General features: G+C 61.0%; 36 protein-coding genes and 1 riboswitch (1 of these 37 cut by a window edge). Of the genes, 15 read left to right on the top strand and 21 right to left on the bottom strand.

Annotated features, from left to right (window positions below; all coding sequences use genetic code 11):
• Positions 1 to 131: 131 nt before the first annotated feature.
• From ABD819_RS05345 to ABD819_RS05335, 3 genes are all read right to left on the bottom strand, one after another.
• Positions 132 to 1,151 carry an LLM class flavin-dependent oxidoreductase gene (locus ABD819_RS05345; protein WP_345121787.1) on the bottom strand — a complete coding sequence of 340 codons (1,020 nt, stop codon included), beginning with the start codon at positions 1,149 to 1,151 and terminating at the stop codon, positions 132 to 134.
• 137 nt (positions 1,152 to 1,288) lie between these two features.
• Positions 1,289 to 2,284 carry an ATP-grasp domain-containing protein gene (locus tag ABD819_RS05340; protein ID WP_345121785.1) on the bottom strand — a complete coding sequence of 332 codons (996 nt, stop codon included), beginning with the start codon at positions 2,282 to 2,284 and terminating at the stop codon, positions 1,289 to 1,291.
• A 474-nt stretch (positions 2,285 to 2,758) separates the two neighbouring features.
• Positions 2,759 to 2,851, bottom strand: a riboswitch (SAM riboswitch).
• Between the two features lie 237 nt (positions 2,852 to 3,088).
• Positions 3,089 to 5,071, bottom strand: coding sequence for a TonB-dependent receptor plug domain-containing protein (locus ABD819_RS05335; protein ID WP_345121783.1), 1,983 nt, complete (start codon positions 5,069 to 5,071; stop codon positions 3,089 to 3,091).
• Positions 5,072 to 5,208: 137 nt separating this feature from the next.
• Here ABD819_RS05335 and ABD819_RS05330 point away from each other — a divergent pair, with 137 nt between their 5' ends.
• Complete coding sequence (locus ABD819_RS05330; RefSeq protein WP_345121781.1) at positions 5,209 to 7,683, top strand: M1 family aminopeptidase; 2,475 nt, start codon at positions 5,209 to 5,211, stop codon at positions 7,681 to 7,683.
• Between the two features lie 92 nt (positions 7,684 to 7,775).
• On the opposite strand, the gene ABD819_RS05325 is transcribed toward ABD819_RS05330, so the two are convergent.
• From ABD819_RS05325 to ABD819_RS05310, 4 genes are all read right to left on the bottom strand, one after another.
• Complete coding sequence (locus ABD819_RS05325) at positions 7,776 to 8,525, bottom strand: carbonic anhydrase (protein WP_345121779.1); 750 nt, start codon at positions 8,523 to 8,525, stop codon at positions 7,776 to 7,778.
• A 73-nt stretch (positions 8,526 to 8,598) separates the two neighbouring features.
• Complete coding sequence (locus tag ABD819_RS05320) at positions 8,599 to 10,257, bottom strand: SulP family inorganic anion transporter (protein WP_345121777.1); 1,659 nt, start codon at positions 10,255 to 10,257, stop codon at positions 8,599 to 8,601.
• A 248-nt stretch (positions 10,258 to 10,505) separates the two neighbouring features.
• Positions 10,506 to 11,906, bottom strand: coding sequence for a sensor histidine kinase (locus ABD819_RS05315; protein WP_345121775.1), 1,401 nt, complete (start codon positions 11,904 to 11,906; stop codon positions 10,506 to 10,508).
• A 230-nt stretch (positions 11,907 to 12,136) separates the two neighbouring features.
• Positions 12,137 to 12,817, bottom strand: coding sequence for a response regulator transcription factor (locus tag ABD819_RS05310; protein ID WP_345121773.1), 681 nt, complete (start codon positions 12,815 to 12,817; stop codon positions 12,137 to 12,139).
• Between the two features lie 443 nt (positions 12,818 to 13,260).
• On the opposite strand from ABD819_RS05310, the gene ABD819_RS05305 reads away from it, so the two are divergent.
• The 6 genes from ABD819_RS05305 to ABD819_RS05280 all read left to right on the top strand — a co-directional run bounded on the left by ABD819_RS05305 (position 13,261) and on the right by ABD819_RS05280 (position 23,902).
• The gene (locus ABD819_RS05305) at positions 13,261 to 13,791 is read left to right on the top strand and encodes a (2Fe-2S)-binding protein (RefSeq protein WP_345121771.1); all 531 of its coding nucleotides are present in this window, start codon (positions 13,261 to 13,263) and stop codon (positions 13,789 to 13,791) included.
• Between the two features lie 91 nt (positions 13,792 to 13,882).
• Entirely contained in the window at positions 13,883 to 14,908 is a 1,026-nt protein-coding gene (locus ABD819_RS05300; protein WP_345121768.1) for an FAD binding domain-containing protein, read from the top strand.
• A 158-nt stretch (positions 14,909 to 15,066) separates the two neighbouring features.
• Positions 15,067 to 17,307: a xanthine dehydrogenase family protein molybdopterin-binding subunit gene (locus ABD819_RS05295; RefSeq protein ID WP_345121766.1), complete on the top strand. Its 2,241-nt coding sequence runs from the start codon at positions 15,067 to 15,069 to the stop codon at positions 17,305 to 17,307.
• Between the two features lie 490 nt (positions 17,308 to 17,797).
• Positions 17,798 to 18,883 carry an efflux RND transporter periplasmic adaptor subunit gene (locus ABD819_RS05290; RefSeq protein ID WP_345121764.1) on the top strand — a complete coding sequence of 362 codons (1,086 nt, stop codon included), beginning with the start codon at positions 17,798 to 17,800 and terminating at the stop codon, positions 18,881 to 18,883.
• A gap of 193 nt (positions 18,884 to 19,076) precedes the next feature.
• On the top strand, positions 19,077 to 22,265 hold the full coding sequence (locus tag ABD819_RS05285; protein ID WP_345121762.1) for an efflux RND transporter permease subunit: 3,189 nt from the start codon (positions 19,077 to 19,079) through the stop codon (positions 22,263 to 22,265).
• Positions 22,266 to 22,456: 191 nt separating this feature from the next.
• A complete protein-coding gene (locus ABD819_RS05280) occupies positions 22,457 to 23,902 on the top strand; it encodes a TolC family protein (protein WP_345121793.1) in 1,446 nt (481 codons plus the stop codon).
• A 115-nt stretch (positions 23,903 to 24,017) separates the two neighbouring features.
• On the opposite strand, the gene ABD819_RS05275 is transcribed toward ABD819_RS05280, so the two are convergent.
• Together ABD819_RS05275 and ABD819_RS05270 are read right to left on the bottom strand one after the other, a co-directional pair.
• Complete coding sequence (locus tag ABD819_RS05275; protein ID WP_345121760.1) at positions 24,018 to 24,479, bottom strand: hypothetical protein; 462 nt, start codon at positions 24,477 to 24,479, stop codon at positions 24,018 to 24,020.
• A 53-nt stretch (positions 24,480 to 24,532) separates the two neighbouring features.
• A complete protein-coding gene (locus ABD819_RS05270) occupies positions 24,533 to 24,763 on the bottom strand; it encodes an NAD(+)--rifampin ADP-ribosyltransferase (RefSeq protein ID WP_345121791.1) in 231 nt (76 codons plus the stop codon).
• Between the two features lie 122 nt (positions 24,764 to 24,885).
• Here ABD819_RS05270 and ABD819_RS05265 point away from each other — a divergent pair, with 122 nt between their 5' ends.
• Positions 24,886 to 26,028, top strand: coding sequence for an XdhC family protein (locus tag ABD819_RS05265; RefSeq protein WP_345121757.1), 1,143 nt, complete (start codon positions 24,886 to 24,888; stop codon positions 26,026 to 26,028).
• Positions 26,029 to 26,106: 78 nt separating this feature from the next.
• Here the strand turns inward: ABD819_RS05265 and ABD819_RS05260 are convergent, their stop codons facing one another.
• The 12 genes from ABD819_RS05260 to ABD819_RS05205 form a co-directional block, all read right to left on the bottom strand.
• On the bottom strand, positions 26,107 to 28,899 hold the full coding sequence (locus tag ABD819_RS05260) for a TonB-dependent receptor (RefSeq protein ID WP_345121755.1): 2,793 nt from the start codon (positions 28,897 to 28,899) through the stop codon (positions 26,107 to 26,109).
• 511 nt (positions 28,900 to 29,410) lie between these two features.
• A complete protein-coding gene (gene preA / locus ABD819_RS05255; protein ID WP_345121753.1) occupies positions 29,411 to 30,799 on the bottom strand; it encodes an NAD-dependent dihydropyrimidine dehydrogenase subunit PreA in 1,389 nt (462 codons plus the stop codon).
• Between the two features lie 82 nt (positions 30,800 to 30,881).
• The gene (locus tag ABD819_RS05250; RefSeq protein WP_345121751.1) at positions 30,882 to 32,207 is read right to left on the bottom strand and encodes an FAD-dependent oxidoreductase; all 1,326 of its coding nucleotides are present in this window, start codon (positions 32,205 to 32,207) and stop codon (positions 30,882 to 30,884) included.
• A gap of 154 nt (positions 32,208 to 32,361) precedes the next feature.
• Positions 32,362 to 33,228 (bottom strand): nitrilase-related carbon-nitrogen hydrolase, encoded by an 867-nt coding sequence (locus ABD819_RS05245; RefSeq protein ID WP_345121749.1) that lies wholly within the window; start codon positions 33,226 to 33,228, stop codon positions 32,362 to 32,364.
• A 124-nt stretch (positions 33,229 to 33,352) separates the two neighbouring features.
• Positions 33,353 to 34,726: a dihydropyrimidinase gene (hydA, locus tag ABD819_RS05240; RefSeq protein WP_345121746.1), complete on the bottom strand. Its 1,374-nt coding sequence runs from the start codon at positions 34,724 to 34,726 to the stop codon at positions 33,353 to 33,355.
• A gap of 57 nt (positions 34,727 to 34,783) precedes the next feature.
• On the bottom strand, positions 34,784 to 36,136 hold the full coding sequence (locus ABD819_RS05235; protein ID WP_345121744.1) for an aminotransferase class III-fold pyridoxal phosphate-dependent enzyme: 1,353 nt from the start codon (positions 36,134 to 36,136) through the stop codon (positions 34,784 to 34,786).
• Between the two features lie 223 nt (positions 36,137 to 36,359).
• Complete coding sequence (locus ABD819_RS05230; RefSeq protein ID WP_345121742.1) at positions 36,360 to 37,832, bottom strand: CoA-acylating methylmalonate-semialdehyde dehydrogenase; 1,473 nt, start codon at positions 37,830 to 37,832, stop codon at positions 36,360 to 36,362.
• A 205-nt stretch (positions 37,833 to 38,037) separates the two neighbouring features.
• Complete coding sequence (locus ABD819_RS05225; protein WP_345121740.1) at positions 38,038 to 40,029, bottom strand: WG repeat-containing protein; 1,992 nt, start codon at positions 40,027 to 40,029, stop codon at positions 38,038 to 38,040.
• 159 nt (positions 40,030 to 40,188) lie between these two features.
• Positions 40,189 to 40,683 carry a DUF6799 domain-containing protein gene (locus ABD819_RS05220; protein ID WP_345121738.1) on the bottom strand — a complete coding sequence of 165 codons (495 nt, stop codon included), beginning with the start codon at positions 40,681 to 40,683 and terminating at the stop codon, positions 40,189 to 40,191.
• Between the two features lie 151 nt (positions 40,684 to 40,834).
• On the bottom strand, positions 40,835 to 41,272 hold the full coding sequence (locus tag ABD819_RS05215) for a PepSY-like domain-containing protein (protein ID WP_345121735.1): 438 nt from the start codon (positions 41,270 to 41,272) through the stop codon (positions 40,835 to 40,837).
• Between the two features lie 58 nt (positions 41,273 to 41,330).
• Positions 41,331 to 42,647 carry a sensor histidine kinase gene (locus tag ABD819_RS05210; RefSeq protein WP_345121733.1) on the bottom strand — a complete coding sequence of 439 codons (1,317 nt, stop codon included), beginning with the start codon at positions 42,645 to 42,647 and terminating at the stop codon, positions 41,331 to 41,333.
• A 99-nt stretch (positions 42,648 to 42,746) separates the two neighbouring features.
• Positions 42,747 to 43,424 (bottom strand): response regulator transcription factor, encoded by a 678-nt coding sequence (locus ABD819_RS05205; protein ID WP_345121731.1) that lies wholly within the window; start codon positions 43,422 to 43,424, stop codon positions 42,747 to 42,749.
• A gap of 188 nt (positions 43,425 to 43,612) precedes the next feature.
• Here ABD819_RS05205 and ABD819_RS05200 point away from each other — a divergent pair, with 188 nt between their 5' ends.
• The 7 genes from ABD819_RS05200 to ABD819_RS05170 all read left to right on the top strand — a co-directional run.
• Entirely contained in the window at positions 43,613 to 44,965 is a 1,353-nt protein-coding gene (locus tag ABD819_RS05200) for a TolC family protein (RefSeq protein WP_345121729.1), read from the top strand.
• A 126-nt stretch (positions 44,966 to 45,091) separates the two neighbouring features.
• A complete protein-coding gene (locus ABD819_RS05195; protein ID WP_345121727.1) occupies positions 45,092 to 46,066 on the top strand; it encodes an efflux RND transporter periplasmic adaptor subunit in 975 nt (324 codons plus the stop codon).
• Between the two features lie 153 nt (positions 46,067 to 46,219).
• The gene (locus tag ABD819_RS05190) at positions 46,220 to 49,402 is read left to right on the top strand and encodes an efflux RND transporter permease subunit (protein WP_345121725.1); all 3,183 of its coding nucleotides are present in this window, start codon (positions 46,220 to 46,222) and stop codon (positions 49,400 to 49,402) included.
• An 85-nt stretch (positions 49,403 to 49,487) separates the two neighbouring features.
• Complete coding sequence (locus tag ABD819_RS05185) at positions 49,488 to 50,291, top strand: phosphatase PAP2 family protein (protein ID WP_345121722.1); 804 nt, start codon at positions 49,488 to 49,490, stop codon at positions 50,289 to 50,291.
• A gap of 157 nt (positions 50,292 to 50,448) precedes the next feature.
• Complete coding sequence (locus ABD819_RS05180) at positions 50,449 to 51,396, top strand: T9SS type A sorting domain-containing protein (RefSeq protein ID WP_345121720.1); 948 nt, start codon at positions 50,449 to 50,451, stop codon at positions 51,394 to 51,396.
• Between the two features lie 425 nt (positions 51,397 to 51,821).
• A complete protein-coding gene (locus tag ABD819_RS05175) occupies positions 51,822 to 53,474 on the top strand; it encodes a TldD/PmbA family protein (protein ID WP_345121718.1) in 1,653 nt (550 codons plus the stop codon).
• Between the two features lie 214 nt (positions 53,475 to 53,688).
• Positions 53,689 to 54,397: the 5' portion of a TldD/PmbA family protein gene (locus ABD819_RS05170; RefSeq protein WP_345121716.1), read on the top strand. 611 nt of this gene lie beyond the right edge of the window; 709 of the gene's 1,320 nt are visible here — the first part of the coding sequence; the start codon lies at positions 53,689 to 53,691; its stop codon lies off the right edge, out of view.

Here is a 54,397-nt window from a genome sequence, read left to right as displayed (position 1 = left end):
GGCGCCGAGTTGCCGGCGTTGTGCGGGCGCACCCGTGTGGTAATTTTCCCATAAATTCGTTCGGTAAGCAGGCGGTAAAGGTACCCCACTATCCTCCGGGACTATACACCTAGGGCGGTCAGACCGGGGGCCTACGCCAGCACCTGAATAACAGCTTCTGAAAACCGCTCCATTTCCTCTAATTGCGGGCTGGCTTGCAGCAGGAAAAAGTCCACGCCCACGTTCTCAAACTCCCCAATCCGGTCCTGAAGCTGGGCGGGCGTGCCGGTGAGGCCCGTGCGCAGGCCGCGGTTCGACACCGAGTAATCGGCCAGCGACACCTGCTGCTCCAGCTGCGTGCCGGCCAGCCACTGCTGGTAGTTGTCGTAGCCCGCGGCCGAGGCCTTCACGTTGGTGATGCGGTCCAGCTCCTTTTTCACGTCCTGCTCGTTGTCACGCACGATGGTGTAGCCGGCCACGCCGAATTTCATGGGTGGCAGGCCTTTCTGCTCGCGGCGGCGGCGCATATCGGCAATCCGGGCCCCGATTTGGGCCGGCGAGTCGCCGTGCATCACGTAGCCGTCGCACTGGGTCGAGATAAGGTCCTTGGCCGCTTCCGATTCGCCGCCGGCGTACAGGAACGGGGCCTTGGCGGGCTTGGGCTGTAGCACGTTATCAGCCACCTGGTAGTACTTGCCCTCGTAGCTGAAATGGTCCTGCTTCCACACGTTGGTCACCACGTCCAGCCACTCGCGGGTGCGGGCATACCGGTCGTCGTGCTGCTCGAAGTGCAGGCCGTATTTGGTGGCCTCGTCGCGCCACCAGCTCGACACCACGTTCAGCGAGAGCCGGCCGGGCGCAATCAAATCAATGTTGGCGGCCTGCTTGGCCAGCAGCGCCGGCTGGTGAAACGTGGGGCGCACGGCCACCATTATTTCCAGCTGCTCGGTGACGGCGGCCAGCGCGGCGGCCGTGCTCCAGGCTTCCAGCGAAGCCGCCTCCGTGCCCTTGATGTCGTTCAAGTACAGCTCGGCGATGAGCGTGAGGTCGTAGCCCAGCGCCTCGCTGCGCTGCGCCAGCTGCTTCACGTAGCTCCAGTCGGTGGGCATGTGCTCGTCTTCCACGTTGCGCAGCCAGCCTCCAAATACGGGCATCCAATATCCGAATTTCATATTTTTGAATGGTGAGCGAACGTCATGCTGAGCTTGCCGAAGCATCTCTACCGCAGTAGTAATTCATGTTGATTGCAACGAAGCGGTAGAGATGCTTCGGCAAGCTCAGCATGACGTTCTTTTTTGATGATATTGAGTTAAACCGTGGCCAATTCACCTTTCCCAGCCCCCACCGCCACTGCCGGCAGCTGCGTTTCGAGGTAGTCCACGAAGCGGGCATAGGGGTCGAAACCCACCACGTTCACGGCATCAGCCACGAAGTTGGACAGCGCGTTGATGTCGTAAAACAGCACGTCGCCGGTGCGGTCGTTAATCAGGTACTCGATGCCGCCCACGTCGATTTTAGCGGCGGCCACGATGCGCTCCACGGCGGCGATGACCTCGGCCGGCGGCGTGAAGGCTTCCACCTGAATCCCCTTTTTCGGCGCTTCGGTCAGACAGAATTCGGCCGACTGCTCCTCCGGAATCTGGCAGATTTCGGCCGGGCACAGGTTGAAGCTCTCGCCGGTGGTAAACACTTTCATGGCGTAGAGAAACTTGCCGTCCAGCATTTCCACGCGGTGGATGTTGCCGCCGCGGGGCGTCACGTATTCCTGCACCAGCGCCGTCTGGTCGATGCCCAGGTCAATCTGGTTATTGTCCACAGCCGCCTGCAATCCTTCGATAGTATCGAAGCGGATGATGCCCGCACCACTGCCGCCAATATTCACCTTCACCACAATCGGAAAACGCAGCTCTTGGGCCGCATCCACCGCCCGCGAGGCGTGGTTGATAACCCGCGAAGCCGGGTATTTCAGTCCCAGCGACTCAAACAGCGAAAGCTGCCGCGCCTTGTTGGTCTCGATGGCCGTGGCCGCCGAGCCGTTGATAATGCGCGTGCCGATGCGCTCCAAATGCGTGGCAAAACCGGCCGTGTGGAAAATGCCCTGCCCGTGCCCGCGCAGGTAGGCTGAGGAGCTCATGCGGTTCACCACGAGGCTGTAGCGGCTCTCCTTTTCCGATGGATTGAAGAGGTGATGCGCGGCGTCGATTTTCTCGTAGGGCAGCTCGCGGCGGTCCAGCTCGGCGAAGAGCGGCTTGAACCATTCGGGGTGCTCGAAGTAGATGCCAATAGGCTTTTGCAAGGATGACATAAGTAACAGTAATGAGATGAAGTGAAATCGGGAGAAAAGCTGTAATTCCGAGCCGTATGGCGCTTAAAAGCGCACGGCGGCATAATCCAGCAAGAATTAAAAGAGGGGCCCGAGCGGGTTGTCGGCAGGTCATTTTCAAAGGACCAGAGCGCGTAGCCGCATCAACTGAGAGCAGGCAGCGAGGCCGGGCGTAGGCTAAAAAGCACGACGCGAAACCAACTCCACCACAGAGCAATCGGCAAACAACCCGGAAAATGAGGACGCAGACGCCGCGGGCGGCCACAAACACGCCGCTATCGAAAGCCAACGGGCTTCCGCAACGGACTTACCTACCCGCGAAAAACCACTCGGGACGGATTAGGCCAGACAACAACAGCAACAACAGCCCATACCAGCCATTCGCAGGGTAGCGACGGGGGCACGAAAGGCGGTGGTTCGGAGGGGGAGGTTGTTGGAGGCTTCCACGGCAACTTGTTTTTATATGGTCAGGAATTGGCACCGTGCCCGCGGTTGCGGATGGTTGCCGGCGCGTCTGTGAGCCTGTCTCTCAGCGCCTCTGTATAAAAACAATCCTTTAGGAGAAAGAATTGATAGTACAAATATAGGCAGGAAACCCGAACCCTGGCAAAAGGTTGGCGGCAGGCCTGTACTTACCGCTATAAAAAAAGAACGTCATGCTGAGCGGAGCCGAAGCATCTCTACCGCGCAAGTAACCAATTACTCTCGCAGTAGAGATGCTTCGGCTCCGCTCAGCACGACGTTCTACTTGTTGTTTGTTTCTGCCTTAAAAAAGGCCTTGCTTACCTACCGGCGCAGGGCCAGCCGCACGCCGGCCATCAGCCAGCGCGAAGGCATCTGGGCCCCCAGCAGGTCCGAATACCGCTCGTTGAACAGGTTCTGCACCTGGCCGGTGAGCCACAGCCGCTCGGGTAGCAATGCCGCTTCGAGGCGGGCGTTGAAAACCACGTAGCTCGGGGTGAGTGCAACATTCAGCTGGCCATTGGTGGGCGTGACAGTGGTTTGCTGAGCCGCCCGCTGCTTGTATACGCCGCCCACGGCCACGGTGAAGCGCCGTTGCACCACGCTCACATTGCCACTCACCAGGTGCTTGGCCACGTTGCTCAGGTACTGCGACACTACTTCGCCGGCCACGTTGAGGTGGGTATATGTGTAGCCCACGCTGCCTTCCAGACGCAGACCGGCGGCGAGCTTGGCGCGGGTGCTGGCTTCAAATTCCAGGCCCTGGGTGGTGACGGCGAACAGGTTCTGGGCGAAGCGGTAAGTAGCAGCCGGGTTCAAATTTGTGAAGCCTGTGGCCTCAATTACCTGGCTGCCGGGCTGGCTTACGTAGTCAATAAGGTTGCGGCCGTAGCGGTTGAAGTAGGTGGCGCGCAGCGTGAGGGCGGGCAGGGGCACGAAGTCCACGCCGCCCTCGTAGCTGATGGTGCGCTCGGCGTTCAGGCCGGGGTTGCCCACGTTGAAGCCGTTGGGTACGGTGCCGGGCCGGATGGCCGAGTTGTACTGCTCGGTGAAGTTGGCCGCCCGAATGGCCCGGCCCACGGCGGCGCGCACCGTCAGCTTCTCGCCCATTTGCTGGCTGGCGGTGAGCTGGGGCACCACTTCGGTGCCGTATGCCTGGTCGTGGTCGAGGCGCAGGGCTGCCGTCACATTTAAGCCAGAGTACGGTGTGAGGCCGGCCACGGCAAACGCGCCTTGGTGCCACACGGCGTGGTTGCCGCGGTCGTTGCTACGCACGGAGCGGCGGTCGGCCTGGCCGCCCAGGGTCAGCTGCACTTTGTCGGAAAGGCACAGCTGGTGCTGGCCCTGCACGTTGAGATAGTGCATGAGGTGGTCGCTGGCTACCGAGGTGGGCGTGAACAAGTAGACGTCGGTGCTGGATGTGCCCACCAGCTGCAGCTCGGTGCGGGCGCGGGCGTTCCAGTCGTAGCGCAGCTGGCCCTGGTACCAGTCGCGCGCGGTGGTTTCGCGGGCGCGGTCGCTGGCCGAGGTGGTGTAGTAGTTCTGGGCATTGTATTCGCGCCGGTCGAAGCTGGCACGGGCCGCCGCGCTCAGCTTGCTGTTTACCTGATAAGCCCCGGAGAGTGAGTAGGTATTCAGCTTAAAATCATTGCGCCCGCCACCGGGCACGCTCAGCAGCTGGCCGCTGGCCGAGTTGTTGAGGATGCCGCCGGCCAGGCGCAGGCCCTTGTCCTGGCCGTAGAAGCCGGCGTTGGTGCTTTTCAGGTTGTACTCGCCGGCCAGGAAGGTGGCGGCCAGCTCGGTGCCATCGGGCCGGTGGGTGGCCGCGAAGGTTTTGGTCACGATGTTGATGAAGCCGCCCACGGCATCGGGGCCGTAGAGGGCCGCGCCGGGACCGCGCACCACCTCAATCTGCTCAATCTCGGCCGGGGTGATGGGCAGGTAACCGGCAAAATGGCCCGTGAGCGGGTCGTTCAGCCGCATGCCATCCAGCAGAATCAGCACTTGGTTGAAGGTGGAGCCGCGCAGCGTAATGTCGGCCTGGGTGCCGAAGTTGCCGCGACTCTGCACCTCAATGGCCGGCAGCAGGCGTAGTAAGTCATCCAGCGAAGCCACCGGATACTGGCTGAGGGTGCGGCCGGGAATCACGGTCACGTAGCGGCCGGTCTGGCCGGCGGACTGGTTGAGGCGGGAGCCGTACACCGTCACTTCGCGCAGGGCGCGGCTGCTGTCGGCAGGGGTTTGGGCGAGGGCGTTACCGGTGAGAAAAATGCAGAGAAAGGGCGTGGCGTAGTGCGTAAGTCGCATTCAGATGGGGGTTGATGAGGGCGCAAAGCTACGGGCTGAAGGTTGGTCGCTACTTTCGTGGCGGGCCGGGCAACGTTGACCACGTTGCCACGTCCTTCGCGCAAATTCACTTTTTTACCTCCCACCACCTTTTTTCAATGAAGCATCTTTTTGCGATGGGCCTTCTGAGCCTGGCGGCCACTGCACCGGCCATGGCGCAGGCTCCTACCCCACCGGCTCCCAAGGTTGAATCCCCGTACCGCGCCTCGGCTACCAAAGTCAGCAACCTGGTGCACACCAAGCTCGATGTGCGCTTCGACTACGCCAAGCGCTATCTCTACGGCAAGACGTGGATTACGCTCAAGCCCCACGCCTACCCCACCGACTCGCTACGCCTCGATGCCAAAGGCATGGAAATCAAAGCAGTGGCCCTGATGAGCGGCAACCAGCAGCAGCCCCTGAAATACACCTACACCGATGCCGCCAACCTGCGCATCAACCTGGGCAAAACCTTCAAGCCCGGCGAGGAATACACGATTTACATCGACTACGTATCGAAGCCCGACGAGCTGAAAGTGCAGGGCAGCGCCGCCATTACCGACGCCAAGGGCCTCTACTTCGTGAACCCCGACAGCGCCGTGGCGGGCAAACCCGTGCAAATCTGGACGCAGGGCGAGACCGAAGGCTCCTCCGCCTGGTTCCCGACCATCGACCGGCCCAACCAGAAAACCACCCAGGAAATCAGCATGACCGTACCCAGCAAGTACGTCACGCTCAGCAACGGCAAAATGGTGAGCTCGGTGCCCGCCGGCGCGGGCCTGCGCACCGACACCTGGAAAATGGAGCTGCCCCACGCGCCCTACCTGTTTATGATGGCGGTGGGTGACTTCAAAATCTACAAAGACACCTGGCGCGGCAAGGAAGTGAGCTACTACCTCGAGCCCAAGTACGCGCCCTTCGCGAAGCAGATTTTCGGCAACACGCCCGACATGCTGGAGTTCTACTCCAACCGCCTCGGCGTGGAGTACCCCTGGAATAAATACGCCCAGATTGTGTGCCGCGACTACGTGAGCGGGGCCATGGAAAACACCACCGCCACCCTGCACGGCGAGCAGGTGCAGCGCACCGACCGCGAGCTGCTGGACCGCGATTTTTCGGGCGAATCGGTGATTGCCCACGAGCTGTTTCACCAGTGGTTTGGCGACTACGTGACGGCCGAATCGTGGGCCAACATCACGGTGAATGAGACCATGGCCGACTTCGGCGAGGGCATTTACCTGGAGCACCGCGACGGCCGCGACGCCGCCGATGCCCACTATTACCGCTATGCCCAGCGTTACCTGGCCAGCCCGCGCGATGCCACCAAAAACCTGGTGCGCTTCCATTACGACAGCCAGGAGGACGTGTTCGACCTGGTGAGCTACCAGAAGGGCGGGGCCATCATGGACATGCTGCGCACCCACCTCGGCGACGACGTGTTCTTCGGTGGTTTACAGAAATACCTCAAGGACAACGCCTTCGGCAACGGCGAAGCGCACCAGATGCGCCTGGCGTTCGAGGCCGTTTCGGGCCAGGATTTGAGCTGGTTCTATAACCAGTGGTATTTCGATGCCGGCCACCCCGTGGTTGCGATTGATTACGCCTGGGACGCGGCCAAAAAGATGCAGTCCGTGACCGTGAAGCAGACCCAGGCGGGCCGCACCTTTCAGCTGCCCTTCACCATTGATTACTACGTGGGCGGCAAGGTGCAGCACCAGGCCGTCACCATGACCGAAGCCACCCAGACTTTCTCGATGGCCCTGCCCACCAAGCCCGACCTGGTGAACGTGGATGCCAACAAGAAAACCCTGTGGTTGAAAACCGACAACAAGCCGCTGGCTGATTTCGCCTACCAGTATGCCCACGCCCCCTCGTACGTAGACCGGCGCGAGGCCGTGGCGGCGGCGGCCAAGGACCAAACCACCAGCGTCGCCCGTAGTGTGCTGCTGGCCGGCCTCAACGACAAGTTCTACGGCATTCGTATCGCCTCGCTCCAGGCCCTGAAGCTCGACGACAAAGCCGTGGCCAAGGCCGCTACGGCCGCCCTGCGCAAGCGCATCACCACCGAAAAAGACCCGCTCGTACTGCCCGCTCTGCTCACCACCCTGGCGAAGCTGAAGGACAAGAAGGACGAGAAATATTTCACCCGGCAGCTCAGCAGCCAGTCCTACAGCGTGCAGGGGGCAGCCCTCAGCGCGCTGGCTACGGTGCAGCCCGCCCAGGCGCTTGCACAGGCCAAGCCCTTCGAGAACGACAGCCACGGCGCCCTGAGCCGGGCCGTAACTGAGGTGTACGCCAGGCAGGGCGGCATCGCGCAGTGGCCCTACGTCCGCGACAAGTTCGATGCTGCACGGCCCCAAAGCAAGTTCGAAATGTTTGAGCCCATGGCCAGCATGATTGGCCGCCTCAACGACCCCATCGTGTTCAACGAGGGCGTGACGCGCCTGAAAGACCTTGGCATCAAGTACAAAGCCTACGGGGCCGATGCGCCGGTAATTGCCCAGCTCCAGGGCATCATGGCCACCAAGGGTGCCTCGGCCGAGAATAAGCAGGCCCTGGATAAAGCAATTCAGGACATCAAGGACGCCAAGTAAGCCGTTCTGACTGTTGGATTATTCCAGCCTTAGCTACCCAGAAAGCCCCATTGCGCACGCAATGGGGCTTTTCTGTATCTGTTTTGGAAGCGTTACTGGCCCGCCGAAGCTGCGCCAGCCTTGGGTTTACGACCAGGCTTTTCCGCTTCGGGCAAGTCCTCGGCCGGGTCGAGCGCGGGGCCCTCGTACGTGCTGGAGTCTTTGTCGGCGGGCACTGCCACGGCCTTGGTACCGTAGATGTGGTCAAATTCGTCCTGCTTCTCAGTGTCTACTTCCAGGTCCTTGAGCAGGCCCTCGTGCAGGTCGTACACCAGGCCGTGGAGCTTGGGTGGATTGGGCCTGTTGCGGGCGTTCTGCATGATGCTGGTTTTGGCCAGGTTGCGCACCTGCTCAATGACATTGAGTTCGACGAGCCGACGCAGGCGCTCAGTGGGGTCTGTGATGCGTAGCAGCTCGGTTTCGTGCAGGCGCACCACATCGCGAACGTTGGTCAGCCAGTTGTCAATCAAGCCATACTGCTTGCTGGAGGCCGCCGCCGCAACGCCACCACAGCCGTAGTGCCCGACCACCAAAATAACCTCAACTTCCAGCACTTCCACGGCGTACTGCAGCACCGAGAGCAGGTTCATGTCGGTGTGCACCACCACGTTGGCAATGTTGCGATGGGTAAACATCTCGCCCGGCCCGGTGCCGGTGATGGCGCTGCCCGGCACCCGCGAATCGGAGCAGCCAATGAACAGGTAGCGGGGCTTCTGGCCCACGGCCATTTTGCGGAAATACTCGGGGTCTTCGGCAAGCTTGGTTTCTACCCAGCGGCGATTGCCTTCCAGAATGTGGTTCATAGAAAATCAAAATAAAGTCGCAAACCGTCTGGTTTACGTAAAAAAGACACGGGGCGTCTGCAAGCAAAAATAATTAATGTCCGGCTATCTCCACCTGCCGAATGCCGCGCAGCTCCAGCTCGATGCCCCGGGCGGGAGCGGCCTGCCGGAAGGCCTCAATAGCCTCCAGCACATCGTGGTCGATAACATCGGACCGGGTGCCGTCCAGGATAACGCGGCTGCCGGTGGGTAGCTGCTCCAGCGTGGTCACGATGCTGGCTTTGTTGAGGAAAGAGACGTGCTCGGGCAGGCGCAGGTGCAGCAGGCTGGGTTCATCGCCTTCTGCCGCATCGGCGGCTTCATCGCGGCGCAGGTACGAGCCGGCCTTGGCATTGTCGCGCAGAATAAAGAAGAAGCCCAGGGCCAGCCCAATGCTCACGCCCTTGAGCAGGTCGGTGAAGAGCACCGCGACGATGGTGATGATGAACGGCACGAATTGCTCGCGGCCCAGATTCCACTGCTTGCGATAGAGGGCCGGCGAGGTGAGCTTATAGCCCACCAGCAGCAGCACGGCCGCCAGGGCCGACAACGGAATCAGGTTCAGAATAGAGCCCAGGAACAAGAGGCTCACCAGCAGCAGAAAGCCGTGGATAATGGCCGAGAGCTTGCTCTGCGCACCAGCCGCGATGTTGGCGGATGAGCGCACGATGACGGCCGTGAGGGGCAGCCCGCCCAGCAGGCCACTAACCAGGTTGCCGGTTCCCTGGGCCAGCAGCTCGCGGTTGGTGGGCGTGTGGCGCTTCTGAGGGTCGAGGTTGTCGACGGCTTCCACGCTGAGCAGGGTTTCGAGCGAGGCCACGATGGCAATGGTGAAGGCCACGCCGTAGGTGGCCGGATTGCGCAGGGCGTTGAAATCGGGGAAGGTCATTTCACCGGCCAGCTGGCCCAGCGACGACAGCACCGGCAGCTTCACCAGGTGCATGGGACGCACCTGCCATTCCGGGGCCACCGTTTTCAGAAGGTGGTTGATGGCCACCGCGGCCACCACTGCTACCAGTGCTCCGGGCACCAGCCGCGCCCAGGGCTGCCGGCGCACGGGCGCAGTATTCCACAGCAGCATCAGCACCAAAGCCACCGTGCCTACCAGCACCGAGCCGGGGCTCAGCGCCTTTACCGCCGCGCCAATGGCCGAGAACGTGTTCAGGCCATCGACCTGCAAAAACTTCATGTCCTCAAAATAGTCGGCATCGGCTCCAAAAAAATGCGGTAGCTGCTTCAGAATCAGAATAATGCCAATGGCAGCCAGCATACCCCGAATTACCGCCGCCGGGAAGTACAGGGCAATGATACCGGCCCGCACAATCCCCAGAATTATCTGGATAACCCCGGCCACGGCCGTAGCGGCCAGCACTGCCGGCCACGAGCCCAGCGACGCAATGGCCGAAAGCATCACCACCGTGAGGCCGGCCGCCGGCCCACTCACGCTCACCGCCGAGCCGCTGAGGATGCTCACCAGGATGCCGCCCACGATACCCGAAATCACGCCCGCCAGCAGCGGGGCCCCCGAGGCCAGCGAAATGCCCAGGCACAGCGGCAAGGCAACCAGAAAAACGACCAAACCCGCCGGCGCATCCTGCCCGATGGTGCTGAACAACGATTTATTAGAGCCAAACCCGGGCTCGGACGGGCGCGTGGGTGCAGGTGGGGCGATGGGCGCACCAGTGCGGGCCGGGGTAGAAACAATTTGCGTCATGGGCTGATACCGGAACGTCTCACCACACTCGGCAAGCAGGTTCGGCGACAAGGATACGCGCGCGCAATTAACAGGGAATTAAAAGTGAATTAAAAGCGAATTAAAATTTCAACCGCTGCTTTAAGCAGGCGTTGAAAAACCACGATTCGTTAGCGCCTTGTTGTTAATCAGCTTATTACAAATTACTCCAACGACTAACAACCTGCTATCAGATAACTTCAGATGAGATTATCAGGGGTGTTGGCCACCTAGCTGATTGGCCAGCTAAGCCAGACCTGAGTGCCCTGCCCCGGCTCGCTCTTTACGCGGACTGTGCCGCCATGCAGCGCCATAATGCGGGCCGCCAGCGGCAGGCCAATGCCGTGGCCCGGAACCGTGCGGGCCGAAGCAGCCCGGAAAAAAGGCACGAACACCTGCTGCAAATCGTCGGCGCTGAGACCCGGCCCTTCGTCGGCGATGAGCAGCGTGAGGTGAGTGCGGGTGCGGGCCAACGTGGCTGTCACGGTACCGCCGGAGTCCCTCGAAAACTTGCAGGCATTATCCAGAATATTGAGCACGGCCGAAATCAGCAGCGCCTCATTGCCCCGCACCGTGAAAGCGGCATTGTCATCCGCCTCCCCAAAATCGAGGTCGACGCGGCGGGTGGGGTGGCGGCGCAGCAGCTGCTCGTGGGCTTGCAGCAGCAGCTCATCGAGGCGCACGGCGGCCATGGGCACCTGGGAGGGGTCGTCGGAAGCGCGGGCAATTTGCAGCAGGCCGTTGGTGAGCTCATTGAGCTGCCGGGCCGAATCGAGGGTACTTTGCAGCACGCGGCGGTATTCGGTGGGGCTGCGCTCGGCTTGCAGCAGCGATACTTCGAGCTCGCCAATCAGGGCCGTGAGGGGAGTGCGCAGCTCGTGCGAGGCGTCGCGCACGAAGGTGCGCTGGCCGGCAAAGGCCGCTTCCAGGCGGTCGAGCAGGCGGTTGAAGCGCTGGGTCAGCAAGCCAATTTCATCGGTCGAGCCCCCGATTCGGGTCAGGCGCTGGCTCAGGTCGGTAGCCGTGATGCCGTCTACCTCGCGCACGATGCGCCGTAGCGGCCGCAGGGCCTGCCCGGCAAACACCCAGCTGCCCACGCCCATCACGCCCACGGACACCAGCAGGCCCAGCACCAGCAAGTGCCGTAGCTGCTGCAATTGCTGCCGACTATCCTTATCTACTGACGAGGCCACTATCACCAGGGGCCCCAGCCTGGCATCGCGGTAGAGCATGCCGACGGTTTCGTGGTAGTTGCTATCGGGCTCCAGCACGGCGCTGCCGGTGCGGCGCACCTGCGCCAGCCAGGCAATGGGCACCGGCTTGGCCGCCCCCTGCCCTTCCCGGAACACCAGGCGGTTGGCAGCGTCGTATACCCGGCCCTGCTCGGCGGGCAGGGTGCGGTAGAGCTGGCGCAGGTAGCGCCGGTACGAAGCCTGTTCGCCGGCATCGCTGTGGTCATTTTGGCCAGCCACGTAGGCGTGCCCCACCACCAGCGTGCGCTTAAACAGGCTTTGGGTGAACAACGCCCGCCGCGACTGCTGCGTGGCGAAGTAGGTAACGAGCGCAAAAAGCAGCAGCGTCACGGCCAGAATAGCCCCAAATTGCTGCGCAAGACGTAGGCGAATGGTCATGGTGAACGGGACCGTCTGTCATTGCGAGTGGCGTGCACCGCAACGCGGCAATCCGTCCTCACACTGTAACCAGCCCGATAATGTGATGAAGCTTTTTTGGGTAGAAATGCGCTTCTGAGGCAGCTGTGCGACTGATTGAATTCAAGGGCTTTGTCACGCCTCAGAGCTGGTCGCGTTGGAAGGACGGATTACCGCACTCCACCGCGTTTCGCTCGCAACGACAGGGCTGCTCACCCCTCATTCCTCATCACGTAGCCCATGCCCACCAGCGTGTGAATGAGCTTGGGCTCAAACCCCTTATCTACTTTTTTGCGCAGGAAATTGATGTACACGTCAATCACGTTCGAGCCCGTGTCGAAACTCAGGTCCCAGACGTGCTCCAGCAAATCGGCCCGCGACACTGCGCGGCCCTGGTTGCGCAGCAGGTATTCGAGCAGCGCAAACTCGCGGGCCGTGAGCTGGATAGCCTGCCCCGCCCGCTCCACGCGCTTGGCGCTGGGGTCGAGGCTGAGGTCGGCGAGGTGGAGCAGGGCTTTGGGCGCGGGCGCTTCGGTGCGGCGGCGAACCAAAGCGCGCAGGCGGGCCAGCAGCTCTTCAAAGGCGAAGGGCTTGACGAGGTAGTCGTCGGCTCCGGCGTCGAGGCCCCGGATTTTGTCGTCGGTTTCGCCCAGCGCCGTGAGCATGAGAATGGGCACGCCGGGGTCGTGGGCGCGCACCTGCCGGCACACTTCCAGGCCGCTGAGGCCGGGCAGCATCTGGTCCAGAATCAGGCAGTCGTAGTGCGTGGCCTGGGCGCGGCGCAGGCCCAGCAGGCCGTCGGCGGCGAGGTCCACGGTGTAGTCCTGCTCCGTCAGGCCCTGGTGCAGGAAGGCCGCTACGGAGGGCTCGTCTTCAACTAAAAGGATTTTCATGGGGCGGGAAGGTAGCGCCGTTTTGGAAAACCGGCCGCGTGCGCGGCACTCAGCGAGCTGGCTATCCGGAGCAATCCGGCTTGACGGCGCGAACAGCCGACGCGTTGTATTCCTGAAGACATAACCCAGCTCCGGTTTCAGGCACCCTCCGGAAAGAGCGTTTCGGAGAAACTGCTAAAAAAAATTCCCCCTTCATTATATCTGATTTTTAACATTTTACCTTGATTTAGCGGTGCTTACCCGGCGGCAACCGGCGGCAACCGGCAGCAGTTGGTAAAACACAGAGGAAAAGGCACCCGTAGGCAATTAACTAGTCGTTCAAAAGTAAACGGGTTGTCAGTTGCCCGCTGTTAGTTGTCAGTCAGCCGATTGCCTTCCTGCCAACAACTGACAACTAATGACTAACAACTTAGCAGTACCCGCACACCTTAGCTATTCGCCCTATGAGCCAAGTTACTCAAGCCCCGCTGGGCCACCCGCCCGGTTCGCTGGTCGCTACCCAGCCCGTTAGCCTCACCATCAACGGCCAGACCCACAGCCTGCAAATCGCGCCCTGGACGACCCTGCTCGATGCCCTGCGCGAGTACCTCGACCTGACCGGCACCAAGAAAGGCTGCGACCACGGCCAATGCGGGGCCTGCACCGTGCTCGTCGATGGCAAGCGCATCAATGCCTGCCTCTCGCTGGCCGTAATGCACGAAGATTCGGACATCACGACGATTGAGGGGCTTGGCACAGCCGAGAAATTGCACCCGTTGCAACAGGCTTTTATCGACCACGATGCCTTCCAGTGCGGCTACTGCACGCCGGGCCAGATTTGCTCGGCCCAGGGCCTCATCAATGAAGGCAAGGCCAAAACTGAGGCCGACGTGCGGGAGTTGATGAGCGGCAACGTGTGCCGCTGCGGGGCTTATGTAGGCATTCTAAACGCGGTGATGGAAGTAGTGGGGAAGGAATTAAAAATTGAGAATTAAAAATTAAAAGTGTGTTGATTATCAACCCTGATTAATTCACTTTTTTGACTCCCGTTTTTAATTTTTAATTCATAATTTTTAATTCAGCCCAATGAACAGTTTCACTTTTACCCAAGCCCCGGCCGTGGCGGCGGCCGTGCAGGATAGAGCAGCACACGAAGGCGCGGCCTACATCGGGGGCGGCACCAACCTGATTGACCTGATGAAGGAAAACGTGGCCCGTCCCACGCACCTCATCGGCCTCAAAAAACTGGGGCTCGATACCATCGAAACCCTGCCCGATGGCGGCCTGCGCCTCGGTGCCCTCGCCACCAACGCCGACACCGCCTACCATTCCGAAGTCTCGACCCGCTACCCGCTGCTGAATCAGGCCATTCTGGCCGGGGCCAGCCCGCAGCTGCGCAATATGGCCACCGACGGCGGCAACCTCATGCAGCGCACCCGCTGCTACTATTTCTACGACCTGGCCACGCCCTGCAACAAGCGCGAGCCCGGTTCGGGCTGCTCGGCCATCGGCGGCTACAACCGCGTGTGCGGCATCCTGGGCACCAGCGACTCCTGCATCGCTACGCATCCGAGCGACATGTGCGTGGCCCTGGCCGCCCTCGACCCCACCGTGCGCGTGAGCGGCCCGAACGGCGAGCGTACCATTAAGTTCGAGGATTTCCACCGCCTGCCCGGCGACCACCCCGAGCGCGACAACACCCTGGAGCCCGGCGAATTAATCACTGCTATCGACCTTCCCACCAAGGGTTTTGCCCAGCATTTCAGCTACCTGAAGCTGCGCGACCGCAGCAGCTACGCCTTTGCCCTGGTGAGCGTGGCGGCGGCGCTGGAACTCGACGGCACCCTTATTAAAGATGCCCGCCTGGCGCTGGGCGGCGTGGCCCACAAGCCCTGGCGCGACAAAGAGGCCGAGGCCCTGCTCATCGGACAGCCGGCCACGGCCGAAACCTTCGGCCGCGCCGCCGCCAAGGTACTGGCCGGGGCTAAAGGCCACGGGGCCAACACCTTCAAGATTGAGCTGGCCCGACGCGCCATCGTGCGCGCCCTCAAGCAAGCCACTGAAATGAATGAGGCGGTCGACACCAACGCTTTTCAGAATTCCAATCCGTAGTTCCCTGCCCGTTGGCCGGTCATGCTGAGCTTGTCGAAGCATCTCTACCGCAATAGTAAATGAGTACTCTTCGCGGTAGCGATGCTTCGACAAGCTCAGCATGACCGGCCAAATACAAGTCAGGAATCACTTCCCACCGCCCTTCGCCCCGAAATCCCATGACTCTCCAAACCGACTACATCGGCAAACCCACCAGCCGCGTCGACGGCCCGGCCAAAGTGGCCGGCACCGCCAAGTACGCCGCCGAGTTCAGCGTGCCCAACCTGCTCTACGGCTACGTGGTGAGCAGCCCGATTGCCAAGGGCAAAATCACGAAAATCGACAGTGCCCCGGTGCTGGCGCTGCCCGGCGTGCAGCAGGTTTTTTCGCACGAGAACGTGCCGCATTACGCCATCCTCGACCGCAGCTATAAGGACCAGATTGCCCCCGGCGGCTCGCCCTTCCGACCGCTGCACGATGCCGAAATCAAGTATAGCCTGCAACCGGTGGCGCTGGTGGTGGCCGACACCTTTGAGCTGGCCCGCTACGCTGCCTCCATCCTGCACATTGAGTATGAGCAGGAAGCGCATGAAACCGAGCTAACCAAGCACATTGACGAAGCCTACGAGCCCGGCAGCGGCAAGGCCGGCTACCAGCCGCCGAAGTCGCGCGGCAACTTTGGCAAGGGTTGGAAGGCGGGCGTGGCCCATATGGAGGCGCGGTATTCGCACCACGCCCAGCACCACAACCCGATGGAGATGTTCGCCACCACGGTCGAATGGCTCGGGGATAAGAACCTGACTATCTACGACAAAACGCAGGGCGTTTTTAATAGCCAGCAGGTAGTCAAGAATATTTTCGGGCTGAGCAAGGAGCAGGCGCGGGTGATTTCGAAGTACACCGGCGGCGGCTTCGGCTCGGGCCTGCGGCCCCAATACCAGCTGTTTCTGGCCGTGATGGCTTCGTTGCAGCTCGAGCGCTCGGTACGCGTGTCGCTCACCCGCGAGCAGATGTTCAGCTTCGGCCACCGGCCCGAAACCTTGCAGCACGTTGCCCTGGCCACCGCCGCCGACGGCTCGCTCACCGGTATCAACCACTTCGCCGTGGCCGAAACCTCGCGGTTTGAGGATTTCACCGAAAACGTGGTGGGCTGGTCCGGGATGCTCTACGACTGCAAAAACGTGGAGCTGGGCTACCGCCTTAGCAAGCTCGATGTATACTCCCCGCTCGATATGCGGGCCCCCGGCGCGGCCTCGGGCTCCATCGCGCTGGAAATTGCGATGGACGAAATGGCCTACGCCGCTGGCCTCGACCCGCTCGAATTCCGCATCCGCAATTACTCCGATTTCGACCAGACCCAAAACCTCCCCTACTCCAGCAAGGCCCTGCGCAAGTGCTACGCCGAGGGCGCGGCCAAATTCGGCTGGGAGCGGCGCACAGCCGAGCCCGGCTCGATGCGCGACGGCAACTTGCTGGTGGGCTGGGGCATGGGCGGCGGCGTGTGGGATGCGTCCAAGATGCCCGCCACGGTACGCGCCAGCCTCGACGCCGACGGCCACCTCACCGTGAGCAGCGGCACCAACGAAATCGGTACCGGCACCTACACCATCATGACGCAGATTGCGGCCGAAAGCATGGGACTGCCCATCGAAGCCGTCACCTTCGTGCTGGGCGATACCACGCTGCCCGAGTCGCCCCTGCAAGGCGGCTCCTGGACGGCCGCCTCGGTGGGCAACTCGGTGGTGGAGGCCTGCACCAAGCTGGGCGAGGCCCTGCTGAAACAGGCCCAAAAAATGGACCACCCGGCCTTCAAGGATGCCAAAATCGACGACGTGCAGTTTGCCAACGGCCAGCTGCGCCTGCGCGCCGATGATACGAAAGCCGTGGTCCTACGCGACCTCGTGCAAGCCAGTGGTGAGCCCAGAATCGAGGCCGAAAACTCCACGGTACTCGCCAAGCTGGCAATGCTGAAGCCGCCGAGATACTCTATGCACGCCCACAACGCCGTGTTCGTAGAGGTGAAAGTGGACCCTGACCTCATGACCGTGCACGTCAGCCGCGTGGTGAATGCCGTGGCCGCCGGCCGCATCATCAACCCCAAAACGGCCCGCAGCCAGGTCCTGGGCTCGGTCGTCTGGGGCATCGGCTCGGCCCTGATGGAGGAATCGGTGATGGACCACCGCTTCGGCCGCTACATGAACCACAACTACGCCGAATACCACATTCCCGTCAACGCCGACATCCACGACATCGACGTAATCTTCGTGAGCGAGGAAGACGACAAAGTCAATCCCCTCGGTATCAAAGGTCTGGGCGAAGTGGGTATGCTGGGCGTAGCCGCCGCCGTGGCCAACGCCATCTACCACGCCACCGGCAAGCGCGTGCGCGACATGCCCATTACGATTGACAAGCTGCTGTAGAACCTGGAGCACCGTGAGGTGCTGGAATAGCTAGCGCCTCAATAGAAACGCCCCGTAACGAATTCGTTGCGGGGCGTTTTGCTTTGGTCAATATGCTCAAGGCGTGTAGAGAAAGTATCGGGAACGTAGTGCTCATCTGGCGTCCGCGCAGTCGAAGCTCACAAGCACCTCTGAACGCGGTAAATGCAGGCGAGAGAATTAAAAGTATGGCCTAAAACCTTCATTTACGCTTCATGCCGGCGGGGGCAAATTTGTACTGTGAACCCACGATACAAGCTGTGTAGTACCGCCCCTCCCACCCTTGGATGTCTGCTTTCGGCTTGTGCTGGCCCCGGCAGGTTTGCCGGCTGACGACGGGGCACTGACCAGCATCACTGCCTGGCGCGGGCTCCCCAAATTCATCGCGGGCAAGGCCAGCACCTCATCTTATTTACTTGAATTACAGTTTACTATGCTTGCCCAACCGCGTATTACGTCATCCCAGTTCCTTATGAAAAAAGTATTCGTGCTGCTGAGCTGCAGTGCCTTGTTTTACACGACTGGCTGCTCAGAAGAAAAAAAGGAAGTAGAAGCGCCTATCAAGCTGGTCGCCACCAGCCCCTTGCAGCGCGACACGACCATCACCAAAGAGTACGTCGCCCAGATTCACTCCATTCAGCGCATTGAGCTGCGGGCCCTGGAAAAAGGCTACCTGGAGAAGATTTACGTGGACGAGGGGCAGCATGTGCAGCAAGGGCAGCTCATGTTTCAGATTAAGCCCACGGTGTATCAGGCCGAGTTGCGAAAGTCGCAGGCCGAAGCCAATTACGTGGGCCTCGAATACCAGAACACCAAGAAGCTGGCCGATAAGAACATCGTGTCGGGCAGTGAGCTGGCGCTGGCGCAGGCCAAGTTCGACAAGGCCAACGCCGACGTGTCGCTGGCCCGGACGCACCTGCAATTCACGACGGTGAAGGCCCCGTTCAGCGGCATTATGGACCACTTCCAGGGCCGGCTGGGTAGCCTGATAGACGAGGGCGATTTGCTGACCACGCTATCTGACAACAGCAAAATGTGGGTGTACTACAACGTGCCGGAAGCAGAGTATCTGGCTTACAAGCAGCACGCTAAATCCAACGACAAGGCGGCGCACGTGAAGCTGCGCATGGCCAACAACGAGGAATTCGACCAGACCGGCGTGGTGCAAACCATTGAGGCTGATTTCAATAACGAAACCGGCAACATCGCCTTCCGGGCCACTTTCCCCAACCCCAACGGGCTGCTGCGCAACGGCGAAACCGGCAGCGTGCTGATGACCGTGCCGCTGCAACACGCCCTGATTATCCCGCAGAAAGCCACGTTCGAGATTCTGGAGAAGAAGTACGTCTTCGTGGTTGATAAGCGCAACGTGGTGCACCAGCGGGAAATCAACATCGCCTCCGAAATGCCCGATTTATACGTCATCAAATCCGGCATTTCGGCCACCGACCGGATTCTGCTGGAAGGCCTGCGCAAGGTGAAGGACGGCGATAAAGTAAGCTATGATTACAAGGCCCCGCAGGCAGTTATCTCGCATTTAAAGGTGTACAGCGAGTAACGATAGCACGTCATGCTGAGCTTGTCGAAGCATCTCTACCGCTTCGCTTGGCTCCCCTCTCTTTTGGAGAGGGGCCGGGGGTGAGGTTTGCCCGCGAGCACGGCAACGAAGCGGTAGAGATGCCTCGGCTGCGCTCAGCATGACGGCCTTTGCCCCGCACGACGCCTTTTCCTAATATCAAACCAGCCAGAATATGTTTAGTAAATTCATTCGTAGGCCAGTATTTGCCATTGTTATTTCGGTTGTCATTCTGCTGATGGGCGGGCTGGCCATTATGAAATTGCCCACGTCGCAGTTTCCGGAGATTTCGCCGCCGCTCGTGATGGTGAGCGCGGCCTACCCCGGTGCCAGCGCCAAGGTGCTCACCGAGTCGGTACTGATTCCGCTGGAGCAGGCCGTGAACGGCGTGCCGGGCATGAAATACATGACCTCTGATGCCGTGAGCGCCGGCGAGGCCAACATCCAGATTGTGTTCAACCTGGGCACCGACCCCGACCAGGCCGTGGTGAACGTGAACACCCGCATCGCGCAGGTGCTCAACCGCCTCCCGATACTGGTGCAGCGCGAGGGCGTGATTGTGAACCGCGTGGTACCTAACATGCTGATGTACGTGAACTTGTACTCGAAAGACAAGAATACGGACATGAAGTACCTGTTCAATTACGCCGGCGTGAACATGATACCCGAGCTGCAGCGCCTGGGCGGCATTGGCCGGGCCAGCATTCTGGGCAGCCGGCAGTACGCTATGCGCATCTGGCTGAAGCCCGACCGGATGCGCGCCTACAACATCTCGGTTGATGACGTGATGAAGGCGCTCGATGAGCAGAGCGTGATTGGCTCGCCGGGCCGCATCGGCCGCTCCGACGGCGGACAGGCGCAGTCGCTGGAATATGTGCTCAGCTACAAGGGCCGTTTCAACGAAATAGATGAGTATAAGAACGTCATTCTCAAGGCCAACCCCAACGGGGAAAGCCTGCACCTGAAAGACGTGGCCAATGTGGAGCTGGGCTCGGAATTCTACGACATCTATTCCAACCTGAACCAGTACCCCTCGGCGGCCATCGTGCTCAAACAGACCTACGGTTCGAATGCCTCGGACGTAATTAAAGAGGTGAAAGCCAAGCTGGATGAGCTGAAGAAGACCTTCCCGCCGGGCATGGACTACAAAATCACCTACGACGTGTCGAACTTCCTCGACGCCTCGATTGAGAACGTGATTCACACCCTGCGCGACGCCTTTATTCTGGTGGCCCTGGTGGTGTTCCTGTTCCTCGGCGACTGGCGCTCGACGCTGATTCCGGCGCTGGCCGTGCCGGTGTCGCTGGTGGGCTCGTTCATGGCGATGCAGGCTTTCGGCCTCACCATCAATATGATTACGCTGTTTGCGCTGGTGCTCTCGATTGGTATCGTGGTCGATAACGCCATTGTGGTGATTGAGGCCGTGCACGCCAAGATGGAAAAAGACCATCTATCACCTTATAATGCAGTCAGGCAAGTAGTTGGAGAAATCAGCGGGGCCATCATCGGCATCACTATCATGATGACGGCCGTGTTCATCCCGGTATCGTTCATGAGCGGCCCGGTGGGCATTTTCTACCGGCAGTTCTCGATTACCATGGCCACGGCCATTGTGATTTCGGGCATCGTGGCTCTGACTCTGACGCCGGTGCTTTGCGCCATGATTCTCAAGAACCACCACGGCCAGCCCAAGAAGCAAACGCCCATGCAGCGCTTTTTCGACTGGTTCAACCGGGGCTTTGAGCGGCTGACCAATGCCTATACCGGCCTGTTGTCGCGCATTGTGGCCAACCGGCTCATCACCTTCGGGATGCTGCTGGCCTTTGGCCTCGGCATCTGGGCCATCACGGCCAAGCTGCCGGCCGGCTTCATTCCGAGCGAAGACCAGGGCCTGATTTACGCCATCGTGCAGACGCCGCCCGGCACCACCCTGGAGCAGACCAACGCCGTGTCGCAGCGCCTGGCCAGCCTGGCAAAGGACATTCCCGGCGTGGCCAACATCTCCTCGCTGGCTGGCTACGAGGTACTTACCGAAGGACGCGGCTCGAACGCCGGCACCCTGCTGCTCGACCTCAAGCCGTGGTCGGAGCGCAAGGAATCCATTGCCGAAATCATCGAAAACCTGGAGCGCAAGGCGAAGCAGATTCCCGGCGCGACCATCGAATTCTTCGAGCCGCCGGCCGTGCCGGGCTACGGCGCGGCGGGTGGTTTCCAGCTGCAATTACTCGATAAAACCAACTCGGGCGACTATAAAGCGCTGGAAAAAGTGAACGAGGAGTTCATGGGCGAGCTGAAAAAACGCAAAGAATTGGCGGGCCTGTTCACCTTCTTCTCAGCCGATTATCCGCAGTACGAGCTCAAGATTGACAACGAGCTGGCCATGCAGAAGGGCGTGAGCATCGGCAACGCCATGAACACGCTGTCTATCATGGTGGGCTCGACTTACGAGCTGGGCTTCATCAAATATCAGCGCTTTTTCAAGGTGTATGTGCAGGCTTCGCCGGAGTACCGGAAGCTGCCGGAGGACATCCTGAACATGTGGGCCAAGAACGACAAGGGCGAAATGGTGCCGTTCTCGGCCTTCATGAAAATCGTGAAGTCGCAGGGCGCCAACGAAATCAACCGCTACAACATGTACACCACTGCCTCCATCCGGGGCGGGGCCGCCGCCGGCTACAGCTCGGGCGAGGCCCTGAAAGCGGTGCAGGAAGTGGCCAAGGGCCTGCCCCACGGTTACGACATCGACTGGGGCGGGCTGTCGAAAGACGAAGTGGGTCGGGGCAACGAATCGACGGTGATTTTCCTGGTCGTGCTGGTGTTCGTGTACCTGGTGCTGGCCGCGCAGTACGAGAGCTTCCTGCTGCCGCTGGCCGTTATTTTCTCGCTGGTAGCGGGCGTGTTCGGGTCGTTCCTGTTCATCAAGCTCACGGGCCTGGCCAACGACATCTACGCCCAGGTGGGCCTCGTGATGCTGGTAGGTCTGCTGGGTAAAAACGCGGTACTGATTGTGGAGTTCGCGGCCCTGAAACACGAGGAAGGCATGTCCGTGCGCGACGCGGCCATCGAAGGTGCCAAAGTGCGATTCCGCCCGATTCTGATGACGTCGTTCGCCTTTATCGCCGGCCTGATTCCGCTGGTGGTGGCTACCGGCGCGGGGGCCATCGGCAACCGGACTATTGGTAGCTCGGCGCTCGGCGGCATGCTGTTCGGCACCGTTTTCGGGGTAATCATCATCCCCGGCCTGTACTACTTCTTCGGCACCCTGGCCGGCGATAACAAACTGATTCGCGACGAAAACGAGTCGCCTATCCTCGAAGGCGTGGAGCCTCGCGTGAAACTGGAAGAACTGGAGCCTTACGCCTAGTGGACCCCGGATAGCTGGCGCGCGTCTGTGACGCGTGCCTACTGGGTTCGAGCCTGTGGCTCGGGAGAGAACAACCCGCCGCCTACGGCCACCAACAATCCCGATATCCGAGCCACAGGCTCGATGCCAGCCGGCAGCGCGTCGCAGACGCGCGCCAGCAACGCGTGAAACCTGAAGAAATCAAGCTCATTATGCTTAAGAAACGATTATATCAATGTCTCGGCGCGGCCAGCCTGGCCCTCGCCTTGGGTGCCTGCAAAACGCCCGAGTTGGTGGTGAAGAACGAAAGCCGCAATGCACCGGCCAGCTATTCTACCGCCGCCGCCGCTGCCCTCGACAGCACCAACACCGGCCGACTCCAGTGGAAGCAGTTTTTTACCGACCCCAACCTGCAAGGCCTCATTGAAACCGCCCTGCAAAACAATCAGGAACTGAATATAACGCTCCAGGAAATCGAGATTGCCCGCAACGAAATCCGCGCCCGCCAGGGCGAATACCTGCCCTTCGTGCGCCTCGGTGCCCGGGCCGACGTGGAGAAAGTGGGCAAATACACGCTGCAAGGCGCGACCGAGGAGAATATTGACATCAAGGAAGGCCGCCGCACGCCCGACCCGCTCACCAACTTTCAGCTGGGCGCGTTTGCCACCTGGGAGGTCGATATCTGGCACAAGCTGCGCAATGCCAAAAAGGCGGCAGCCATCCGCTACCTGGCCACCGTGGAAGGCAAAAACTTCATGGTGACCAACCTGATTGCCGAGATTGCCAACTCGTACTACGAGCTGCTGGCCTACGATAATCAGCTGACCATCGTGAAGCAGAACATTGGCATTCAGAGCAATGCGCTGGAGCTGGTGAAATTCCAGAAGGAATCGGCCCGCACCACCGAGCTGGCCGTGAAACGCTTCGAGGCCCAGGTACAGCACACCCGCGCCCTGCAGTTCAAGCTTCAGCAAAGCATCGTCGAAACCGAGAACCGGCTGAACTACCTGGCCGGCCGCTACCCGCAGCCGGTGGCCCGCAACGCGCAGGCGTTCAACGACCGGTTGCCGGCAACCATTCAGGCCGGTTCGCCCGCGCAGCTGCTGGCCAACCGCCCCGATATCCGCCAGGCCGAGCAGCAGCTGGCCGCCGCCAAAATTGACGTGCAGGTAGCCCGGGCTAACTTTTATCCCTCGCTGGGCCTCACGGGTGGCGTCGGGCTGGCGGCATTCACGCCCGGCCTGCTGGTATCCTCGCCCCAGTCGTTGCTCTATGCGCTGGGCGCTGACCTGGCCGGCCCGCTGTTCAACCGCAACGGCATCAAGGCATTCTACTACAACGCCAACGCCCTGCAAACCCAGGCCGCGTACCGCTACGAAAAGAGCGTGCTGAATGCCTACGTGGAGGTATCGAACCAAGTATCAAGCATCAGCAACCTGGCCCAGAGCTACGACGCGAAAGCCAGGGAAGTAGCAGCCCTCAACCAATCGGTGGAAATTTCCAACAGCCTCTTCCGCTACGCCCGCGCCGACTACACGGAAGTTCTCTTCACCCAGCGCGAAGCCCTGGAATCGAAATTCGACCTCATCGAAACCCGCATGCAGCAGCTCAACGCCTCGGTGAATGTGTACCGGGCCCTAGGCGGCGGCTGGAAGTAATCAGGCCCCGCGAAGTAGCTGAAGCAACTATTGCCGCATAGAGAAACGCCCCGCAACGAATTCGTTGCGGGGAGTTTTGGGTTGAAGAAGAACAAGCGCAAAAAACCATTTTCAATTAATCAATCGATATCCCATTAATAAAAAGGGATTTTCCATTAATATTAAAAAGGATAAATGAATAGCCCCAGAACAGGAAAACATACGGCATATCTGATTCATCAGGATAATTGAATATCTCTGTTGTATTCGTAAGATATTGCTGAATGAACAATTCGACTTTTTTCTCTTCTATCAACAAAAGTTCTTCTTTTTCACCAGTTAACTTCAATCCTGCTGCATCGTCTCCACGATATGCAAAGCCGTAGCTAATTGATTCCCACAAATGTAGTTCATTGGTTAATTTGGGATATACCTTACAGAATCTGTCATCAGTATACTTTACACTTAATTTTCTGCATACTTCATCTATTGTTTCACAATTGTCAAGAACTTGTACTTCAAAATGCACTTCGTAATTGTAACCGTACATTTTTCGTTCTAATGCTTTCAAAACCTTCTTTACTTCTTCAACTGTCATCGTTTCTAAGTACTGTAATGTAAGTTGAAGGTAATTTAATTTCGGAATTTACATCAATCCTCAATCGCCTCAATCCCAAGTTTCTTCAGTCGCTCAAGGTGCTCCTTCATGGCGTTGAGCTGTTCGGGGGAGTTTCCCTGCCAATCGGTGACTTCCCCGGTTACCCGGAGCGGACTTTTGGAACGGCAGGACTTGGTGGGATTGCCAGATAGCTCCTCATGCTGGTCCGTTCCCGTGGTCGCCTGATTGTTGGGGAGGCGATTTACCCAACTGTAGCTGAACATCTCGTCTGACAGCTCAGAAAATGCTACCGCTGGAGGCCGACCCAAAACCACCCCCATTGGCACTGGGTTATCATAACCCCGCCCCGCCTCCGGGCGTATTTCCGTCAGCCAACGCCTGACCTATGACTGAACTGCAACGCCTGCTCCTCGCCTACGACCGGCACCGCGCCATGGCCCGGCCCTGCGCCCTGGCCACGGTGGTCGAAGTACTGGGCTCGGCCTACCGCCGCCCCGGTGCCCGCATGCTCGTGACGGAAGACGGCGAGCTGACCGGGGCCATTAGTGGGGGATGCCTGGAGGGTGATGCCCGCCAACGGGCGCGCCAGGCCATTTTTCGGGGCCAGCCCGCGCTGGTGACTTACGACACCCGCGACGAGGACGACCCGCGCCACGGCCTCGGTCCCGGCTGCCAGGGCGTGGTACGCATCCTGCTGGAGCCGCTGGATTTTGCCGCGCCGGACAACCCTATTGAGCTGCTGCGCGGCTTCGCCCGGCACCCCGAGCCGGCCGTGCTCGCCACCGTGTTCGAAACCGATGCCTCGGGGCTGAAAGCGGCCGTGGGGCAGCGGGTGCTGCTTTCGGCCACCGGCGCGTTGCGCGGCACTCCCCTGCTGGCCGGCCCGCTGGCCGAAGCCGCTCGCGCCACCCTGGCGCAGGGCCTCTCGCAGGTGCTCGATATTGAAACCGATGCCGGCCCGGTGCGGGCGCTGCTGGAGGTGCTGGTGCCGCCGTTGCGCCTGGTAGTATATGGGGCCGGCAACGATGCTCAGCCGTTGGTGCACCTGGCCGCCTCGCTGGGCTGGCATATTACGGTGATGGATGGCCGGCCCAATCTGGCCACGGCGGCGCGCTTCCCGGAAGCGGCGGCAGTACGTATTATGCCGGTGCGCGAACTGGAAATGCAGGTACCGGATGCGGGCGCGTACCACGTGCTGCTCAGCCACAACTACGCCTATGACCTCGCCGCGCTGCAAACGCTGCTGCCCACGGCCGCGCCCTACATCGGCCTGCTCGGCCCCCGCGCCAAAGCCGGGCGGCTGCTCGAGGAGCTGGAATTAACGGAAAGCGAAACGGCCGACGTGCTGCAAAACCGCCTATACAGCCCAATTGGACTGGATTTGGGCAGCGAAACGCCGGAGGAAATTGCGCTGGCCATCGTGGCCGAAATTCAGGCCCGCCGGCACCAGCGCAACGGCCGGCCGCTGCGGGAGCGGGCCGGCACGGTACACGCCCCGGCGCTGGCTATGCCGGTTGCGGGGCTATAAATCCTCGGCTCGACCAACAAAAAAAGCGGCCCGCGTCGGATGACGCGGGCCGCTTTTTTGCACCAAAGGGTAGGCGCCCTATTTCACGTTTACCAGCAGGCCCAGGTAAATCAGGCGGCCGATTTGCGGGCCTCCGATAATCTGAATATTGCCTTCGTTGAAAATGTTCGAGCCACCAACTTGCAGCGTGGAGGCCAGCTTGGGGATGGTGTAGCCCACGTAGGCATCGGTGGTGCGGTAGGTCTGGATATCGCCGGCGGCGAAGGGCATTTCCTGCTGGTGGCCCTGAATCCAGCGGTAGTTCACCGAGTAGGTCAGGTTTTTCAGCACGATGCCGTTGGCGCCCAGGTTGTATTTGTGCTTGGGCGTGTTGAAGTAGGTGCGGAAGCCGATGGGCAGGTTGCTGCGGTCGAGCACGTTGAGCGAGTAGTTGCCGGTCAGGTTCAGCCCTTTGTTCAGGTAATAGGTCAGGGCGAAGGTGGCACCCTGGGTACGCACCACCTGGCTGTTGTTCTGCGACACGAAGATGATGCGGGCTTCGGGCGTGCTAAATCCAGCGGGCGTGGTAGCCGCGGTTTGTACCTGAGCTTCGGTGGGCCGGCTGCCGTTCACGTTGCCCACAAAGGCAGTACCGCCGATAAAGTCGTTGTAGCGGCTGTTGAAGTAGCTGGCATCCACGTACACGTTGGGCAGAATCGCACCTTTGTAGCCCACCTCAATCGTATTTACGCGCTCCAGACGGAGCTTATCGATGCTGATTTCGAAGTCCTTGAGCTTCATCGAGGGGTCGAAGGGGTTGTAGGTGCGGCCCTGCGCATCGGTGAAGCCGTAGCCCTGGAAACCATTGCCAATGTTGCCGAGGAGGATGAACGAATTCACGTCGGAGCGCAGGTACTGGTCGGTTTGCGAAGGGCTGCGGAAGGCCTGCCCGTAGCTGGCGCGGAAGTTATGCTCGTTGCGGGCTCCCAGCGAGTACACGGCGGCCACGCGGGGCGAGAATGCGGGGTTGAAGTTCTTGAAAAAGTCGACCCGGCCAGCGGCGGCCAGCTTCAGGTGGCCGTCGAGCAGCGCGTGCGTAATCTGCGAATACGCCCCATACTCGTAGTTCGGGATGCGGTTACCGTCCAAATCAGCAAAGAGCACGCCGCCCGAGCCCAGCAGGTAGCGCCGGTAGGCCGCGCCCACGATAAGGCCCGTTTTGGGGCTGCCCAGCTCGAAGTTGCGCTGGGCACTCACGTCGCTCAGGCGCGAATTGAAATTCTGGCCGGCACCGGTGGTGGGGCTGTTGTCATTAGCAATGCGGTCGCGCAACGAATTATATACGCCGCTTCCGGCCTGTGGCAGCGTGGCATTGGCTGCGGCTTGCGCCGTAGCCAGGGCCATATCCACCGGCTGCCTACCCACCTGCCGGGCGAAGGTATAGGCCCCGTTGTAGGTGCCGAAATATTGCTGGTAGTAGGTCGGCGACTGCGGGTTGGCCGGGTTCACCTTCGATTGCAGCAGCTTGGTGCTCAACTGGGTCAGCTCGTAGGTGCTGCCCGTAAAGTCCTCCGTCGTGTAGGCCCGGATAAAGCCTTTCGAGCTTTTCAGCTCCAGCCGGTACTGGTCGGTGCCCAGGTCCTTAATGCGGAAGCGGCTCAGGTTCTGGTAAGTCGACGTGCCCACCCCGCGCTTGGCTTCAAACGTCAGTTTCAGGTCGTCGTTGATGAGGTAGGACAGCGCCCCCTGCACGCGATAGGAGCGGGTGATGGTGTCGCCGGCCACCAGCTCGCGCTCGGTGTAGCCGGGCATGTAGGCCCGCTTGCCGTAAAGCTCCGGGTTGACGCCGGGGAAGGGCGCAAACGTCAAATCCAGCTCGCCGTAGCGGTTCACGGCATCGTACCCCAACGGCGACCCGGCCGGATTGGTCGAAGAAGTCTGGGCATTGAAGTTGCTGGCAATCCAGTCGTTGGCCCGGAAGTAGCTGGCATTCACCTTAAAGGCCAGCTTTTCGGTAATCTTGTGGGCGTAGCGCAGCTGGCCATCGAGCAGGCTGCGCTGGCCGCCGCGCAGGCGCACGCTCAGGCCCTCGTACACAAACGGGTCTTTCGAGTTGAAGAGCACCACGCCGCTCAGCGCGTTCGAGCCGTAGAGCGCCGAGGCCGGACCGTGCACGATTTCAATGCTTTCCATGTCGAGCTCCGGAATGCCCACCATGTTGCCCGGGCTCAGGTTGAGCGACGGCAGCGCCGTATCCATGTAATCGACCAGCTGAATCACGCGCTCCGACTTGGCCGTGTTGAAGCCCCGCGTGCTGATGCTGGTGAACAGCATCGACGCCGAATTCACGTCGATACCGGCCAGGTTGCCCAGGCCCGCCAGCACTTCCGGCGTGCTGATGCGCTCGACCTGCTTAGCCGAAACCTTGTCAATCGTGACCGGGGCGCGCATGATATCCTCCTCCACCCGCGAGGCCGAAACTACGGTTTCATTCAGCATATTGGCACTGGGCACCAACGATACACTGAGCTGGTCTTCGGGCTTTTGCAGCACCACCGACTGAGTTTCGTAGCCCACATAGGACACAACGAGCTCTACCGGGCCATTGGCAAACGAGCCGTTCAGGTCGAAACGCCCATCCTGGTTGGTACTCGTGCCGATGTAGGTGCCTTTGATAAAGACCGTGGCCCCCGGCAGCGGGTCGCCGGCATTTGTAGATACGGCGCCACCGATGTGGGAGCCCGTGGGGTCGGGGGCCGTGTGGGCCCCCTTATGTTTGGCAACCGGTTTAGCAGCTGAGTGTCGGGGCGGGGCGGCCCCAACAGGAGCGGCAGCAAGCTGCGCAACGGGCAGAACCGCCGCCACCACCAAAGCAGAATAGATATTACGCATTCGTAAAATTATTTGTCAATATTAGAAAAGTTAAAATTACGGGTCACCGACTGAGCAATAGGAAATATTCGCCAGAACGCTGAAAACGCCCGATGAAACTGCGAAAAAACTTGCCAAGTGTTATGCAATTATTAACACCACCCATGCTTGACCCAGCATGCCATAGCTTATCTCGTAAATATTTAACCCGATAATCCATCAGAAAAAGACCTCCCTCAACACCCTTAATCAGGCAGCACTGCTATTCTAAGCTGTGATGCCATTATTATCCATCAAGCACGGTATAATTCTTTCGCAATCGTTTGCAGAAAACAATAAAGTTTAATTTTACTATTCTTGCTGCCGCCCAAATAATATTGGTACCACAACCAGTGTTTTGGCTGCGGGGGTAAAAACACTAATGAGCGCAAACGCCACTACCAAAGCGAAGCGCAGCCATGAAAGGCCATCAAAAAAAGTCCTCCGTCGACGCTTCGACAGAGGACTTTTTTTGCTGAATTCAACCCCTTGCTTAGGCCTCGGCTGGTGCTTTCGTTTCGCCGGCATACACGCGGGCCTTGCCGGGCAGGGTTTTGTGGCGCTCCTTGCCGAGAGCGGCGCTGGGCTCGGGCACCCAATGGTGGCGGCCGCCGGCCTTTTCGTCGTTGAATTCGGTGGGTGCGGTGCCGGCTTCGGTGCGCTCCTTCCAGGTGAGGTGCTGGGTGCCGTCGTCGGTACGGTCCATGGTGATGCACTCCTCGACGGGGCACACCAGCGAGCAGAGGTTGCAGCCCACGCAGTTTTCCTCGATGATTTCGGGCACGCGGGTGCCGGCATTCAGCCGAATGGCCTGGTGCGCCCCGTCTTCGCAGGCCGTGTAGCACAGCTGGCAGCCAATGCACTTTTCGGCGTGAATGTTGGCCGTCACCTTGTACTTCATGTTCAGGTCCTGCCAGTGCAGCACGTTGGGCAGGGCCTTGCCCACCATGTCGTAAATGGTGTTGAAGCCCTTCTCGACCATGTACTGCTCCAGGCCCGAAGTCATTTCCCGGATAATGCCGAAACCGTAGTGCATGGCCGCCGTGCACACCTGCACGCTGCTCGCGCCCAGCAGAATATGCTCCACCGCGTCGCGCCAGGTTTCGATGCCCCCGATACCCGAGATGGGCAGCTGAATATCGGGGTGCTGGGCGCAGTTTTTCACCATGTTCAGGGCAATGGGCTTCACGGCCGGGCCGCAGTAGCCGCCGTTGGTGCCCTTGCCATCCACGATGGGGTACGGCGCGAACTGGTCCAAATCAACCCCTACGATGCTCTGAATGGTATTAATGAGCGAAATGGCATCCGCGCCCCCGCGCCGGGCGGCCAGGGCGGGTTCAGTAATGTCGGAAATGTTGGGCGTGAGCTTCACGATGACGGGCTTGGTGGCCACTTCCATCACCCACTCCACAATCATCTGGAGCACCTTGGGCTCCTGCCCCACCGCCGAGCCCATGCCGCGCTCGCACATGCCGTGCGGGCAGCCAAAGTTCAGCTCGAAGCCGTCGGCCCCCGCGTCCTGGCTCTGGCGCACGATGTCGTGCCACTCCTGGCGCGTTTGCACCATCAGCGAGGCAATGACGGCGTGGTTGGGAAAGCGCTTTTTCACTTCCTCAATCTCGCGCAGGTTGTCGGCCAGCGGGCGGTCCGAAATCAGCTCGATGTTATTAAAGCCCACCAGGCGCTTGTCGCGGTAGTTCACGCCGCCGTAGCGGCTCGATACGTTCACGACGGGCACGCCCAGCGTTTTCCACACCGCCCCGCCCCAGCCGGCATCGAACGCCTTCATAATCTGGTAGCCGGAATTGGTGGGCGGGGCCGAAGCCAGCCAAAAAGGATTCGGCGATTTAATGCCGGCGAAATTGATGGAGAGGTCGGGCATATCAGTAGCGCGGACTTTGTAGTCCGCGTTTGGCTGTCAAAATGAAGTAAAAAGGCTCAACTCGCGGACTACAAAGTCCGCGCTACTTGCTCAAATAAGCGTGAATGCCCCGCGCCGTGAGCTTGCCCTCGGCGGCGGCGTTCACCACTTCGGCCCCGCCGTTCCAGGCGTCGCCCGAGGCAAAATATTGCGGGTTGGTGGTTTGTCCGGTGTGGGCATTGGCCACGATGCGACCCTTGCCGTCTATTTCCAGGCCCGGAATCAGGCGCAGAAACTCGGTTTGCTTAGTCTGGCCCGTGGCTTTAATCACCATGTCGCAGGGCTCGATGAATTCGGAGCCGGCAATTTCATGCACTTTGCCATCGGTGGTCGCCGTACGAATAAATTTTACGCCGGAAACATAGCCGTTGCCCATAATTTCGAGTGGAGCTACGTTGAATAAGCCCTTCACTCCTACGCTTTTGGCCAGGTCATACTCGAAATCATACGCGCCCATTTCCTCTTTGGCCCGGCGGTAAGCGAGAATCACATTATCTGCGCCCAGCCGCGAAGATTCCGAAGCGGCATCCATCGCAGTGTTGCCGCCACCCAGTACAATTACCTTGCGGCCCACCGCCACCTCGTGGTGGTACTGGCGCAATTCTGAAATAAATTCAACCGCGCCCGTGCAATTGATTTTATCCTCGCCCGGCAGGCCCAGCTCGTTGGTTTTACCCAGGCCAATACCGAGAAAAATAGCGTCGTATTTATTTTCCAGTCCGGCCAGTTCTTCGCGCGAATTAATGGGCGAATTGTAGTGGACCGCGTAACCGAATTGCGCCTGCAAATAGGCCATTTCGGCCAGCGTTTCTTCGTTAGTGATTTTGTACGGAGCCACCCCATACACCGTGAGCCCCGAAGGCTGCGCTTTAGCCTCAAAAACATCGACCGAATAACCCAGCAGCCGCAGCTCGCAGGCGGCCGAAATACCGGCTGGCCCGGCCCCAATCACGGCCACATTTTTCCCGTTATCCACCCCCGGCCCAAACAGCTTTTGGCCGCTTTTTATCACCTTGGTGGTAGCGTAGCTCTGCAGCCGGCCAATCTCAATTGGCTTCACGTCCTGCAGGTTATACACGCACGCGCCCTCACACAACACTTCGGTGGGGCATACTTTGCCGCAGGCATTCCCGAAGTAGTTCGCCTCGTAGATAGTACGCGCCGAGCCGGTTTCATTACCCGAATTTATCTGGCGAATAAACTGCGGGATATCAATCCCCGAAGGGCACGCCTTAATGCACGGCGCATCGAAGCAAAACAGGCAGCGGGAGCTTTCAAAAAGCGCCTCGGTGCGGTTCATTGCCGGTTTCAATTGCGCGAAATTTTCCGCGAATTGCTGCTCGGTGGTGGGTGTAGAAAATTCGGCCATGAATGGGCGGGGTAATTCGGAGTTTTTTTTAAGAAACAAAGCCTGTCATGCCGAGCGCAGCCGAGGCATCTCGCTCGCATCGTTCAATGATTGAATTACTATCATACGCGAGATGCCTCGGCTGCGCTCGGCATGACGGGCTATTATCAAGCGCCTACAGTTCCACCAGCTTCTCGTAGGTTTCGGGGCGGCGGTCGCGGAAGAACTGCCAGGTGTTGCGCACTTCTTCAATCATGTCGAGGTCAAATTCGGCAATCAGCAGTTCGTCCTTGTATTCGTCGGCCTGCGCGATAATCTGGCCGCGCGGGTCCACGAAATACGAGGTGCCGTAGAAACGGCCCAGGTTCCAGGGTTTCTCCTCGCCGACGCGGTTGATGCAGCCCATAAAGTAGCCGTTGGCGGCCGCGTGGGCGGGCTGCTCCAGCTTCCAGAGGTATTGGGAGAGGCCGGCCACGGTAGCCGAGGGATTGTACACGATTTCGGCCCCGTTCAGGCCCAGCACGCGGGCCCCGTCGGGGAAGTGGCGGTCGTAGCAGATATAGACGCCAATTTTGGCGTATTTGGTCTGGAACACGGGATAGCCCAGGTTACCGGGCTTAAAGAAGAATTTCTCCCAGAAGCCGGTGGTGTGGGGAATGTGGTTTTTGCGGTATTTACCGAGGTAGGTGCCGTCGGCGTCAATCACGGCGGCAGTGTTGTAGAGGAAGCCGGCGGCTTCGCGCTCGTACACGGGCACAATCATCACCATGTTGTATTTTTTGGCATACTCGGCCATGCGCTCGGTGGTCGGGCCGGGCACGGCTTCGGCCGAGGCGTACCAGGCTTTGTCCTGGCCGGGACAGAAATAGGGTGTGTTGAAAATCTCCTGCAAACAGAGGATTTGCACGCCCTGGCGGCCGGCCTCCTCAATCAGCGGAATGTGCTTGGCTTCCATCGCCTGCATAATTTCCTGAATGGTGCCTTCACCTTCGGTCATCGGCAGACTCATCTGGATGAGGCCGGATTTAATTATTCTGGGCATCGTTTTTTGATAAGTGAGAGTTGCAATTCGCGCAAGGTCTCGCGAGGTTTTAAATTAAGTTTCGCGAAGTCTTTTGGACATGTCTTCGCGAAACTTAATTTAAAACTTCGCGAGACCTTGCGCGCTAAAAAATGGTTTTGCCGCGCCGGATAAACTGCCCGTAGCCCTTCGCTACTTTGGCTTCGCCGGCATCAATGGCTACTTTTCCACGCAACAAAACCGTGTCAATCTTGCCGGTTACTTCCCAGCCTTCGTAGGCCGAATAGTCGCAATTCATGTGGTGCGTATCAGCTGAAATAACATGCTTTTTAGCGGGGTCGAAAATTACCAAATCCGCATCGGCCCCGATGCTGATGGTGCCTTTGCGCGGGAACATGCCAAATATTTTCGCCGCGTTGGTAGACGTTACTTCCACGAATTTCTGGAGCGTGATTTTCCCCTTATTTACCCCTTCGGAAAACAGCAATTCCATGCGGTGCTCGATGGCGGGGTGGCCGTTCGGAATTTTTGAGAAATCGTCCTTGCCCATCAGCTTTTGCTCCCACATAAAGGGGCAATGGTCGGTGCCCACCACGTTCACGAGGCCCTGATTGAGGCCCGCCCAGAGCGTGGCCTGGTCTTTTTTCTCGCGCAGCGGCGGCGACATCACCACCTTCGCGCCATTGACTTCGTCTTCGTACAACCGCGCATCCAGCACCAGATACTGGATGCAGGTTTCGACCAGCACGCGCTGGTTGCGCTCGGTGGCGCGGCGCACCTGGTTGAGCGCGCCCTCGCAGGTGAGGTGCACGATATAGGCATTCACCCCCGTGTAATTGGCAATATCGGCGAAACGGCCCGAGGCTTCGGCCTCAGTCACTTCGGGCTGCGAGAGGTAGTGGTAGAGCGGCGTGAGCTTGCCCTGCGCCCGGTGCTGGGCGATAAGCGTATCAATCATGTCGCCGTTGGTGGCGTGGGCCGTCACGAGGCCGCCGTGCTTTTTCACCTCCTGCATGAGGCCCACCATCTGCGCGTCGTCAATCATGAGCGCGCCCTTGTAGGCCATGAAGGTTTTGAAGGAGGTGATGCCCTCGGCAATCATATCCTTGATTTCTTCTTTAGTACTGGGGTTGAAATCCGTCACCGCCATGTGGAAGCTGTAGTCGCCCACGGCATTACCGGTGGCGCGACCTTGCCATTCCTCCAAGGCCGAACGTAGCGAATTACCCTGCTTTTGCAGGATGAAATCGATGACGGTGGTGGTGCCGCCGTGCAGCGCGGCGCGGGTGCCGGTTTCGTAGGTATCGGAGCTGAACGTGCCCATAAAAGGCATTTCCAAATGCACGTGCGGGTCGATGCCGCCGGGCATGATGAGCTTGCCGGTGCAGTCAATTACCTCCGCGCCCTCGGCCGCCAGGTTGCGGCCGATGGACACGATGGTTTCGCCTTCAATCAGAATATCACAGACGGCGTCCGAATCGGCGGTAACGACGCGGCCGTTTTTGAGGAGGATGGACATGGGAAAAAGTTTTTTCAGAACGTCATGCCGGGCGCAGCCGAGGCATGACGTTCTGGGTCAGTTAACATACTTATCCGCGATTTCCAGCGCCTCGGAAATGATGGCCAGGCCCTCGTCGATTTCCTCTTTCGTAATGGTGAGCGGAGGGCAGATGAAAATGTAGCTCCAGCGCACGAAGGTGTACATGCCCAGCTCGCGAATTTTGGAGGCTACCTGGTTCATCACGGCCATTTGGTCGTTGGTGGCGTTCCAGGGGGCCATCGGCTCTTTGGTGTCGCGGTTTTTCACCAGCTCCAGGCAGCCGAAGAGGCCGGTGTTGCGCCAGTCGCCGATGCTGGGGTGGTGGCGCATGAGCTGAGCGACCTGCTCGTCCATGTACTGGCCCATATTCACGGTGTTTTCGAGCAGATTGTCGCTCTCGTAAATATCGAGCACGGCCACGGCGGCGGCGCACGAAACCGGGTGGGCCGAGTACGTGAGGCCCAGCGGCAGGGGCTTGTCGTCGAAGGATTTGGCGATTTTCTCGTCCACCATTACCGCGCCCAGGGGCAGGTAGCCGGCGGTGATGCCCTTGGCCATGCACATCACGTCGACTTTCACGCCGTGGTGGTCCGAACCGAACCACTTGCCGGTGCGGCCAAAACCCGACATCACCTCATCAGCGATGAGCAGGATGCCGTGCTTGTCGCAGATTTCGCGCACCCGTTTCCAGTAGCCGGGCGGGTACTTGATGCAACCCGACGTGCCCGACTCCCCTTCCATAATAATGGCGGCCACGCTGCCGGGGTTTTCGTAGCCAATGATGCGCTCCATGGCATCGGCGGCGCGCTGGGCGCACTGCTCGGGCGAGTCGGAATACCAGGGGCAGCGGTAGGAATACGGGTTTTCGACGTGCACCACGCCCGGCATGGCCTGGCTGTCGACGGCAAACTTGCGGGGGTCGCCGCCGGCGCTCATGGCCCCATAAGAGGCCCCGTGAAACGAGAGATACAGCGTCACAATCTTGTGGCGGCCGGTGTACACCCGCGCCAGCTTGATGGCGTTTTCGATGGCCTCGGCCCCGCCCAGCGTGAAAAACGCTTTGGTGAGATTGGGGGCGGTGATTTCGGCCAGTCGCCGGCCCAGGTCGCCGCGGGCCTTGGTAATCATGCCGGGGTACACGTAGCTGAGCTCGCGCATCTGGGCGGCCACGGCTTCGGTCACGCGCTGGTCGCCGTGGCCGATGTTCACGTTCATCAGCTGCGAGCTGAAGTCAATGTATTGCTTACCGTCGCGGTCGTACACGTACACGCCCTCGGCGCGCTCGGCGTTGATGGGGTTCAGGCCCGTTTGCTTCGACCACGAGAAGAGGGTGTGGTCGAGGTTGTCGTGCAGGATTTGGGTTGGGTCGGGGGCGAGGATGGTTTCCATGAATGTGCTGATTTTTGAGCTGCTGGCCGCAGTTTAGCGCGAAGCGCGTAACTGCTGGCTGATAGGTAAAGCGAGTTTGTAACTCGCTGCCGCAGAGCGGCAATTTTTGGTTCAAAAATGCAATGTGTGCAGATTACGCTGCTGGCTCATGCGTCGTGAGTCACAGACTCACTGTTACTATCGGCCAGCAGTTACGCGCTTCGCGCTAAACTGCGGCCAGCATTTAGCTCATCCAGTTCACCCGCGACTCCGGATTCCACTTGGTCGTGGTCTTCTTCAGCTGCGTCCAGAACTCAATTGAGCTCTTCCCGGTAATATCACAGGCCCCGAATTTCGAGTCACCCCAGCCGCCGAAAGAAAAGGGCTCGCGGGGCACGGGCACGCCGATGTTCACGCCAATCATGCCGGCGTTGGCGTGGTCCATCACGTAGCGGGCGCTGCTGCCGCTGCTGGTGAAGACGGCGGCGGCGTTGCCGTAGGGGTTGGCGTTTTCGATGGCCAGGGCCTCGTCCAGCGTGTTGGTGCGCATGATGGCGAGCACGGGGCCGAAGACTTCTTCCTGGGCGATGCGCATATCGGGCGTCACGTAATCAATTACCGTTGCGCCCACGTAGTAGCCGTCTTCGTGGCCGGGCACTACGGCGTTGCGGCCGTCGAGCAGGACTTTGGCCCCGGCGGCTTCGGCTTCGGTGATGTGCTGTTCGATGCGCTCCCTGGCCTCTTTGCTGATGACGGAACCGAGGTTCTGGCCGGCCACAATCTTGCGGGCTTCTTCCACGATTTTGGCCACGATGCCGTCAATGGCCCCTACTCCGACCATGGTGGAGCCGGCCATGCAGCGCTGGCCCGCGCAGCCCGACATGCTGGCGGCCACGTTCGAGGCCGTCATTTCGGGGTGGGCGTCGGGCAGCACCATCAGGTGGTTTTTGGCCCCGCCGAGGGCTACGCAGCGCTTCAGGTTGCTGGTGGCACGGATGTAGACGACTTTGGCGATTTTGGTGGAGCCCACGAAGCTCACGGCCTTGATATCGGGGTGGTCGCAGATGGCTTCCACGATTTCGCGGTCGCCGTTCACGATGTTGAGTACGCCGTCGGGCAGACCGGCTTCTTGCAGCAGCTCGGCAATTTTTACGGCGCTCAGCGGTACTTGCTCCGAAGGCTTCAAAATCATGGTGTTGCCGAGAACCAGAGCGTTCGGGATGGTCCAGTGGGGTACCATGTTGGGGAAGTTGAACGGGGCGATGCTGGCCACTACGCCCAGCGGCTTGCGCTCGGCGCGGGCTTCCACGCCCTTGCTCACTTCCAGGAATTCGCCCTGAATAAGCTGGGGCATGGAGCAGGCAAACTCGGTCAGCTCGATGGCTTTTTCGACTTCGGCACGGGCTTCGTCGTAGGTTTTGCCGTTCTCTTCGCGCACCAGGTCGGCGAGGGCTTTCATGTCGCGCTCCAGCAGCGTTTTGTAGCGGTAAAAAATCTGGACCCGCTCCTTAATCGGCGTGGCCGACCACGAGGGGTAGGCCGCTTTGGCGGCTTGCACGGCATCGTCGAGCGCGGCGGCGTTGCTTAGGGGAAGCGTAGAAATCAACTCCCCATTGAGCGGGCTGAACACGTCCATAGTGGCCGCGGAGGCATTATCGACCGCTTGGCCGGCCACGTAGTTGCGAATGGCCGGGTACTTTAATGTTTGGACTTCCATGTTACCTTATTGTTATGCGGGGTGCAAGCTAAGGTTTTTGCGGGAATTGCCACAATTCCACAATCGATTTCGATAAAAAACATTTCAGCGTAGGGAGCGGCTGGTCAGCAATTTCCATCACTGGCCGCCCCCAAAGCGACAAGGCACTAAAAAACAACGAGAGGTTGTTTTTTAGTGCCTGAAAAGTAGCGATTTCGAATGGAGTTTACTTCACTTCCTCCCCGTCTTTGTCGATGGTGAAGCTACGGCCACCCTGCGTAACCCGGGCCTTACCGTCGGCAAAGTCGGTGGCCAGCGTGTAGCGCCCAAATGGCTTGGTGCCACGGCTGGGGTCGGTCAGGTAATCGGAGGTGATATACGTGTAGCCATCGGGCAGCTTCACGCGGGCCAGCCCGTCCGCGAAGGAGTAGGCTTCGGCAAAGATGGGCGGCGCGGTTTCCGGCTCAGTGGGGCCGCTGATGTAGTGCCAACCCCGATGGTCAAGCACGGCGGCGTGGCCCTCGGCAAAGTCGAGCGCGTTGAAATAGTAATGGTCAAACTCCTGCCCTTCCCCGTCGATAAATGTATAGGCATCGCCGACGCGGGCCCGGGCAAAACCGCCCGCGTACGGGTTCAGGGCATCGTAGGCCGGGGGCACCACTTCCGTGCCCTGCTCATTCACGAAGCCATAGGCCCCATCCTTGGCCACCACGGCCTGGCCCGCCACAAATGGACTGGCGGCCGCGTATTGCGCGGGCACTACGGGCTTGCCGCTGGCATCGGCGTAGCCCCAGCGTCCATTTTCCTGAAACGGCACCAAGCTCTCGTTTCCGGTGTAGCTGAAGAGTAAAACCACCAGTCCTATTACCCCGGCCCCAGCGGCCAGGAGGACCGGCCTCGGCAGCGACAAGGCCCGCTGCCCCAGCTGCCCAAGCAGCGGCGGCCACTCAAAACGGCTTGTAAAGGAGGCAGCAACGGGAGCCGTAGCTGAGGCTTCCGATGGTGCGGCAGACGCTGCTGGCGGCGCAGAAACGGCTGCTGCAGCCTGGGGTGCGGCCTGGGGTGCGGCCTGGGGTGCGGCCTGGGGTGCGGCCTGGGGTGCGGCCTGGGGTGCAGGGCCTGCCCCCGCCGGCGCACCAACTGCCACCGAACGCGCGCTTAGCTGGTCGATGAGTTGGTTGAGCTGCTGAATTTTGCTATCCAGCTCTTGGTTCCGGGCCGCTGATTCGGCCTTGGAGGCCTGCATTTCGGCTTCAATAGCCGCTTTGGCGCGGGTTTCGGCCGATAGGCGCGATACCAGAGCCGTGGCTTCCGAAGCCACGGGCGGGGCCTGGGCCAGCTCGGCGCGAAGCTGCTGTATGCTGCGCTCGCGCTCGGCTTCGCGGGCTTCCATGGCGTGCAGCTGCTGGCTGAGGTCGGCCTGCATTTGCTGGCGCAGCTGTTCGAGCTGCTGTTTTTCCTCGTTGCGGGCGGCTACGTCGGTGGCGGCATATCCGTAGGGCGGGTCGTCGTCGGGCACGTCGGCAGCGCCCAGCCAGCCCCACAGGGCCCGCACCTGCTTGCCCAGCAAGCCGCTGGAACTGGCCGTAGCCGTAGTTGGGTCGGCTACTGTTGGCGGGGTAGGTTCAGCAGCTGGTTGGGCGGCGAAGGCAGCCCACTCGGCAGCCCATTCGGCCAGGTCTTCGGCGGTCAGGTCGATTTCGGGTGAGGCCAGCTGGCGCAGGCGGCGGGGCAGCTCGGCAGAGTCGCTCAACAGCCGGAAGCCGGCCGCGGCACTGCTCAGCGCGGGCTCCACATCGGGCGCAAACCCCACGGGCGCACCAAATAGCACCAGCCCGCTTATCAGGTGCAGGTTGGCCTGCTCGGAGCTGAAACGGCGACTGAGCCAGCTTTGCAGCGCCGTTTTTTGCTGCGCTACCTGCTCGTAGGGATTATCAAAATCCTGGGGGCCGGGCAGCGGCAGCCCATCGAGCAGCCAGCTGCCATAGCCCAGAGCCGGAATACTCAGGCGGCCCCCGCGCGGCACCAGCACCAGCAGCGTGATGCTGTGCGGGCGCACCACCACGGCATCAATGGGCGCGGTGTCATCGGCCAGCACCAGGTTGCCCAGCAGCAGTGCATCAGTGTCGGCATCGGCCCGCAAGGCGGCCTCCACGGCCGCGAACTGGGAAGCCTGGCCCCCATCGGCAAAAGGTGAGGCGGTAAAACTGTAAACCATATTTTCTTAAAACTCAATCAGGCCAAGCCTTGCGGCGGCCAATAGCTTGTGCGCGAAACAAGATACCTGCGCTAGAGCGGTTTCCAGGTTGGTGAATAGTAGCGCGAACTAAAAGTTCGCGCTACTGCCATCTATCTGTACAATAACGTGGAAACTGCGCTAATCATCACCTTTCCAGCCACCGTGGCCCTTGCCTTTGCCGTGGTGCTTTTTGTATTTTTTGCGCTTGAAAAACCTGTTGTCGTCATCGTCGTCAGCATTTCCAAACATGGCCTGCAACAGCGTGCGCGACGACCGGGAATCTCCACCCAAGACAGGCGCTACGGAGCGTGGGCTGGCCGGGGCGGCCAGCGCCAGGCGGCCATTGGCGGCGGCCTGCACGGCTACTGGCCGGCCGCGCAGGTCGCAGCCCTGGCCTTCGCGCAGCTCGGTGCGCTGGCCGGTGGGGCTCACCACGAAGCCGTCTTTGGTAACGGTGACGCCGGTGGGCAAGTGGGCATCGCGGGTCATGGGGCGGCCCAGGCCGTTGCGCAGCACCTGCATCTGGCCGTTGTGGCGCTGAAACCCGTCGTTGTTGGACGCTTGCTGGGCCAGGGCCGGGTGGCCAAAGCTCCCCAGCAAGCTCGAAGCCATAATGGCCCAGAAAATGCGCATTCGCATGGTAAAAACAGACATAAAGAAAAAAGCGGCACCGGGGGTTGCTCCCCGGTGCCGCTCCTCATACGTCAAATACAACGCCAGGCTGCCAACCCCGGCTATTTTTTTTACCCGCCGGGTCGTTAGTCAGTCCGGCACGACTATGGGGCTACTTCTTCACTTCCGTGCCATCGGCGTTGAAGAGCACATCACGCTTCTTGCCGCCCTGCCCTACTTCGGCCTCGTAGGTAGTGCTGCCGGTTGCGGCCGTCACAATTTTGGCCGCTTCAATGATTTTATACGCCTTATAATTGGTGGCCAGCGCTTTCTGGACCTGGGCGGGAAGCTGGCTAACCTTCATCTCCGTCTCGGTTTCCTTGAGGACGCCAGCGGCGGTAATTACGGCCGACATCTCGGTTTTGCCCAAGGTGAATCCGGCTTCAAAATCAGCGTCTTCTTTTTCCCATTGCACGGTTTTCACGGTGGGAAAAGTTTGGTTGAAGGTGGCGACGGCCGCAGCCGGCACCTGGGCCACTTTTACTTTCTGCGCGTGGGCCGCGCCAGCCAGCAGCAGGGCCGCTACGAGGGTCAGGAATGTCGTTTTCATTTAGTTAACGAAGTTAAAAATGTGAGTTTCGAACCAAATGTATCCGGGCTTTCTGTGGTTAATCTGTGGGCTGCAAAACCTGAAGGGGCTTTTTTATGGACGAGGTGGCTACCGGGGCCAGGCGTACTCGCAGCGTGTGGCAGGTGCCCGCTTCCGCCAGCAAATAGCTGACCCCGAAGCCGTAGTACGCGCAGATGTGCTGCACGATGCTCAGGCCCAGGCCCGGCGAGTCGGAAGCGGCGCTGTGCTTGCGGAAACGCTCGAAGAACCGCGCCGGGTCGCCGCCAATGGCGGGCCCCGTATTGCTGATTATCAGCTCCCGCGCCGTGAGGCTGATGGCGACGCTGCCGCCGGGCACGTTGTGCTTCACGGCGTTTTGCAGCAGGTTTTGGAGCAGCGAGTCGGCCAGGCCGGGGTGCATATGCACCACGACGGGCGCACTGGCAATGTCGAGGCCGTAGCGCAGCTCGCGGACCTCAAAGAGCGGCTCGAACTGCGCTACCTTCTCGGCCAGCAGCTGGTCGAGGCGCACGGGCAGGGCGGCCTTGAACTGGCGGTTCTCGATTTTGCTGAGCAGGCCCAGCGCCTGGTGCAGGCGCGAAAGGCGCAGGGTAGCGCCGTAGAGGTCGGCTACGAGCGGGGCGGCGGCGGGGTCTTCGGCCAGGGCGGGCACCTGCAGCAGCTGCTCGAGCTGGGCCTGCATAATGGCCAGCGGCGTTTGGGTTTCGTGGGCGGCGTTGGCCGTGAACTCGCGCAGGTTCTCATAGTCGGCCACCAGGCGCTGGCTGAGGTGTTCGAGGGCGTGGTTCAGCTCGGCAAACTCGGTGATGGCGGGCGTGGGCAAGCGCAGGGGCTGGTGCTGCTGCAAGTCGTAGCCGCGCAGCGCCGCCAGCGTGTGCCGAAACGGAGCCCACAGGCGGCCCGACAGCCAGCGGTTCAGCAGCACTACGCCGCCCAGCAGCAGCGCCAGCACGCTCAGCATCACCGCAAGCACCACCGAAAGCAAGTCCTCGGCCTCAACCAGTGATTTGCGAAGCGTGACCCATACCGTGCCCTCGCCCGCCGTTGGCAGGGCGAAGGTGAGCTGCCGGTGAGGCACCAGCTCGCCCTCCTGCGCATCGAGCAGCAGCGTATCGCTGAAACCCAGCGGCAGGGGCCGGCGGCTGATGGGCAGCACCACCTGAAGCAGGGCCACGGCCGGCAGCTCGTTGGCCCGGGCTTTGGCGGTCAGCTCCAGCTGGCGGGCCAGCAGCTGCTCCCCCACTTCGTGGCGCAGGGTGCGGTCGACTCCCACATACAGCCCCCCACTGCCTGCCACAAACATGGCGGCAGCCAGCAACAAGTAATAACGCGTGGTGGTAGCGAGCAGCTTCATCTACAATTTCAAAAGATTAACCCAGGGGCGGCTGAGTGGGAAGCCTTTGTTACCCTTGCTGGTAAAGCCACCAAGACTCTCAACTAATGATTGCGCTACTTACCCATTATTGAGCTTATAGCCAACCCCGTACATGGTACTAATATAATTGTCAGCCCCCTTTTCCTGCAATTTCTTCCGCAGGTTTTTGAGGTGGGTATAGATGAAGTCGAACGAGTCGGCGCTGTCCACGGCATCGCCCCAGAGATGCTCGGCAATGGCTTCCTTGGTGAGCACGCGGCCGGGGTTGGCCAGCAGGTAAAGCAGCAGGTCGTACTCTTTTTTGGTGAGCGTGAGCGGCTCGCCGCGCACGTGCACTTCGGCCAGCTCGGGCAGCACCAGCAGGTCGCGGAATACGATTTGCTGCTGGCCGTTGAACTGCCGGCGGCGGATAATGGCCCGCACCCGGGCGTTGAGCTCGGAGAGGTGAAAGGGCTTGATGAGGTAGTCGTCGGCCCCGAGGTCGAGGCCGGCCACTTTGTCGTCGAGCGCGTCGCGGGCCGTGATGATGAGCACCCCGGCCGGCGAGCCCTCGGCCTTGAGGGTGCGGAGCAGGTCGAGGCCCGAGCCGTCGGGCAGGGTGAGGTCGAGCAGCACGCAGTCGTACTGGTAGAGCATGATTTTTTCGTGGGCCTGGGCGATGTCGGCGGCTTCCTCCACCACGTAGCCGCCCTGGCGCAGCGAGCCCAGCAGGGCCGTACGCAGGGCCGGTTCATCTTCAACGAGGAGTAGTTTCATTGGCGCGGGGAGGCCGGGCCGGCTGGATGTGCGCGGCAACCAGCCGCGAAGGACGGGCTAAAGTTTGAAGACTTTCTGTGAGCTTGTGCGTATGCGGTGAAACTGGAGCCCGGCATAAAACCGGCGCTCTCAATTTTCTTCAGAATTGGCCCGCAGCTTTGCGTGGTCAACCATTCATTTTTTCCCCGTTGTTCGTTCGCTTTCCCCACCTGATACGCTGCGTGGCCCTGGCCGGCCTGCTACTGGGCCTGCCCGGCGGCCCGGCCCGCGCCCAAACGCCGGTGCCGCCCCCGGCTCAGCTGGCCCCCGCGCCGGCCGTGGCCGCCGCCCCCGCCAGCCCGCGCCGCCTCGACGACTTCCTGCTGGTGGCCCGCCAGAACAGCCCGCTGCTGCGCGAAACCGCCAACCAAATTAGCCAGAACCGAATTGACAGCCTGGTGCGCGCCCGCCAGAACGGCGTGCAGGTGGGCGGCATCGGCTCGGCGCTGTACTACCCGTCCATCACCAACAGCCGGGGCGAAAGCGTGCTGGGCTACGACAACGCCGTAACCAACGGCGGCAACTACGCCGCCATTGCGCAGGCTACCAAGCCCATTCTGAACCGCTTTCAGCTGCAGAACGACTACCAGATAATTGCCAACCAGGGCCTGGTATTGCGTAATACCGGCCGCCTCTCGGCCCTGGATTTGCGGCGCACCATCACCGACCAGTTCCTGATGGCCTACGCCGCCGAAAGCCAGCTCAGTTTCAGCCGCTCGCTGCTGGGGCAGCTGCGCCAGCAGGACGGCCAGCTACGCCAGCTGGTGAACGCCGGCGTCTTCAAGCAGACCCAGTACCTGAGCTTCTACCTCTCGGTGCGCACCCAGGAGGTGGCCGTGGAGCAGAACCGGCTGGCCTACCGCCGCGAGCTGGGCACCCTGCGCGCCCTGGCCGGCGTGGCCGATACGGCCCTTATCAGCATCGAAGTTCCTACCCCGCCCACCCACCGCCCGCTGGCGGGCCTGCTGGCCCCCAGCCAGCTCCGCCTGGGGCTCGACAGCCTGCGCCTGCTGCTCGACCGCCGCGCCGTGGACGCTTATTACCGCCCCCGAGTGAGCGCCGTACTCGATGCCGGCCTGCAATCGTCGTCGTACCTGCCCATCGCGCTGGCGCGCAGCGTGGGCATTGGCGGCGGCTTGCAGCTGAACATACCGATTTTCGACGGCCACCAGCGGCAGCTGCAATACCAGCGCCTGAAGCTGAGCGAGCAGAGCCGGCGCGGCTACCGGCAGTACCTCACGGTGCAGCGGCGGCAGCAGTATGAGCAGCTGGAGGGCCTGATTCAGGCTTCGGATGCGCTGCTGGCCCGCATTCGGGAGCAGGTGCGCGTGGCCGATGCGCTGGTGGGGGCCGCCCGCCAGCAGCTGGCCACCGGCGACGTGGCCATTCTCGATTATCTGAACCTGGTGACCAGCTACCGGCAGCTGCAATTCAGCCTGACCCAAGCCGAAACCGACCGGCTGCGCAGCCGGTTTGCATTGGATTATTTGGGCGAGCAGTAGAAACGCAATATTTTGCGGCTTGTCGTTGAGCTGCTGGGACCGCACCAGCTGTGCCGAGTTAACAACATCAGCAACGACGAGACGCAAGATATTGCGTCTCGTCTACGGTTTGCCCTTCTTACTTACATGACTTTCCCCAAACGCTTTCTTTTCCTCCTGCTCCTCTCCGGCCTCGCGGCCTGCGGCTCTAAGAAAGACCCGGCCACCGGTGAGGCCGCGCCCGCCGACGGCGAAGAAGAGCCGGCCGTGAAGCCCCGCGCCCTCGTCACCATCGGCACGGTGCGGGCCGATACGCTCACCGACGTGCTGCGCCTGAGCGCCGTATCGGCCTACCCGGCCAAGGATGCGCTGCGGGCTACCACCACGGGCTACGTGCTGTCGCCCGCGCCGGTGGTGGGCCAGGCGGTGCGGGCCGGCCAAACGGTGTTCACCATCCAAACCAAGGAGTCGCGGGTGCTGCATTTGGATAAGCTCACCGGCGACCCCCGCCTGAGATTCAGCGGCATTATCCGGATAAAAACGGCCCGCGACGGCGTAATGGCCACCGTGGACAAGCTGGCCGGCGACTACGTGCAGGACGGCGAGCAGCTGGGCCTCACCTACGACAAAAGCCGGTTTGGCTTCATTCTCGACGTGCCCGCCACCCAGCTGCGCTACGTGCATACCGGCCAGCGCTGCCGCATAAGTCTGCCCGATGGCCGGGTGCTGTCCGGCCGCGTGGCCGAGGTGCTGGCCACGGCCGATGTCAGCATTCAGACCCAGCGCTACACCATCCGGCCGATTGGCCCGGTGCCGGATTTGCCCGAAAACCTGGCCGTGCAAGTCGAGCTGGACCGCACCGCGCCCCGCCTCACCAGCACGCTCCCGCGCGGCGCGGTGCTCACCGACGAAACCCAAACCGAGTTCTGGGTGATGCGCCTGCTCAATGACTCGACCGCCGTGAAAGTGCCGGTAACCGTGGGCGCGCAGGAAAAAGACCACATCGAAATCAAAGCTCCGAGGTTTTCAGCGAAGGATAAAATTCTGCTGAGCGGGAATTTTGGGCTTGATGACACGGCGGCCGTGAAAGTGACGCGGCCCGTGGCAGCGCAGAAGGAGTAATCGAATGAGAACGTCATGCTGAATGTGAACGTCATGCTGAGCGCAGCCGAAGCATCTCTACCGCGCAAGTAATCCAATCGAGTCACCGAAGCGGTAGAGATACTTCGGCTGCGCTCAGCATGACGTTCTAAATTAACCGACAATAACCAACAAATGCCCCGTCCTTCCCTCTTTCAAGCCTACAAAGCGCCCATTGCGGTGGTGCTGGCCCTGGCGCTGGCCCTGGGCACGGTGGCCTACCGGCGCATCAACGTGGCCCTGTTTCCGGAGGTAACGTTTCCGAAGGTGAAGGTGATTGCCGAGAACGGCCTGCAACCCGTCGACCGCATGATGGTGACCGTGACCAAGCCCATGGAAGATGCCATGAAGCGGGTGCCAGGCCTGAAACTGCTGCGCTCGACCACCAGCCGGGGCAGCTGCGAAATTTCGGCTTTTCTGGATTGGGGCGTCGATGTGGCCAAAAGCCAGACCCTGATTGAATCGCGCCTGAACCAGATTCGGGCCGACCTGCCGCCCACCGTCCAAATCACGGTCGAGCGCATGAACCCGGCCATTCTGCCGGTGATGGGCTACACGCTGGAAGCGCCGGGCCGCTCGGCGCTGGAGCTGCGCAAGCTGGCGCTGTTCACCATCAAGCCGTTTTTGTCGCAGGTCGAGGGCGTGTCGTCGGTCCAGGTGCAGGGCGGGCGCACCAAGGAGTACCAGGTGCAGCTGCTACCCGACCAGCTGGCCGCCCTCGCCCTCGGCCCCGATGACATCACGAGGGCCCTCAGCGCCACCAACTTCGTGCAGAGCAATGGCTACCTCAGCGACTACCGCCGCCTCTACCTGACGGTGACTGATGCCACGATTCTGCAAAAGGAAGACCTCGAAAACATCGTGCTACGCAACGACGGCCGCCGCATCGTGCGCCTCGCCGACGTGGCCACCGTGGCCCTGGGCGAGCAGCCCGAATACACCCGCATCAACGCCAACGGCTCCGACGCGGTGCTCATCTCCATCCTGCGCCAGCCCGATGCCAACGTGGTGCTGGTATCGGAGGGCGTGAAGGCCAAGGTGGCGGCCCTGCAAACCGGCCTGCCCCGTGGCGTGCGCCTGGCCCCGTACTACGACCAGGCCGATTTCGTGGCCGAAGTGGTGCGCTCGGTGGAAGATTCGCTCTGGATTGGCCTGGCCCTGGCCCTGGTGGTTACGGCCCTGTTTCTGCGTTCGGTGAAGGCCACGCTCACCATTCTGGGGGCTATCCCGGTGGCGCTGGCGCTCACCATTGCGGTCCTGTATTTCGGCCTGGGCTACTCCTTCAACATCATGACGCTGGGAGCCATCGCCGCCGCCATCGGCCTGATGATTGACGATGCCGTGGTGATGGTGGAGCAGCTGCACCGCGTGGGCGAGGACCACCCGGATGAGTCGGCCGGCGAAGTGGTGCGCCGCTCGGTGACGCATTTGCTGCCCGCGCTGATTGGGTCATCCCTCAGTACGATTGTGATTTTCCTGCCGTTTGCGCTGCTGGGCGGGGTGGCGGGGGCCTATTTTAAGGTGCTGGCTACTACGATGGTGGTGGCGCTGGTCTGCTCGTTTTTTGTGGCCTGGCTGGGGCTGCCGGTCATTTATTTACTGCTGTCGCGCAGAGCCGCCCAGCCGTCAACCTCACCCCCTGACCCCCTCTCCAAAAAAGAGGGGGCACCGGATGATTCCGTTGAAAGCAAGACCGGTGCCCCCTCTTTTTTGGAGAGGGGGTCAGGGGGTGAGGTTGACGCAGGGCGGCGCCAAGACTCCAACCACCACGAAATTCCCTGGGTGCGCTCCGTCATTCGCCACCCGGCCTACTCCATCATTGGCATTCTGGTCTTGATTGGGACGATGGTGCTCATCATTCCGCGCCTGGCCACCGGCTTCCTGCCCGAGATGGACGAGGGCGCGATTGTGCTCGACTACAACTCGCCGCCCGGCACCAGCATCGAGGAAACCGACCGCATGCTGCGCCAGGCCGAAAAGCTGATTGTGAAGGTGCCGGAAGTGGCCAGCTACTCGCGCCGCACCGGCACCCAAATGGGCTTCTTTATCACCGAACCCAACCGGGGCGACTACCTCATCCGCCTGAAAACCGACCGCCAGCGCACCACCGAGGAGGTCATTTCCGATATCCGCCAGCGCATCGAGGCCACCCAGCCGGCCCTCACCATCGACTTCGGCCAGGTAATCGGCGACATGCTCGGCGACCTGATGAGCACCGTGCAGCCCATTGAAATCAAAGTTTTCGGCCCTGATGCCACCCGGCGCTACGCCCTGGCCGACCAGGTAACGGCCGTGGTGGAAAAAGTGGCCGGCACCGCCGACGTCTTCAACGGCATCGTGCGCATGGGCCCGGCCGTGGATGTGCGCCCCGACCCGCGCCGCCTGGCCCAGTACGGCCTCACCGCCACCGATTTCCAGACCCAGCTGCAAACCCAGCTGGCCGGTACCACGGCCGGCGCGGTGCTCGAAGGCGAGCAGCTGCTCAACATTCGGATGCGCTACCCCAACGCTGCCCAGGCCACCCTCGCCCAGATGCGGGCCGAGCCCATTTTCCTGCCCAACGGCCAGCGCCGCCGCCTCGACGAGCTGGCCACGGTATCGGTAACGGCCGGCGATGCCGAGCTGGAGCGCGAAAACCTGCAAGCCATGACCGCCGTGACGGCCCGCCTCGACAACCGCGACCTGGGCAGCGCCATGAGCGAAATCCGCCAGAAGCTCGAAAGCGAGGTACCACTGCCGCCCGGCTATTTCATCCAGTACGGCGGCTCGTATGCCGAGCAGCAGCAGTCGTTTCAGGAGCTGCTCACCATTCTGGGCACGGCGTGTTTGCTGGTGTTCGCGGTGGCGCTGTTTCTATTTCGCGATTTGAAGGCGGCGGGACTGATTTTGCTGGTGGCCGTGCTGGGGCCGGCCGGTGGCAGCCTGGCCCTGTTCCTCACCAACACGCCGCTGAACGTGGGCTCCTACACCGGCCTGATTATGGTGGTCGGCATCATCGGGGAGAATGCCATTTTCACCTTCCAGCAGTTCAACGAGGCCCGCGTCGAAGCACCCGTCGAGCAGGCCATTGGCTATGCCATCGCGGCCCGCCTGCGCCCCAAGCTGATGACGGCCCTGGCCGCCATCGCCGCCCTGCTGCCGCTGGCGCTGGGCATTGGGGCGGGCGCGCAGCTGCACCAGCCCCTGGCCATTGCCGTGATTGGCGGCCTGCTGCTGGCCCTGCCCCTGCTGCTGCTCGTGCTGCCCAGCTTGCTGAAGGTGGCCTACGGCGGCAAAGTGGCCCCGGCAGCCCAGCCGGTAGCGCCGGCGATGGCCTGATTGGCTGGCTTTGGGCCCCGAATGTTACGCTTTTGTTAATCCCTCGTATGAGGGGGTCTTACACTACTTTACCTCCTTACCTAAAATGCGCTCCCTCATAATCAATCGTTTAGCGGCTTTAGCCCTGTTGCTTGGCAGCCTGAACCCGGCTCTCGCCCAGGTGAAACCGGCCGCCGACACTACCAAAAAATACGAAAACCCGGGTGGTATCCCGGCGGCGGTGAAAGCCCCCTGGTACCGAAGCAAGCTCGTGAAGGCCGTAGCCATTCCGGCCGTGCTGATAACCTACGGCGCTATTACGGCGCAGGGCGATGCGGGCATCAATCGCCGGGGGCGGGAGTTCGCCCAGAAGCAGTTCCGGCCGGTCAGCACGGGTTTCGATAATACGCTGATTATCGTGCCGTATTTTGAATTGGCAGCCGTGGCGCTTGCCGGCGTGGAGTCGCGCGACGACCGCATCAACACCCTGCTCATCATTGCCAAGGGCGAGGCCATCATGCTGGCCTCCACGTTTGCCATTAAATATATCAGCAACGAAACCCGCCCCAACGGGTCGGATAACCTGTCTTTCCCGTCGGGGCACACGGCGCAGGCGTTTCTGGCGGCCAGCATCGTGCACACCGAGTTTCGCGACAAAAGCCAGTGGTACGGCATCGGTGCTTACACCATCGCGACCAGCGTAGCCGCCCTGCGCATGATTAACGACAAGCACTGGCAGAGCGACGTGGTGGCCGGGGCGGGTTTTGGCATTCTCTCCGCTCACCTGGCCTACCTCTCGCATCGCAACCGCTGGGGCCGCAAGCCCATCGGGCGCGATGTGGGCATGGCCCCGGCCTATTTCGGCAACGGCACGCCGGGCATGACCATCAGCTGGCGGCCATCGCACTAGGTATCAGCTCAAATCGACAAAACCCTGATTGACTCCCGGTAATCATGCGCTCATGCAAGAGCCTGCTTACCGGGAGTCATTGTTTTTTTGTTTCCGGGGCAACCCTTGTCTTACATTTACAATCAGTCCTGAAACTCCCAACCTTCTTTATTCAAATATGAAAAGAAACGTACTGCGCTTCCCGCTGCTACTGGCGGCCGGCCTGCTCACGCTGAGCACTACTCACGCCCAACAAGCCGTGCCCAACGGCGCCATGGAAACCTGGCTCACCCGCAACGGCGGCGAGGCCCCAGCCCAGTGGCTCACGACTGATGACGCGCTGCAAGTTGGCCTACCGGGCTTTCCGGTTACCAATGCCGTAAGCAAATCGACGGATAAGCGCGGCGGCAGCTTTGCCGCCCGGCTGGTCAACACGAATACTCTGGCAGGACCCGTACCGGGATTTATGGCCCTGGGAACCAACCTGAACACCCTCTTGACCGCTGATTCGCTGGTTGAATTGGGGGGTTTGCCCTACACGACCCGTGCGGCCCGGATGCAGTTTTACTACAAGTTCAGCGGCACCATCGCCGACCCCGACGACCGGCCCGTGGCCCGCGTGCAGCTCACCAAAACTACGGGCGGCGTGCGGCGGGTGGTGGCATCCGGCCAACGGTACTTAACGGCGGCAGCGACCTACACCCTGACCGATTTCCCCCTGGTGTACCGGCTGGGCATCGCGCCCGATTCCGTACACATCGCCTTCGGCTCGGGCGACTTCGATGGCGGCAACTTCACGGCCGGCAACACGCTCCTGGTTGACGATATCGCCCTGACCGGCACCGTGACGGCCACCCGCGATGCCCAGCTGCAGGCCGCCGTGAGCGCCTACCCCAACCCCAGCGCCACCGGCCTGTTCACGCTGAGCACCTCCGAAACCGGGCTGCTCGCCGCCCCCTTCAGCGTGACCGATGCCCTCGGCCGCGTGGTGCTCCGGCAGGCCGCCGAGCAAGCCAGCGCCGCCCCCGTCCGCACCGTGGATTTGCGGTCGCAGTCGGCCGGCGTGTATTGCCTGCGGCTCGACTCGCCCAGGGGCCCGGTGGTGAAGCAGCTCGTTATTCGGTAATTCCACTGCCTGGCATTCGCCGCCCTTCGCCGGTTACCCCTCTTGGGGTGCCGCGCGAAGGGCGGCTTTTTTATGCAGCCATGCTGGCGGAGGCTGAGAATAAGCTTTCGGTAATTTATTGACAACTGTGAGAAGCTGTTTGAGTTAGCTGGAGGCCATTTGCGATTACCCCGAATTTTTAATTCGGCCCGTCTGGGCGGTAAAAAACGCGGTTCCGAATCGGGCAAACGGGCCGAATTAAAAATTCGGGGTACTCCACCTGCTAACTCAACTAGCTTCTAAGGATGCCGCGCCGCGCCCCGCGCGGGATTTCAACTTTCTCAAACCAGCAACGCAACGCTTCGCACGACCCATTGTCTTTTTGATTAAGATTTGTACCCATCTTTACGAATCTGCTTCTCCTATTTCCAAATTCCTACTCTCCTTTGAAAAGACGCGACTTCGTGGGACTCACCGGCCTGGCCGCCGGGGCCCTCTTTCTCCCCAGCTTCCCCAGCCTGGGTGGCACCCTGGTTGACCCCGCCCGCCTGCTGGAGCCCGGCCTCGACCCCACCCAGAAAAAGCGCCTCGCCGATGCCGGGCTCAACGCCGCCAAAGCCGCCGGGGCCACCTACGCCGACGTGCGCATCGGCCGCTACCTCAACCAGAGCATCTTCACCCGCGAAAAGCAGGTACAGAACATTGCCAGTGGCGAGAGCTTTGGAGCCGGCGTGCGGGTGCTGGCCAATGGCACCTGGGGCTTTGCCGCCACCAATACCGTGACCGAGGCCGGCCTCGCCAAAGCCGCCCAGCTGGCCGTAGCCATCGCCAAGGCCAACGCCAAAGTGCAGAAGGAAAAAGTGCGGCTGGCCCCGCAAAAGGGCTTTGGCGAAGTGAGCTGGAAAACGCCCATTCAACAAAACGCCTTCGAGGTGCCGGTGGCCCAGAAGGTGGAGCTGCTGCTGGCCGCTAATGCGAAGGCCACCGACAACGGGGCGAGCTTCGTCAACTCCTCGCTCTTCCAAATCAATGAGCAGAAGTATTTTGCCAGCACCGACGGCTCCTACATCGACCAGGACGTGCACCGCATCTGGCCCACGTTTTCGGTCACGGGCATCGACCGGGCCACGGGCAAGTTCCGCAGCCGCGACGCGCTGAGCGCGCCCATGGGCCTGGGCTACGAGTACCTCACGCCCAAAGCCGCCGATAAGATTGCGGGCGCGGCGGGCACCGGCCTCATCGGCTACCGCAACTCCTACGACATGCTGGAAGACGCCGCCCTGGCCGCCAAGCAGGTGAAGGAAAAACTCACCGCCAAATCGGTGACCGCCGGCAAGTACGACCTCGTACTCGACCCCAACCACTTGGGCCTCACTATTCACGAGAGCGTGGGCCACCCCACTGAGCTCGACCGCGTGCTGGGCTACGAGGCCAACTACGCCGGTACCTCGTTTGCCACTTTGGAATGGAAAGCCAGGCAGATTCCCTACGGCTCGAAGCTGGTCAACATCGTGGCCGATAAGCTGCAGCCCGGCTCGCTGGGCGCGGTGGGCTATGATGACGAAGGCGTGCAAACCAAGCGCTGGGACCTCATCAAAGAAGGCACGCTGGTGAACTACCAGAAAATCCGCGACCAGGCCCACATCGTGGGCCAGACCGAGTCGGACGGCTGCTGCTACGCCGATTCCTGGGACTCGGTGCAGTTCCAGCGCATGCCCAACGTGAGCCTGCAGCCCGGCAAAGCCAAAATGAGCGTCGACGACATGATTAAGGGCGTCGACAAAGGCATCTACATTGCCGGGCGCGGCTCCTACTCCATCGACCAGCAGCGCTACAATTTCCAGTTTGGCGGGCAGGTATTCTACGCCATCGAAAAAGGCCAGATTGCGGGCATGATTGAGGACGTGGCCTACCAGGCCAACACCCAGGAATTCTGGAACTCCTGCGCCGCGATTTGCGACGAGTCCGACTACCGGCTGTTCGGCTCGTTCTTCGATGGCAAGGGCCAACCCAGCCAGGTTTCGGCCGTGAGCCACGGGTCGAGCACGACGCGGTTTAACGGCGTGAACGTGATAAATACGGCCCGGAAAATTGGGTAGTTGAACGTCATGCTGAGCGCAGCCGAAGCATCTCGCGTAGTTGAAAGTCATGCTGAGCGCAGCCGAAGCATCTCGCGTAGTTGAACGTCATGCTGAGCGCAGCCGAAGCATCTCGCGTGCAATAGTGACTTAATAGTTGTGACGATGCGCGCGGGATGCCTCGGCTACGCTCGGCATGACGGTCTAATTTAAATAATCATTAGAACCAGAATCAATGGCCATTCTCTCCAAAGACGAAGCCCAGACCATCCTCAAAAAAGTCCTTAGCTACAGCACCGCCGATGAGTGCGAAGCAACCCTGAACGGCAGCACGGGCGGCAACGTGCGCTCGGCCCGCAACTCCATCAGCACGGCCGGGGCGGCCGAGAACGTGGCCTTGTCCGTGCAGTCGCGCTTTGGCAAGCGCAGCGGGCTCGCTACCTGCAATGAATTTGACGAGGCCAGCCTGCGCCGCTGCGTGCAGCGGGCCGAGGAAATCGCCCGCCTCGCCCCCGAAAGCCCGGAGTACGTGCCGCTGCTCGGACCGCAGACGTACCTGGCCTCGCCGGGCTCGTTCGCCGCCCGCACGGCCGCCATCACCCCCGACTACCGGGCCGAGCAGATTGGGGCCAGCATGGCGCTGTGCGACCAGAAAAAGCTCAGCTCCGCCGGGTTTTTTAATGATTCGGCGGGCTTCGTGGCCAAGCGTAATTCCAAAGGTCTGGAGGCCTACCAGCAGTTGACGAGCGTGGATTTTTCCATCTCCGTGCGCACACCGGACGGCACCGGCTCGGGCTATGCCATTGCCAACTACACCGATTTGGCCCGGTTCGACGCGGCCCGCCTCACGCGGGTAGCAGCCGATAAAGCCGCGTCCTCGGTGAATGCCAAGGCTATTGAGCCCGGCAAGTACACCGTGATTCTGGAACCGGCCGCCGCCGTCG

The sequence above is a fragment of the Hymenobacter antarcticus genome, assembly GCF_039539545.1.
Taxonomy (GTDB): domain Bacteria; phylum Bacteroidota; class Bacteroidia; order Cytophagales; family Hymenobacteraceae; genus Hymenobacter; species Hymenobacter antarcticus.
This window is presented reverse-complemented; position numbering and strand designations above follow the sequence as displayed.

Bases quoted from the DNA above. Each gene is read 5' to 3' on its own strand.
- ABD819_RS05345 (WP_345121787.1), bottom strand. From the start codon at position 1,151: ATGAAATTCGGATATTGGATGCCCGTATTTGGAGGCTGGCTGCGCAAC.
- ABD819_RS05340 (WP_345121785.1), bottom strand. From the start codon at position 2,284: ATGTCATCCTTGCAAAAGCCTATTGGCATCTACTTCGAGCACCCCGAA.
- ABD819_RS05335 (WP_345121783.1), bottom strand. From the start codon at position 5,071: ATGCGACTTACGCACTACGCCACGCCCTTTCTCTGCATTTTTCTCACC.
- ABD819_RS05330 (WP_345121781.1), top strand. From the start codon at position 5,209: ATGAAGCATCTTTTTGCGATGGGCCTTCTGAGCCTGGCGGCCACTGCA.
- ABD819_RS05325 (WP_345121779.1), bottom strand. From the start codon at position 8,525: ATGAACCACATTCTGGAAGGCAATCGCCGCTGGGTAGAAACCAAGCTT.
- ABD819_RS05320 (WP_345121777.1), bottom strand. From the start codon at position 10,257: ATGACGCAAATTGTTTCTACCCCGGCCCGCACTGGTGCGCCCATCGCC.
- ABD819_RS05315 (WP_345121775.1), bottom strand. From the start codon at position 11,906: ATGACCATTCGCCTACGTCTTGCGCAGCAATTTGGGGCTATTCTGGCC.
- ABD819_RS05310 (WP_345121773.1), bottom strand. From the start codon at position 12,817: ATGAAAATCCTTTTAGTTGAAGACGAGCCCTCCGTAGCGGCCTTCCTG.
- ABD819_RS05305 (WP_345121771.1), top strand. From the start codon at position 13,261: ATGAGCCAAGTTACTCAAGCCCCGCTGGGCCACCCGCCCGGTTCGCTG.
- ABD819_RS05300 (WP_345121768.1), top strand. From the start codon at position 13,883: ATGAACAGTTTCACTTTTACCCAAGCCCCGGCCGTGGCGGCGGCCGTG.
- ABD819_RS05295 (WP_345121766.1), top strand. From the start codon at position 15,067: ATGACTCTCCAAACCGACTACATCGGCAAACCCACCAGCCGCGTCGAC.
- ABD819_RS05290 (WP_345121764.1), top strand. From the start codon at position 17,798: ATGAAAAAAGTATTCGTGCTGCTGAGCTGCAGTGCCTTGTTTTACACG.
- ABD819_RS05285 (WP_345121762.1), top strand. From the start codon at position 19,077: ATGTTTAGTAAATTCATTCGTAGGCCAGTATTTGCCATTGTTATTTCG.
- ABD819_RS05280 (WP_345121793.1), top strand. From the start codon at position 22,457: ATGCTTAAGAAACGATTATATCAATGTCTCGGCGCGGCCAGCCTGGCC.
- ABD819_RS05275 (WP_345121760.1), bottom strand. From the start codon at position 24,479: ATGACAGTTGAAGAAGTAAAGAAGGTTTTGAAAGCATTAGAACGAAAA.
- ABD819_RS05270 (WP_345121791.1), bottom strand. From the start codon at position 24,763: ATGTTCAGCTACAGTTGGGTAAATCGCCTCCCCAACAATCAGGCGACC.
- ABD819_RS05265 (WP_345121757.1), top strand. From the start codon at position 24,886: ATGACTGAACTGCAACGCCTGCTCCTCGCCTACGACCGGCACCGCGCC.
- ABD819_RS05260 (WP_345121755.1), bottom strand. From the start codon at position 28,899: ATGCGTAATATCTATTCTGCTTTGGTGGTGGCGGCGGTTCTGCCCGTT.
- preA (WP_345121753.1), bottom strand. From the start codon at position 30,799: ATGCCCGACCTCTCCATCAATTTCGCCGGCATTAAATCGCCGAATCCT.
- ABD819_RS05250 (WP_345121751.1), bottom strand. From the start codon at position 32,207: ATGGCCGAATTTTCTACACCCACCACCGAGCAGCAATTCGCGGAAAAT.
- ABD819_RS05245 (WP_345121749.1), bottom strand. From the start codon at position 33,228: ATGCCCAGAATAATTAAATCCGGCCTCATCCAGATGAGTCTGCCGATG.
- hydA (WP_345121746.1), bottom strand. From the start codon at position 34,726: ATGTCCATCCTCCTCAAAAACGGCCGCGTCGTTACCGCCGATTCGGAC.
- ABD819_RS05235 (WP_345121744.1), bottom strand. From the start codon at position 36,136: ATGGAAACCATCCTCGCCCCCGACCCAACCCAAATCCTGCACGACAAC.
- ABD819_RS05230 (WP_345121742.1), bottom strand. From the start codon at position 37,832: ATGGAAGTCCAAACATTAAAGTACCCGGCCATTCGCAACTACGTGGCC.
- ABD819_RS05225 (WP_345121740.1), bottom strand. From the start codon at position 40,029: ATGGTTTACAGTTTTACCGCCTCACCTTTTGCCGATGGGGGCCAGGCT.
- ABD819_RS05220 (WP_345121738.1), bottom strand. From the start codon at position 40,683: ATGCGCATTTTCTGGGCCATTATGGCTTCGAGCTTGCTGGGGAGCTTT.
- ABD819_RS05215 (WP_345121735.1), bottom strand. From the start codon at position 41,272: ATGAAAACGACATTCCTGACCCTCGTAGCGGCCCTGCTGCTGGCTGGC.
- ABD819_RS05210 (WP_345121733.1), bottom strand. From the start codon at position 42,647: ATGAAGCTGCTCGCTACCACCACGCGTTATTACTTGTTGCTGGCTGCC.
- ABD819_RS05205 (WP_345121731.1), bottom strand. From the start codon at position 43,424: ATGAAACTACTCCTCGTTGAAGATGAACCGGCCCTGCGTACGGCCCTG.
- ABD819_RS05195 (WP_345121727.1), top strand. From the start codon at position 45,092: ATGACTTTCCCCAAACGCTTTCTTTTCCTCCTGCTCCTCTCCGGCCTC.
- ABD819_RS05190 (WP_345121725.1), top strand. From the start codon at position 46,220: ATGCCCCGTCCTTCCCTCTTTCAAGCCTACAAAGCGCCCATTGCGGTG.
- ABD819_RS05185 (WP_345121722.1), top strand. From the start codon at position 49,488: ATGCGCTCCCTCATAATCAATCGTTTAGCGGCTTTAGCCCTGTTGCTT.
- ABD819_RS05180 (WP_345121720.1), top strand. From the start codon at position 50,449: ATGAAAAGAAACGTACTGCGCTTCCCGCTGCTACTGGCGGCCGGCCTG.